Origin of the sequence: Bartonella sp. CR84HXZ, from assembly GCF_042194535.1 — a bacterium.
GTDB classification, from domain to species: domain Bacteria; phylum Pseudomonadota; class Alphaproteobacteria; order Rhizobiales; family Rhizobiaceae; genus Bartonella; species Bartonella grahamii.
Map to the genome: position 1 here is coordinate 1 of NZ_JBHIMY010000010.1, position 57,671 is coordinate 57,671.

The 57,671-nt window shown below is 37.5% G+C and carries 44 protein-coding genes and 1 pseudogene; 17 read left to right on the forward strand and 28 right to left on the reverse strand.

Going from position 1 to position 57,671, the window contains the following annotated elements:
• Window positions 1–505 precede the first annotated feature (505 nt).
• The 3 genes from pyrF (at window position 506) to ACFIKD_RS05760 (ending at window position 4,505) form a co-directional block, all read left to right on the forward strand.
• Window positions 506–1,351 (forward strand): orotidine-5'-phosphate decarboxylase, encoded by an 846-nt coding sequence (pyrF, locus tag ACFIKD_RS05750; RefSeq protein WP_375644922.1) that lies wholly within the window; start codon window positions 506–508, stop codon window positions 1,349–1,351.
• Window positions 1,352–1,882: 531 nt separating this feature from the next.
• Window positions 1,883–3,370 carry a histidine--tRNA ligase gene (hisS, locus tag ACFIKD_RS05755; RefSeq protein WP_375647460.1) on the forward strand — a complete coding sequence of 496 codons (1,488 nt, stop codon included), beginning with the start codon at window positions 1,883–1,885 and terminating at the stop codon, window positions 3,368–3,370.
• A gap of 589 nt (window positions 3,371–3,959) precedes the next feature.
• Window positions 3,960–4,505: a replication protein gene (locus ACFIKD_RS05760; RefSeq protein ID WP_375647462.1), complete on the forward strand. Its 546-nt coding sequence runs from the start codon at window positions 3,960–3,962 to the stop codon at window positions 4,503–4,505.
• A gap of 806 nt (window positions 4,506–5,311) precedes the next feature.
• On the opposite strand, the gene ACFIKD_RS05765 is transcribed toward ACFIKD_RS05760, so the two are convergent.
• Complete coding sequence (locus ACFIKD_RS05765) at window positions 5,312–5,833, reverse strand: peroxiredoxin (protein WP_375647463.1); 522 nt, start codon at window positions 5,831–5,833, stop codon at window positions 5,312–5,314.
• Window positions 5,834–6,049: 216 nt separating this feature from the next.
• On the opposite strand from ACFIKD_RS05765, the gene ACFIKD_RS05770 reads away from it, so the two are divergent.
• Together ACFIKD_RS05770 and ACFIKD_RS05775 are read left to right on the forward strand one after the other, a co-directional pair.
• The gene (locus tag ACFIKD_RS05770) at window positions 6,050–7,678 is read left to right on the forward strand and encodes an alpha-D-glucose phosphate-specific phosphoglucomutase (protein WP_375647464.1); all 1,629 of its coding nucleotides are present in this window, start codon (window positions 6,050–6,052) and stop codon (window positions 7,676–7,678) included.
• Between the two features lie 1,062 nt (window positions 7,679–8,740).
• Window positions 8,741–9,076, forward strand: a complete 336-nt coding sequence (locus tag ACFIKD_RS05775; RefSeq protein ID WP_015856728.1) for a zinc ribbon domain-containing protein YjdM — start codon at window positions 8,741–8,743, stop codon at window positions 9,074–9,076.
• Between the two features lie 1,130 nt (window positions 9,077–10,206).
• Here the strand turns inward: ACFIKD_RS05775 and ACFIKD_RS05780 are convergent.
• From ACFIKD_RS05780 to ACFIKD_RS05895, 24 genes are all read right to left on the reverse strand, one after another.
• The gene (locus ACFIKD_RS05780; protein ID WP_273723704.1) at window positions 10,207–10,785 is read right to left on the reverse strand and encodes a NifU family protein; all 579 of its coding nucleotides are present in this window, start codon (window positions 10,783–10,785) and stop codon (window positions 10,207–10,209) included.
• Between the two features lie 59 nt (window positions 10,786–10,844).
• Window positions 10,845–11,336 carry a universal stress protein gene (locus ACFIKD_RS05785; RefSeq protein ID WP_375647465.1) on the reverse strand — a complete coding sequence of 164 codons (492 nt, stop codon included), beginning with the start codon at window positions 11,334–11,336 and terminating at the stop codon, window positions 10,845–10,847.
• Window positions 11,337–11,398: 62 nt separating this feature from the next.
• Window positions 11,399–12,469, reverse strand: coding sequence for a tryptophan--tRNA ligase (trpS, locus tag ACFIKD_RS05790; RefSeq protein WP_375636354.1), 1,071 nt, complete (start codon window positions 12,467–12,469; stop codon window positions 11,399–11,401).
• A 60-nt stretch (window positions 12,470–12,529) separates the two neighbouring features.
• Window positions 12,530–14,101, reverse strand: coding sequence for a murein biosynthesis integral membrane protein MurJ (murJ, locus tag ACFIKD_RS05795; RefSeq protein ID WP_375636419.1), 1,572 nt, complete (start codon window positions 14,099–14,101; stop codon window positions 12,530–12,532).
• Between the two features lie 857 nt (window positions 14,102–14,958).
• On the reverse strand, window positions 14,959–18,189 hold the full coding sequence (locus ACFIKD_RS05800; protein WP_375647467.1) for a BID domain-containing T4SS effector: 3,231 nt from the start codon (window positions 18,187–18,189) through the stop codon (window positions 14,959–14,961).
• 317 nt (window positions 18,190–18,506) lie between these two features.
• Entirely contained in the window at window positions 18,507–20,303 is a 1,797-nt protein-coding gene (locus tag ACFIKD_RS05805; RefSeq protein ID WP_375647468.1) for a BID domain-containing T4SS effector, read from the reverse strand.
• A 202-nt stretch (window positions 20,304–20,505) separates the two neighbouring features.
• On the reverse strand, window positions 20,506–21,789 hold the full coding sequence (locus tag ACFIKD_RS05810) for a BID domain-containing T4SS effector (RefSeq protein WP_375647469.1): 1,284 nt from the start codon (window positions 21,787–21,789) through the stop codon (window positions 20,506–20,508).
• Between the two features lie 325 nt (window positions 21,790–22,114).
• A complete protein-coding gene (locus ACFIKD_RS05815) occupies window positions 22,115–23,062 on the reverse strand; it encodes a BID domain-containing T4SS effector (RefSeq protein WP_375647470.1) in 948 nt (315 codons plus the stop codon).
• Window positions 23,063–23,383: 321 nt separating this feature from the next.
• On the reverse strand, window positions 23,384–24,553 hold the full coding sequence (locus ACFIKD_RS05820) for a BID domain-containing T4SS effector (RefSeq protein WP_375647472.1): 1,170 nt from the start codon (window positions 24,551–24,553) through the stop codon (window positions 23,384–23,386).
• A gap of 313 nt (window positions 24,554–24,866) precedes the next feature.
• On the reverse strand, window positions 24,867–26,465 hold the full coding sequence (locus tag ACFIKD_RS05825) for a BID domain-containing T4SS effector (protein ID WP_375636363.1): 1,599 nt from the start codon (window positions 26,463–26,465) through the stop codon (window positions 24,867–24,869).
• Between the two features lie 10 nt (window positions 26,466–26,475).
• Window positions 26,476–26,679 carry a hypothetical protein gene (locus ACFIKD_RS05830; RefSeq protein WP_375636365.1) on the reverse strand — a complete coding sequence of 68 codons (204 nt, stop codon included), beginning with the start codon at window positions 26,677–26,679 and terminating at the stop codon, window positions 26,476–26,478.
• 1,024 nt (window positions 26,680–27,703) lie between these two features.
• Window positions 27,704–29,620, reverse strand: coding sequence for a Ti-type conjugative transfer system protein TraG (gene traG / locus ACFIKD_RS05835; protein WP_375636367.1), 1,917 nt, complete (start codon window positions 29,618–29,620; stop codon window positions 27,704–27,706).
• Window positions 29,621–29,774: 154 nt separating this feature from the next.
• Entirely contained in the window at window positions 29,775–31,409 is a 1,635-nt protein-coding gene (locus ACFIKD_RS05840) for a BID domain-containing T4SS effector (RefSeq protein WP_375636369.1), read from the reverse strand.
• Window positions 31,410–31,419: 10 nt separating this feature from the next.
• Window positions 31,420–31,635 carry an antitoxin VbhA family protein gene (locus tag ACFIKD_RS05845; protein WP_375620165.1) on the reverse strand — a complete coding sequence of 72 codons (216 nt, stop codon included), beginning with the start codon at window positions 31,633–31,635 and terminating at the stop codon, window positions 31,420–31,422.
• Between the two features lie 65 nt (window positions 31,636–31,700).
• Window positions 31,701–32,771: a P-type DNA transfer ATPase VirB11 gene (gene virB11, locus ACFIKD_RS05850; RefSeq protein WP_375647473.1), complete on the reverse strand. Its 1,071-nt coding sequence runs from the start codon at window positions 32,769–32,771 to the stop codon at window positions 31,701–31,703.
• Window positions 32,768–33,928 carry a type IV secretion system protein VirB10 gene (gene virB10 / locus ACFIKD_RS05855; RefSeq protein ID WP_375636372.1) on the reverse strand — a complete coding sequence of 387 codons (1,161 nt, stop codon included), beginning with the start codon at window positions 33,926–33,928 and terminating at the stop codon, window positions 32,768–32,770. Before virB10 ends, virB11 begins: the two co-directional genes overlap by 4 nt.
• A complete protein-coding gene (gene virB9, locus ACFIKD_RS05860; RefSeq protein WP_375636374.1) occupies window positions 33,921–34,787 on the reverse strand; it encodes a P-type conjugative transfer protein VirB9 in 867 nt (288 codons plus the stop codon). Before virB9 ends, virB10 begins: the two co-directional genes overlap by 8 nt.
• A complete protein-coding gene (locus ACFIKD_RS05865; protein WP_273788313.1) occupies window positions 34,784–35,488 on the reverse strand; it encodes a virB8 family protein in 705 nt (234 codons plus the stop codon). Before ACFIKD_RS05865 ends, virB9 begins: the two co-directional genes overlap by 4 nt.
• Window positions 35,442–35,744: a type IV secretion system protein VirB7 gene (locus ACFIKD_RS05870; protein WP_375647474.1), complete on the reverse strand. Its 303-nt coding sequence runs from the start codon at window positions 35,742–35,744 to the stop codon at window positions 35,442–35,444. Before ACFIKD_RS05870 ends, ACFIKD_RS05865 begins: the two co-directional genes overlap by 47 nt.
• A gap of 197 nt (window positions 35,745–35,941) precedes the next feature.
• Entirely contained in the window at window positions 35,942–36,928 is a 987-nt protein-coding gene (locus ACFIKD_RS05875; protein ID WP_375636376.1) for a type IV secretion system protein, read from the reverse strand.
• Window positions 36,915–37,436, reverse strand: coding sequence for a type IV secretion system protein VirB5 (locus ACFIKD_RS05880; protein WP_375636378.1), 522 nt, complete (start codon window positions 37,434–37,436; stop codon window positions 36,915–36,917). Before ACFIKD_RS05880 ends, ACFIKD_RS05875 begins: the two co-directional genes overlap by 14 nt.
• Complete coding sequence (locus ACFIKD_RS05885; RefSeq protein WP_375636421.1) at window positions 37,433–39,787, reverse strand: VirB4 family type IV secretion/conjugal transfer ATPase; 2,355 nt, start codon at window positions 39,785–39,787, stop codon at window positions 37,433–37,435. The genes ACFIKD_RS05880 and ACFIKD_RS05885 overlap by 4 nt, the downstream gene beginning before the upstream one ends.
• 22 nt (window positions 39,788–39,809) lie before the next feature.
• Window positions 39,810–40,118, reverse strand: a complete 309-nt coding sequence (locus ACFIKD_RS05890) for a type IV secretion system protein VirB3 (RefSeq protein ID WP_273788309.1) — start codon at window positions 40,116–40,118, stop codon at window positions 39,810–39,812.
• Complete coding sequence (locus tag ACFIKD_RS05895) at window positions 40,119–40,445, reverse strand: TrbC/VirB2 family protein (protein ID WP_375636380.1); 327 nt, start codon at window positions 40,443–40,445, stop codon at window positions 40,119–40,121.
• A gap of 396 nt (window positions 40,446–40,841) precedes the next feature.
• Here ACFIKD_RS05895 and ACFIKD_RS05900 point away from each other — a divergent pair, with 396 nt between their 5' ends.
• A complete protein-coding gene (locus ACFIKD_RS05900) occupies window positions 40,842–41,582 on the forward strand; it encodes a hypothetical protein (RefSeq protein ID WP_375647475.1) in 741 nt (246 codons plus the stop codon).
• A 1,063-nt stretch (window positions 41,583–42,645) separates the two neighbouring features.
• Window positions 42,646–42,882 carry an EexN family lipoprotein gene (locus ACFIKD_RS05905; protein WP_375647477.1) on the forward strand — a complete coding sequence of 79 codons (237 nt, stop codon included), beginning with the start codon at window positions 42,646–42,648 and terminating at the stop codon, window positions 42,880–42,882.
• 830 nt (window positions 42,883–43,712) lie between these two features.
• On the opposite strand, the gene ACFIKD_RS05910 is transcribed toward ACFIKD_RS05905, so the two are convergent.
• Window positions 43,713–44,072, reverse strand: a complete 360-nt coding sequence (locus ACFIKD_RS05910) for a helix-turn-helix domain-containing protein (RefSeq protein WP_375647478.1) — start codon at window positions 44,070–44,072, stop codon at window positions 43,713–43,715.
• Window positions 44,073–45,312: 1,240 nt separating this feature from the next.
• On the opposite strand from ACFIKD_RS05910, the gene ACFIKD_RS05915 reads away from it, so the two are divergent.
• The 3 genes from ACFIKD_RS05915 (at window position 45,313) to ACFIKD_RS05925 (ending at window position 48,530) form a co-directional block, all read left to right on the forward strand.
• The gene (locus ACFIKD_RS05915) at window positions 45,313–46,158 is read left to right on the forward strand and encodes a TIGR01459 family HAD-type hydrolase (RefSeq protein ID WP_375636389.1); all 846 of its coding nucleotides are present in this window, start codon (window positions 45,313–45,315) and stop codon (window positions 46,156–46,158) included.
• Window positions 46,158–47,159, forward strand: coding sequence for a bifunctional riboflavin kinase/FAD synthetase (locus ACFIKD_RS05920; RefSeq protein ID WP_375636391.1), 1,002 nt, complete (start codon window positions 46,158–46,160; stop codon window positions 47,157–47,159). The genes ACFIKD_RS05915 and ACFIKD_RS05920 overlap by 1 nt, the downstream gene beginning before the upstream one ends.
• Before the next feature lie 1,230 nt (window positions 47,160–48,389).
• Window positions 48,390–48,530, forward strand: a complete 141-nt coding sequence (locus tag ACFIKD_RS05925) for a hypothetical protein (protein ID WP_375636393.1) — start codon at window positions 48,390–48,392, stop codon at window positions 48,528–48,530.
• A 668-nt stretch (window positions 48,531–49,198) separates the two neighbouring features.
• Here ACFIKD_RS05925 and ACFIKD_RS05930 read toward each other — a convergent pair.
• On the reverse strand, window positions 49,199–49,528 hold the full coding sequence (locus ACFIKD_RS05930; RefSeq protein WP_375636395.1) for a TIGR01244 family sulfur transferase: 330 nt from the start codon (window positions 49,526–49,528) through the stop codon (window positions 49,199–49,201).
• A 1,003-nt stretch (window positions 49,529–50,531) separates the two neighbouring features.
• Here ACFIKD_RS05930 and parA point away from each other — a divergent pair.
• The 5 genes from parA (at window position 50,532) to ACFIKD_RS05955 (ending at window position 53,396) form a co-directional block, all read left to right on the forward strand.
• Window positions 50,532–51,161 (forward strand): ParA family partition ATPase, encoded by a 630-nt coding sequence (parA, locus tag ACFIKD_RS05935; RefSeq protein ID WP_375647479.1) that lies wholly within the window; start codon window positions 50,532–50,534, stop codon window positions 51,159–51,161.
• Window positions 51,158–51,388, forward strand: a complete 231-nt coding sequence (locus tag ACFIKD_RS05940; RefSeq protein ID WP_015856697.1) for a plasmid partition protein ParG — start codon at window positions 51,158–51,160, stop codon at window positions 51,386–51,388. The genes parA and ACFIKD_RS05940 overlap by 4 nt, the downstream gene beginning before the upstream one ends.
• A gap of 1,094 nt (window positions 51,389–52,482) precedes the next feature.
• Window positions 52,483–52,719 (forward strand): EexN family lipoprotein, encoded by a 237-nt coding sequence (locus tag ACFIKD_RS05945; RefSeq protein ID WP_375636398.1) that lies wholly within the window; start codon window positions 52,483–52,485, stop codon window positions 52,717–52,719.
• A 188-nt stretch (window positions 52,720–52,907) separates the two neighbouring features.
• A complete protein-coding gene (locus tag ACFIKD_RS05950) occupies window positions 52,908–53,174 on the forward strand; it encodes an EexN family lipoprotein (RefSeq protein ID WP_375644940.1) in 267 nt (88 codons plus the stop codon).
• Window positions 53,175–53,177: 3 nt separating this feature from the next.
• Window positions 53,178–53,396, forward strand: a complete 219-nt coding sequence (locus ACFIKD_RS05955; protein ID WP_375636402.1) for an EexN family lipoprotein — start codon at window positions 53,178–53,180, stop codon at window positions 53,394–53,396.
• 79 nt (window positions 53,397–53,475) lie between these two features.
• Here ACFIKD_RS05955 and ACFIKD_RS05960 read toward each other — a convergent pair.
• Window positions 53,476–53,834 (reverse strand): annotated as a pseudogene (locus tag ACFIKD_RS05960) (integrase); the annotation flags it as partial.
• A 428-nt stretch (window positions 53,835–54,262) separates the two neighbouring features.
• Between ACFIKD_RS05960 and ACFIKD_RS05965 the strand changes: the two are divergent.
• On the forward strand, window positions 54,263–54,493 hold the full coding sequence (locus tag ACFIKD_RS05965; RefSeq protein WP_143711778.1) for a hypothetical protein: 231 nt from the start codon (window positions 54,263–54,265) through the stop codon (window positions 54,491–54,493).
• Window positions 54,494–57,224: 2,731 nt separating this feature from the next.
• Window positions 57,225–57,629, forward strand: coding sequence for a flagellar protein FlgN (locus tag ACFIKD_RS05970; RefSeq protein ID WP_273788300.1), 405 nt, complete (start codon window positions 57,225–57,227; stop codon window positions 57,627–57,629).
• The last annotated feature ends 42 nt before the right edge of the window (window positions 57,630–57,671 follow it).

The following is a 57,671-nucleotide window of genomic DNA, read 5'->3' on the forward strand; positions in this document are numbered from 1 at the left end:
AGGAATGCGAGTTTCCATGTTTTATCTCCTTGAATATGCTGGAGATACAATGTCTTTTTGCCAATTATGTTCCAAAATGGATAAATAGCCGCTAAAAAGGGATAAGAAAGATCTAAAGTTAAGATCGAGATCATCATGGTGGGGCATTTTCTTTTGAAACTTTTGTTTAAAGCGTGTTCATAGAGAGTTTTTGTTGATCATAAAAAAGGGTGTGAAAACGAAAAGGCACGCCTATTGGGCTTTATGAGGTCATTGAACAAAATAATATGAATGCTTTTTTTGTTTATATTCTTTCATAAATTTGAATTTTTGTCTCATGACAACGTCTTGATCGATAAACATGTGATAAGCGTTACGAATGGGAATATATTTATGTTTCATAAATAAAAGCACACTTTGTATAGAGAGCTCTTTCTTTGTGTTTTCAGTATTGTATTCTTTTGACAAATGCTTTTCTTTTTGATTGTATCAAAAAGTTTAAAGACAGACCGTGTTAGGATATAAAATGTTTTGTTCAGCTTTTTTTAAAAATAGTGAAAAATATGGACCGCTTTGCGTTGGTTTTGATCCGAGTCATAAAGTTTTGCAATCATGGAATTTAAGCTGTGATTATAAAGGTCTAAAAGATTTTTGTGATATCCTCTTAACAGCGGTTGTGGATAAAGTGGGGATGATAAAGCCTCAAGCCGCATTTTTTGAGTTATATGGGGTGGAAGGGCTTCAAATTCTCAAAGAACTTATTGAAAATGCACACGAACAAGGTTTGTTGGTTCTCGTTGATACGAAAAGAGGGGATATTGGCTCTACTGCTGAGGCTTACGGTAAAGCTTGGCTTGGTTCAAGCAGTGCGTTTAAAGCAGATGCCATAACAGTCAATCCTTTTTTAGGATTTGATGCTCTCATTCCTTTAATAAAGATTGCAGAAGAAACAAAAACGGCTGTTTTTATGGTTGTTCAATCTTCGAATCCAGAGGGAAGGCACATTCGCAATGCGCGCATTGGTGATCAAACGGTTTCTGTTCATTTGGCGCAGCGTATTTTTGAATATAATAGCCAATCTTCAAGTCAATATCATCATGTTGGTCCTATTGGGGCAGTGATTGGAGCAACATTGGGCAATGAAGCAAAAGATACAATCGAACAGTTAGAAAATAACTTATTTCTCGTTCCTGGCATTGGGGCTCAAGGGGGAACAATAACACAATTAACTCAGCAGTTTCCTCAAAGGCTATGGCAGAATCTTATTCCTTCCATTTCAAGATCGATTACAGAGGTTGGTCGAAATAGTGTTGATTTAAAAAATGTTATTCATGATTTTGCCGAGCAATCTAAAAACACGCTTCTATCTTAAAGTTTTTTGCTAAGTTATCAAAGAAAAAAAGCTCTTATAAAAGAAGGTGGTTTATCAAATTTTAAGTCAGATACGAATTTCAAGAAGTGTTTTTCTTTATCTAAAGTTAAGAGTTGTTTTTGATCTTTTCAAAAAGTGTTCATATATTTCTTATTTTCTGTTGGGATTGGGAGGACCAAATACGGAAAGCAAAGGTTTGAAAAAAATGCAGAAATCTTGGGAATATATGAAAAATTGCTTCAAGAAAGACGAGATAAAGGAAAAAAATGAAAGAAATACCTGAACAGAGCTAAAGATGAGGCATAAGAGGGTTTGGAGAGTGTATTCGTTTTGGGGACGTTTTAGTTTAAGGGTGATGACTCATCTTACAGGATAAACTCTTTTAGAATATCGCTTTATAAGGATATTGCTTTTGTAAAATAAAGGACTCTAACATGTTATTAAAAGTTTTTAGATTGATAAAGTCATTGCAGCGTTGGTTTCTATGGGATAATGGTTATCCGTGAACACATATTGTTGCTAGAGAATAACATGTCATTGAAACAAGAAAAAACTAAAGCCCGTTTACCCCGTGGTTTTGTGGATCGTACAAGTGCACAGTTGTATGCAACTGAAACAATGATTGCGCAAATTCGTGAAGTTTATGAACTTTACGGTTTTGAAGCACTGGAAACACCAATTTTTGAATATACAGATGTGCTGGGTAAGTTTTTGCCTGATGAAGATCGTCCAAATGCGGGCGTTTTTTCGCTACAAGATGATGATGAGCAATGGATGTCTTTGCGCTATGATCTTACTGCGCCTCTTGCCCGTTATTTTGCAGAGAATTTTGAAGTTTTGCCAAAGCCTTATCGCAGTTATCGTCTTGGTTTTGTGTTTCGCAATGAAAAACCTGGACCAGGGCGCTTTCGGCAATTTATGCAGTTTGATGCGGATATTGTTGGAACACCAACGGTAGCAGCGGATGCCGAAATTTGTATGATGGCAGCAGACAGTTTGGAAAAGTTAGGGTTTCAGCAGCATGATTATGCCATTCGCTTGAATAACCGAAAAATTCTGGAAAGTGTTTTAGAATTGATTGGTTTAGGGGAAAGGGAGCAGATTGAAAGGCGCTTAACTGTGCTTCGAGCAATGGATAAACTGGATAAATTTGGTCCTGAAGGCGTGCGTTTTCTTCTAGGCAAGGGGCGTTTGGATGAAAGTGGTGATTTTACAAAAGGGGCTGAGCTTAAGGATAAAGAGATTGAGTGTATTCTTTCCTTACTGACTGTAAACGCAAAAACAGCAGAAGAAATCCTTGATGCTCTCAGACAAGTCGTTGGTCAGAGTGCTCAGGGGCTTGAAGGGGTTCGCGAGCTTGAGGAAATGCAAGCAATCTTTGTCGCTAATGGTTATCACAATCGCATTAAAATTGATCCTTCGGTGGTTCGTGGATTGGAATATTATACTGGACCTGTTTTTGAGGCGGCATTGCTTTTTGATGTTCTCAATGATGATGGGCAAAAAGTTGTTTTTGGCTCCGTTGGTGGTGGTGGGCGCTATGATGGATTGGTGGCACGCTTTCGTGGTGAAAATATTCCGGCAACAGGTTTTTCAATCGGTGTCTCACGCTTGATCGCTGCTTTGCAAAATCTTGGAAAGCTGCCTATGAAGGAGACAACAGGGCCGGTTGTGGTGTTGATGATGGATAAAGAACCAGAAGCTGTTACTGGTTATCAAAAAATGGTGATGCAGTTGCGTGGTGCGGGAATTCGTGCTGAGCTCTATTTGGGGGCATCGGGAATTAAAGCGCAGATGAAATATGCAGATCGACGTCAAGCGCCTTGTGTGGTGATCCAAGGGTCACAAGAACGTGAGAGCGGAAAAATACAGATTAAAGATTTGATTGAAGGGGCGCGTTTGTCCCACGAAATTAAGGACAATCAAACATGGCGTGAAAGCCGTCCTGCGCAAGTGATGATTGATGAAGAGCAATTGGTTCAAACAGTACAAGATATTTTGGCAGCCCAAAAACGGTAATGATAAAAGTTTTGTGAAAGCGATTGTTGGGAAAAGCTCGAACATTTCCTCTTCAATTTTCAGAATTTGTATTTTACTTGTTTAGATATTCTTAAAATCGCGTTATTTTTTAAAGTTCCTGCGGCATAAAAGCAATTTTTTAAAGATAAAAATGCTTTGTCTTCATTATGAAATGAATGCTTTTGAGCGCGCGAGGTAAGTACCTTGCGTGAAGCAAGATACTGGACACTGAAGCATTTGAGGTTCTTGACGCAATCCTGTTTAGAAAAATTAATGATCAATAACAGAAACCCAATAGTTTATAGAAACATTGATCATTCATATGGATTTAATTTTTGAATTCTCATTTGCTGATATCATATTTTCTACTGTTTTATTGTCGGCAGTCTACATTCTCACATCCATGAGAGGTGAAAGAGATCTCAAGAGTTTTATTTTAGAAGATTTTTTTAGTTTCAAAAACAACGAATAACTTAAATCAGACAATTTTTAAAGGGAAAATATAGGAGGCATTATAAGAGATTATAATGAAAACCATTTGAAATTATTCATTTATTATAACAAATTAATTTTTTACGGAGAAATGAAAATGGCTCAATATGATTTTACAGTATTATATGAAAGAAATCCCTTTATTTTGAAAAAACCTGAAGATATTGGAAAATCATTTAAACTTCCTCCTTCAAATTTCGGATTTGAAGATCTTCCACAAATTACGTTTTCAGGAGCGTCCGATAGTCGGCGTATGATTTTTGGGCTATCATTTAGTGGTATGAAAGCATTTTTTGTGATGTTGTGGCAAGTAGGGAAAATGTCAGATGAAGATGATGTGGATTTATGGTTTGATCAGGTAAGATTAGATGAGGATACTCTCAAGGAATTTTTGATTTGTGATCTTTCAATTCAAGAACCAGAATATCTTAATTTTGAAAGTTTTAAAGAAGGTATCAAAGAATTAGAAAAGAATAAAATTGTAGCGAAGGGGACAAAAAAATATTGTTATTTCATTAATCCAGATATTTTTGGGCTTCCTGAATGTGATGAAGATTTTGAGTTCGATGAAGAGGAAGAGATAGAAGAGGAAGAAATGAAAACACACTTTATGGTAGAATATCCAAATAAACGCCTTCTTTAACTGTTTCTCTCTTAGAGAAAAATAAAAGCTTAGAATAAATGGCTATGAGAACAGCAATGAGTCTGTTTATGGTATGTGAATTGGAATGTTTACGGGATCTGTTTTTATTTAATATTCTTCATGAACAGTTATTTATGCAGAGCCGTTTTTATGCAATATTTTCTTTCTTGATATTTTTATGAACCTTGCAGTAATGGTGTTCATAGCTCTTGTATTTTAGAGCGTTTATGAGACGTACTTTTACTCTTTTTAATCGTTTATTCATATGCCAATCTCACTTGCTAATGAGCAAGAAAATAGTTTTAAGGGATTCAATATAAGAAGGGATAAAATAAAACAATCTTATGATATTCAGTGCCTCTCATTCGACATGAAAAATTATAAATCAAATTATTGTTTGACACAAAGTTTTTCTCAATAGGAGAAATTTAGCATTGATCGTGCATATTTCATCGATACGTTAGTCCTTGATGTTTCTGAGAGAGTTTTGTATGAATTTGCGCATTTCGCAATTGCATCCCCATTTTTTGATAGCGTGCAACAGTTTTTAGCTTTTTATTCTTTGAGCACTATAATTGGTTTAGATTTTTTACTGGAAATTTTTCAAGTTTTTTCAAAGCAGTTAAAACGTGAAATACCTATTAAAAAATTATTGCTGGAATATTTTCTCACCAAAAACGCACAACCAACTTATAGTGTCTGCTTTGACAAATAGATGTTTCAAAAAATATAAACGACACAAATTTTCTTTATTAGGGAAATTTGTGTCGTTAAATTTTGTTTAAATAGACGATTTGGGGGCGGAATTAGCTTTTCAAAGCTTTTAAAACATTTTGTGGTGAAGAAACTTCATAAGGATCTGTTGCACAATTATCTGAAAAACCTGCTTCTTCAAACCATTCCTCAACCACACCATCATTAATAACGGCAGCATAGCGCCATGATCGCATGCCAAAACCAACATTGTCTTTTGCAACCAGCATACCCATTTTGCGTGTGAATTCACCAGAGCCATCAGGAATTAATTTCACGTTTTTGATATTTTGTGTTTTTCCCCAAGCATTCATGACAAAAGCATCATTGACGGAAAGACAATAAATTTCATCAATACCCGCTTGTTTAAATTCATCATAGAGTTTTTCAAAGTCAGGCAGCTGAAAAGTTGAGCAAGTAGGGGTAAAAGCTCCAGGAAGAGAAAAAAGAATAACACGCTTTCCTTTAAAGTAAGCATCGCTGTTAACTTCTTGCCACCGATAAGAATTATTTTCACCCACTTCATCTCGGACACGTGTATGGAATGTTACATTGGGAACAGTTTTTTTCATCATAAGGATGCTCCTATATTTTTTACAAAAATTTCGTTTTAAAACAGCTTTTGTCTTTAAAAGCATATCGGAAAGAACGGTTTAAATAAAAGGGATTCTTTAAGAATTCTTACTTCTAACGAGTGTGCAAATATTTCACACTTCCGTCAAGTAGAATTAATGGTCGACTTTGGATACTCTTCACCTTAAAATTAAAGGAAAGAATATGAAAGTATTTACATGACCATAAAGATAGTTTTAACCACGGCTTTTGAGGGGCAAAAACCGGGAACGTCTGGTTTGCGCAAAAAAGTGTCTGTTTTTCAACAACCTCATTATGTAGAAAACTTTATACAGTCTCTTTTTGATAACATTGGGCCTCTTGAAGGAAAAATGTTGATTCTTGGGGGCGATGGGCGCACTTTTAATCGTACTCTCCTTCAGATTGTGTTGAAGATGGCAGCGGCGCATGGTGTTTCTTGTGTTAAAATGGGAAGGGGCGGTATTCTTTCTACACCTGCTGTTTCGCATCTTATTCGTAAAACCCATGCTCATGGTGGACTTATTCTTTCTGCAAGCCATAATCCTGGTGGTCCAGAGGGAGATTGTGGTATCAAATACAATGTTTCTAATGGTGGACCCGCTCCTAATTCTTTATGTGATGCTATTTTTGCAACATCGCAACGTCTTTCCTTTTATAAAATTCTTGAAGCACCAGATATTGATTTAGATAGGCAAGGTACGATCTTTATGGGAGCCATGCGGATTGATATTATTGATCCTGTCGCTGATTATGTTGCTTTGATGCAGGAGCTTTTTGATTTTGACTGTATTGCCAAGGCCGTTGCTCGAGGTCTTACTTTACGGTTTGATGCTATGCATGCGGTAACAGGGCCTTATGCTCATGAAATTTTTGAAAAATGCTTAGGATTTTCTGAAGGAACGGTGGTTAATGGTATTCCTTTGCCAGATTTTGGAGGCGGTCATCCGGATCCCAATTTGGTTTATGCCAAGGCTCTTTATGATTTATTGATGTCAGAGCAAGGACCAGATCTTGGTGCAGCCTCTGATGGTGATGGAGATCGTAACCTCATTATTGGTCGTCAACAATTTGTCTCACCTTCAGATTCTTTGGCTATTATGGCTGAACATGCACACCTCATTAAAGGATATCGAAAAGGTGTTGTGGGGATAGCGCGTTCTATGCCGACGGGGCGTGCTGCTGATCTGGTTGCGGAAAAACACGGATTAAACTTTTTTGAAACGCCAACGGGATGGAAGTTTTTTGGAAACCTTTTGGATGCGGGGAAAGTAACCTTTTGTGGTGAAGAAAGCTTTGGAACTGGCTCTCATCACATCCGCGAAAAAGATGGTTTATGGGCTGTCTTATTTTGGTTAAATCTTTTAGCGATAACAGAAAAAACTGTCGCACAAATTGTTCAACAGCATTGGTACACCTATGGGCGTTTTTACACGTTACGGCATGATTATGAAGAAGTCGAAGCAGATAAAGCTTTGGAACTTATAGAACATTTGCGTACGCACTTACCACATGCAGGAACTGAAATTGCTGGATTTTTCGTCAAAAAAGCAGATGATTTTACATATCATGATCCTGTTGATCAGAGCGTTAGCACGCGGCAAGGTATACGTATTTTTTTCGAGAATGGAGCACGGTTGGTGGTCCGTTTGTCGGGAACAGGGACGCTAGGTGCTACTTTACGACTTTATTTTGAACAGTATGAAAGTGATCCGCGCAAACACAATTTTAATCCGCAAGAAGTTCTTCAACCTTTGCAACAGGTGGCGCTAAAACTGTTAAATATACAACAAGCATTGGGGCGAGATCGCCCTGATATTATCACCTAAGATCATTGGAATATTTTTTTGTAAAGGTATGATGATTGATCACATGAGGTATGATTTTAGGGCGTGATTTTATTTGCCATAAGGCAGATCCTCCATTTTCAAGCGCGCTTTGTTTTTTCCTCCTTTACATATCAATCGGATTCCTAAAACTGCGGGCTTCTTAAAACCGAATCCTGTAGGTAATTATAATCAGGCATAATCGGGGAGTTTATGTCCGATGGTTTCTAATGGTTTGATAGCACTGTTTATTTAATAGGGGAGATGTTCCTCATGCAAAACAAAATATTATCATTGTTGCACATTTCATATGTTTGTCTTAAAGAAGCGTCTCTCTCAAAACACTAAAAACGCATCTTATGCGTGTTGCTTTTGAAAGGGATGAGCGACCATCTATCGAGCAGCACAATTTTACGCTTATGAGAGAGTAAGACCGTACCATCATTCACTTTGCTCGCTTTCAATGTTGGTTCTTATATTTAAAAATGTTTAGTATTTTGAATAATCGTTTTACACGCCTCTTCCTACTTGTAGCATGCAAGCAAAAGGCTTTGGTTGATTCAATGTAAAAGGGGGTGAGAGAATCTCAGCTTATTTATCGGCTCTCATTCAATATACAAAACCATTAACTATGATTATAAATCAGTCTGTTCTCTAACATTGTGACTGTTATCTTTACTTAAATAAAAGGTCAAGTTGAGGGCATCATTTTCTTGTTTTTCAGTTTTTAGCTTTTTGAGAGCGTTTTATTTAGAGAGGTTCCTTTTCTAATTGTTTTTTATCCATTCGTTAATTGCATTGCTGATGTATAAGAAAATGATTTTGATTAATTTATTAGAGAGAATGAAGTGAGTAAATTTTATGATATGCGGGGGGCTCATTTAAGTTATATAATGATCAATCATTTTTATAAACTCATATGGTATGTGGCGATAGCATTCATGAACACAGTTGGCAGATGAGGGTTGAAACAAAGGAAAATGTTTTTCTAAAATAATGGACAATAAGCACTTCTTGCTTTATGACCAGTCGTAGTGAATGATTTTTCTTTTAAAAGGGGAATTTATGACCCAATATCCTAAATGTCCTCGTTGTGATTGTCTTTATACTTATGAAGATGGTGAAAATTTTGTGTGTCCTGAATGCGCACATGAATGGCCACAAAAAAACGATGATACTGTTCTTTCCGATACTGTTTATGATGCCAATGGTCAGATTTTAACAAACGGAGATACCGTTATGGTGATAAAAGATCTGAAAGTAAAAGGCGCTTCATCTGTTTTAAAAGGTGGTACTAAGGTAAAGAATATTCGCTTGGTGGATGGGGATCATAACATTGATTGCAAAATTCCAGGGATTGGTCAGATGAGTTTAAAGTCGGAGTTTGTGAAAAAAGTTTAGGCATTTATCCCTTGCAATTGTTTTTGCATTTCGTTGGTTTTTTATTTTTACATTCTTCTCGAATGGGATTCTTTTCTTGTTTCACAGATTACACCAATCAGATAGAGGCAATATATTTTCCTTTATTGCAAAGCCATGTATCGCAGAGGAATAGTGGCTCTGTCTTTTCTTTTAATATGCGGTTATGGATGAAGTTGGATGTTGACTTACATGCAACAGTAAAAGTATGTGCTTTATGAGAAGAACAACGTGGTAAAGAAGACAAACTTATTCCTGCTGAATTGAAGAAATATTCTCATTTTTTTATCAGATAATTTCTCAAACAACCATAATAGATCTAGCTTCAATGTATTTATTTTTACAGGTAGTTACACCGTTTGCGTCATATTTATGGAAATGAGATTGAAAATGATAGAGGGGGAATTCTTGATTTTAAGAATGGAAAAAGGATGGTATGATCTTGATAAGGTTGTATGGTCATGCATTTTCCAGCTCTTAGTGTTGCAACAGTCCCTTATAAAAAGTGTGCATAAGAGCTATTAAAAATAGTTTTTGTTATTATCCAGTTTGTGCTGTGTAAGCGGACGATTTTGATTGATGCAATAAAAACAGAATTGAAATAAGAAGAATGTCAGAATTCTCATTCAAGTTGCAAAATGTGATCTTTGTCGATTGGTTGCTACAAGAAGTATTTTGCGTGATTTTATTGTTGGGAGAACTGAGAAAGATGGAGCAAATGGGCACTCTATCTTACAATGTTTTCTTTTTTGGGTTTTCTTTTTTGTAACGGGTCGTGGTTTCTTGGTTAAAATTACATGACAAGATTATGAAACAAAATAAATTTAAAGTGCACATCCATGCATTGTACTTCTGTGTACGGATTGGTTTGTTGAAACAACCTATGCTTCTTAAAAGGGGCTTTGAAATCTTTTTAAGGCATATGTGGAGGTGAAATATGAGTGAAGGTATCATTATTAGACAGATTTTTTTAACAGTACTGTATTTTTATGGCTGCATAGCTTACTTTTAAAATTTCAGGAATAAAATGACGCAAGATTTTTGCACTCCATGTTTGAGCGCTGTTGAAGAGGGGCAATCGCTGTGGTTATTTTACCTATTGAGGCCAATATTTATTGTGGCATGGCTTCAACGCCTAAAACTTCAGGGATAAAATGGCGTAAAAGATTTTCAATACCATGTTTGAGGGTTGCCGTTGAAGAGGGACATCCAGCGCAGGAGCCCCGCATATTGAGATAAACAATACCATTTTCAAATCCGCGAAAAGTAATGTCTCCACCATCATTGGCAACTGCTGGGCGGATACGCGTTTCAAGCAGCTCTTTAATGGTTAAGACAATATCAGCATCTTTTTCGTCATAAAATTCTTCGTTAAGGGCATGGGTTTGTGCTTGTGTTGTAGCGTTGGTGGTGATCACTGGCTCATTGGATAGAAAATGTTCCATGATTGTGCCTAAAATGACGGGCTTGAGATGTTGCCATTCTCCTTCTTTTTTGCTTACGGTGATAAAATCATAGCCTAAAAAAACACCATTGATATTGGGAATATTAAACAGCTTAGCTGCCAAAGGTGAGTTTTTAGCTGCTTCTTCAGGGTCACGAAATTCTAATACGCCCTCAGAAAGAACCACGCGTCCTGGCAGGAATTTAAGCGTTGCAGGGTTTGGGGTGGTTTCAGTTTGAATAAACATAAACTCTCCTTTTATAATGAAGGATTGGGAAGATCTTACATTGTAGAATATTATATTTTTTAGGCAATAGATCTAATATCTTCATCGGCAAGATTGCTAGGAATAACAATGACAGGGATTGAAAAAGCTGTCCCTTTATTTCCGATTAATTGAACAAGGGGTCCTGGTCCTTCTGTATGTCCACTGGCTGCTAAAACAATTAGTGCAATCCTTTTATCTTCGTCGATCAGTTTGGAAATCTCATCAATTTTTTTTCCTTCACGCACCACTATTTCTGTTTCAAGCGCATGGGTGGTGCGGACTTCACTGGCAATGTCTCCTAATATTTTATGAGCACTTTGCGTTGATTCTGTGCGCATAACGTTGTTTACACCCAGAAAATGTTGAAATTCTGCACTATCAACGACACAAAGTAATACCAATGTTCTACTGGTATTTTGGGCATGCTGTGCAGCAAACGCAACGGCACGCCGACACTCTGGTGTTTCATCGATAATGACTAAGTTTTTTTTCTTGGGTTCTTTTTTCGGATTTTTGGGTTTGGAAATCATGCACTTTCTCTATTTTGTACAAACGATTTTTTTGCTCTCTACAGTTTTTAGTTTTATTATTTTTATGTATCGTGCAAAAATCCAATAATTTCACGAATTTTTTTCATATTTTCTTCTGCGAGCATACTAGCACGTTTAGCGCCATCATGCAAAACAGAGTCGATATAATCACTTTCTTGATGAAGTCGACGTAATTCTTCTGTTATAGGGGCAAGCTTATAGACAGCAAGGTCGGCTAGAGCGGTTTTAAAATGCGAAAATTGTTGACCAGAAAATTCTAAAAGAATCTTTTCTTTGCTAACTTTGGCAAAGGCGGCATAAATACCAAGCAGGTTATCCACTTCTGGTCGTTCTTTTAAAGCGGTAAGGGTATCGGGAAGAGGAGCCGAATCCGTTTTGGCTTTGCGTATTTTTTTTGCGATAAGATCAGCATCATCGGTCAAATTAATGCGTGAAAAATCTGAAGGATCTGATTTTGACATTTTTTTCGTCCCATCGCGCAAAGACATAACGCGTGTGGCTGTTGTTCCAATAAGCGCCTCTGGGAGGGGAAAGAAGCCTTGTTTTTTTTCTTCATCCGTTTGCATAGAGATACCAAAATTTAATTCGGCAATACGCTGTGCATAGTCGTTGTTAAACTTTTGTGCAATATCGCGTGTGAGTTCAACATGCTGTTTTTGATCTTCGCCTACTGGAACATGCGTTGCACGATAGACTAAAATATCAGCAGCCATCAAAGTGGGATAGGCAAAAAGCCCTAGAGATGCTTTTTCGCGATCTTTTCCTGCTTTATCTTTAAATTGTGTCATGCGTTGAAGCCAGCCGATACGGGCAACACAATTAAAAATCCAGGCAAGTTCAGCATGTTGAAAAACACGTGATTGGTTAAAAATAATGTGTTGTTGAGGATCAATACCGCAGGCTAAAAAGGCTGCTGTCACTGTTCTGGTGGATTCGCGTAAAGTAAGGGGATCTGGGTTGACTGTGAGCGCATGCATATCCACAACACAGTAGAGGCAGTGATGAGAGTTTTGCAATTCAACCCAACGCTGAATGGCTCCAAGATAATTGCCAAGATGTAAATGACCACTCGGTTGTACGCCGGAAAAGACAAGTGGTGTGAAGGTATCCATAGGAGTGCTCTTTCTTCAATTAAGGTTATTTGTTTTATTGTTTTTGACAAAGTATAGATATTATGAGCGTTTTTTCAAATTTTTAAGCATGTGAAAAAAGGAATGGGTGTTGAATAAAAAATAGGCACTAAAATAGATCAAGAATATGCCAAGCATGATCCCAGCTAAGGTGCTGGCGCGCAAGAAAAAGGATGCTTGTGAGGATAAAGGAAAAGACAAAAAACCAAACACATTCAATCCGTAATAGAGGGCTAGTGCACTCAAAAGGGTTGCTATCATGAGACATAATATTTGCTTTATCAGTTGGAAGTCGTATTTCCAATAACCGCGTTTGATAAGGACACCCCAAAGCAACAGGGCGTTGACCCATCCAGAGGTAATTTCAGCAATAACAATGCCTCGTGCAGATAGAATAGGAAATAATGTTAAGGCGAGACTGATATTGATGAAAACGCAAATACCTGTAAAAATCATCGGTGTTTTGGTATCTTCATGGGCAAAAAAATTAGGAATAAAGACCTTAATGAGAACAAAAGCTGGAAGTCCTAATCCATAAAGTTCCAGTAATTGTGCAACATGGTGTGTTGATTGACTGGTAAATTGTCCTCGCTCAAAGAGCAAACTGACAATGGGAGTGGAGAGCAGTAAAAAAGCGATGGATGCTGGAAGTGTTAACAATAGCGTTAATTCAATAGAGCGGTTTTGTAAATGGTGGGTTTCTTTGTGCTTTTTGCTTCGCAAAGCGCGTGTTAATTCTGGTAAAAGAACGGTTGCAACGGCAATGGCGATTACACCTAGAGGCAATTGGTAAAGACGATCAGCGTACATCAAAGAAGAGACAGCACCCGATTGACTAGAAGCAATGTTGGTATTAATGAGCAAATTGATTTGTGTGATGCCACCCGTGATGGCTGCTGGGAATGCTAAAGTTAATAGTTTGCGAACATTAGGACTTAAATGGGGTTGGCGGAAGGAAATTTTCATTCCACTTTGACGCAAAGCAAGGGCAATTAAGGTGAGTTGAAGAAGTCCTGCTGCCAATACACCCCAAGAGAGATTTAAGCCGATATGCCAAGCGTCAAGTTTATAGATCCAAGCATAGGCAAGCACACCAATCAGAATAATGTTTAAAAAGAGTGGGGCAATGGCGGCAATAAAATAGCGTCGCAGAGCATTAAGCATGCCCCCCATCATGGCAGCAAGCGACATGCAGGTTAAATAGGGAAACATGATCGCAGTAAAGTGAATTGTAGCGTTAAATTTTGTTGCATCTTCGGTAAAACCTGGGGCAATAATGGTTCGTACCAAAAAAGGCATACTCAGTTCCATCGCAATCGTTAACAGTAAGAGCATCGAAAAGAGAACGCCAAAGACTTCTTCTGCAAATTTGCATGCTGTTTCTTGACCATCTTCAGTAATTTTTTTTGCAAAAAGAGGAATGAAAGCAGCGTTAAAGGCACCTTCAGCAAAAAAACGACGAAATGTGTTGGGAAAACGAAAAGCAGCGTTAAAGGCATCAGAAACAGGACCAGTCCCTAGGGCTGCTGCCATAAGCATTTCGCGTACGAAGCCAAAAATACGGCTCATGAGGGTTCCGGAAGCAACTGTTGCAATTTTTTTAATCAATGTCATAAAGATATATCGGGTTCGTTGTAAAAGAGAAGCGATGATAGGAGAAATAAACCGTTTTAAATCGTAAAAATCTGATCTGTATCCCAATCAAGGATACTTTTTGTAAGCGTTTTACGACGGTGTTTATCTTTCTGTCAACAATGGTGCTTGAAGACTTTTTTATGCTCCTTGTTTACTGTTGCATTACAATTTTTATTGTTGCCATAAAATAATTAAAATTTCTTTTTCAAACTGAAATATGGGAGCGACATCATGACAGTTTGAAGGGACATATAGGGATATATAATGTTAATTTCTCTTTATGGTGTGATGTCGTGAATAGTGCACCCCAATACCGTTCTGTTTTTATGTAAGGGGCATGACCCTATTAAAGAACGCAAATAAAATAAAAGCGTGAAGCAATGTACAATCTCCATTATCTATCCATTATTTAAAAGACAGTGCTTTAGATGTTTTTAAAAGTTGTAAGGCTAAGCTAAAAGGTGATGGCAAAGCTCGTGATTGGTTTTTACCTTTACGGCTTTATATTCTCTCAAAATTAGGCTGCCTTCCCATTTTAGAGATTACATAAACAAAAGGATAGGAAGACGTGATCTTTCAACAGCATTTTGTCTGTTTTTAGCACTATAGGTAATGAAAGTGATTAATTATCATTTTCAAAAATGATTGATCCTTTCATTTTACTTGTTCAGGTTTCTTTTCATAGTTAATGAGGATAAAATCTGAGGAAATAAGATAAATTTGTTCTCTCATGGTTTCCATTCCCGTTGAGGTGCGATTGATTTGCCAATGAAAGCAGGCGGGTAAAGGCTATCATTTTTACCAGAGAGGGCAAAAAGTTAAAGTTTATGAATCCTTTAGATATTCATTGTCATGGCTTTTGCGTGCTCTGTTTTGTGAGGTTGAATATTTTCTTGTCTTTTAGAACTCTGATTGACGTTTTCTGTCATTTTTTGCACTTTAATTGCTTCTTTATCAAGAGTGTTGGAACATTTTTTTTCATTGTTTGTCTTTATAGATTGATGCTGGATAGATTGATACTGGTTTGGTGCTAAGCACTCATCGAATTTATGGTTATAAAAATACATGGGGTGTATATGCTGTTCTATCTCTTTTATCTGCTTGACTATTTCCATAATTTCTTTTGCTTTAACGGTTGATGTGCCAAGACACTTCGCAAGTTTTTCAGGATTATTTTCCTTTATAGCTTCATGCTCGCTTGAGGATAAGCGCTCATTGATTTTTTTGATATAAGTCCTTATCTCCCCCCTTAATTCAGGAGAGTTTGATAAAGTTTCTTGCTGTTGTGCTTTTGACAAGGAAAAGAGATTTTTCATCCAAGCCTCAGGAATTTTTACCGACTGTTCACACCGCCTTTGTTTTACATGATGGGTATGGAGAATGTCTCTTTCTGTTTGTTTAAAAATATTGATATAACGATCAATGGCTCTACAGAGGGGCAAAATATTTGCTTCAGCATGGGCGCGCGCGTTGTTTTTTATGCCAAATACATTGCTACCAGAAAGCTTAGAAATAGATTGGGGAGAGGTGGCAATTTGATAGGTGAGCTGTTCTCCTTCAGTATGATTTTCATGGATCATTTCTATTCTTTTCTGCAAAATATGACGATTGCCATAAATGATTTGGCACAAAGTTTCGATTTCTTTTCTTCTTACTTGAATGGATGCGTTGTTTTTTATCCTTGTGGCAATTTCATTGTTGGTAAGGGGAGCTATTGTTTCTGCGGGGATAAGCACTTCTTGCTGGTTTTGAACTTTTGGTGCTGTAAAGGAGAGGGCGTCACCGATTTTTAATGTCTGTATTTGCTCTGGGGTGAGATCTTTTTTATTTCCCAAGATGAAAATCCCGTTGGCATCAAGCATAAAGCCATTGGGTCCACTGCCTCTGTAGAAGCCTTTATAGGTATGACCTTCTTTCGCTGTTATAATAAGATGATGATGAATATTTTCAAATCCAATATGTTTCATATTGTCCATGAATTCTTTTAAAATAAGTATTTTTTCTGGATTTGAGATATCCTCAAGAAGATGTTTCATCTCTTCCTTATCGTTATGTTTTAGCGATGCAATGCTGGCAAGATTCATGCGTTTTTCTGTTACAAGAGAAAAGTCGAGTGTGTGGCCAGCAACTTGCCCAAGTTTTTCAAAAAACATTCGTTGTGTGCGTCCATTACCTTCTCTGAAGGGATGCGTATAGTTGAGCTGTATCAACATTTCAGTGACATATTCAATAAATGTTTCGCGGGTTAAGCCTTTTAAACTATTCGTTTCAGAAAGTATTTTATCTAAATTTTCTAGTCCCTCTTGTATCTGTTTTGCTGAGGCAAAAGAAATACCAGCTTTTTTCATCATTGGCATATAAGCAACGGTACCATCTTCAAATGTAAATGGTTTTTCGCGTGTTTGTCCGGCCCATTCAAAAGTATTTTTAAATAGGGTGTGATGAATATATTGGAGATATGTGGAAGTTAGTTTTTGCGGTGGCGCTTCTTGGCGTAGATGAATGATTGCTTTTGTTGTATCATGGGCACATTGCACTTTTAATTTTTTATAGTCTTTTATTCCATATTTATTTTTTAAGGTGATACTATTAGGGCAAAAGAAATTACGGTACATTGTCTTATTTTCTTCGGTTTCAGGCGATGAGGATAATTTCTCCTGTAAGGTGAGAGGGACGCTGTCCGTCTTTTTTGTACCAGTGTCCCAGTATGCCATTGCTTTTTTTGGGGGTTGTTTTGTTCTTTCTTGATGATCAGAGCGTTTTTCCTTTGTCATTTGGACAGATATTGGATCATTTGTCGCTGTATTGCTGGTCTGTAAAATGTTTTTTTGGAAATCTTTTTGTGTTTTCCTCATGGAGGAAGCAGATTGCGCAATTGGTTTGGCCATTTGTTCTTGTTCTTGCAAACTTTGAGGCATAACTTCAATGCTGTCATGTAAAGCATGAGGGGTAATCCATGGTGAAAAAAGGGCGTTTTCTTTTTTCTTTGTTTGAATGGATGCGTTATCTTTGCTCTTTTCAGTTATTTCATCGCTTGTGAGAACGGCTCTTTTTTTTTCTGGAAGCAATGTTTTTCGCTGAGTTTTTTCTGGGTTTTGAGTTTTGGGCGCTGTAAAGGAGAGGGCGTCACCGATTTTTAATGTCTGTATTTGCTCTGGGGTGAGATCTTTTTTATTTCCCAAGATGAAAATCCCGTTGGCATCAAGCATGAAGCCATTGGGTCCACTGCCTCTGTAGGTACCATGATAGGTTTCTCCTTCTTTTGCGACGACAGCGAGATAATAATTTTTTTCATCCAATCCAAGCTCTCTCATAGAGTTGGTAAATTCTTGTAAAATGAGCAATTTTTCTGGATTTGAGATATCCTCAAGCAGATGCTTCATAGGTTCTGGATCGCTATGTTCCATGGCAGCGGCGCGGACAAAGTCTTTACGTTTTTTGCTCACAAGAGAAAAGTCTAACTTATGTCCTGCTGCTTGAGCGAGTTTTTCAACAAACAGTCTCTTTGTGCGCCTATTGCCCTCTCTGAAAGGATGCATGTGGTGCAAATCTATCATTATTCCAGCTGCTTGTTCAACGAATTCTTCGCGAGTTAAGCCTTGTAAATTATTCTTTTCAGCAAGTGTTTTATCTAACTTTTCTAGTCCCTCCTGTATTTTTCTGCCAATCGCAAAAGGTTTTGTAAATTCTTTTCTTTTCAAAATGGGCATAGAAGCAACACTACCATCTTCAAATGTAAAAGGTTCTTCGCGTGTTTGTCCGGCCCATTCAAATGCACGGGAAAAGAGGTGTTGATGAAGATATTTTAGATAGGAGGAATTAAGCTGCTCAGGTAGAGGTTCTTGACGCAGTTTTATCATTTCTTTTTTTACATCATCACAACATTGTTCCTTTAATATTTCTTGCTCTTTGATGCGGTATTTATTTTTAAGCACTTTGCTATTGGGATAAAAGAAATTTTGCGATGCTTTATTGATTTGCTTAGAAATGGCTGCACTAATTGCAGGGTGTTGTTCTTGCAATTCTTCTTGTGTGGAAGAGGCATAATGTTTAGTGTTTTCTTTCATGTATATTTCCTTTCAAATGTTAACATTATTTTTTGAAAGCTTTTTTTACATTTTTTGCCTTTAATTATTTTCATTGCGTTTTCTTCAAAGAAGAATGCCCATTTGAATGCTTGAAAAAATTGACCTTATTCGCATGGAACAAAGTTAAAGTTTGTAATTTTTATGAAGTATTATCGTGAAATTTTATCAATGAATTCTGTAAAATAATGGGGTGTCTTATTCAAAGTTTTCTGTATTTTATACACCATCTTTGATGCAATCTTGGCAAGGTAATTGCACCAAAGTTTTGTATGAAAAGCCAACAATTAGGAGATTTATCACGACAAAGCTATTGCTTTTGATGTTTCGGCTCTGCGCGGTCGAACATGCGGCTGGTCTTCTTGTCTAGAAGTTTCTGCAACCTCTTGATGCTGCTTTGCAGTTGAGCGTTCAGGTAACTTCGGGGACCGCGATAAGTTTTGCTGCTTTTGCAATTTTTTATCGGGATCGTTAAGCGGTTGATGACGTTTTTGTTGTTCTGCCTGATGGTTTTGCACAATGGTTTCTCTTAACTGTTTTACAGTTTCAGCATAATCCTTAATGGCGGTACACAGGGTAGGAAGATTTTCTTCAGCAGCTTTGCGTGCTCCATTTTTTATGCCAAGGACTTGCCTACCAGCAAGCGGAGCAAAAGATCTAGAAGGGTTTTCAATTTGAAATACAAGCTCTTCTCCTATCTCTGGAATTTTTTGCATATCTTCTATTCTATATTGCAAAATAAATGGATCATTATAAACAATTTCGCACCAATATTCGATCTCTCTTTGACCATATCGAACCGATGGATCTTGTTGAACTCTGCGGGCAATTTCCTGATTTGAGAGAGGCTTTATTTTCTTTTCTGAATTGAGCGGATTTTGTAAATGTTGATTTATTGGCTCTTTCTCTTGTGCTTGTCGCTGGTGTTGTTGTTCCGTGTGAGAACCTCGTGAAATCTTTTCACTTTTTGTATATTTTAAAGTATACACATAATCGTTAATGGCAGTACGTAGGGTAGGAAGATTTTCTTCAGCTTTTCTGCGCGCATGATTTTTTATGCCCAGAACTTTTTTACCAGCAAGCTTAGAAATAGACTTAGGCTGTTCTGTAACATCCCATAAGAGCTTTTCTCCCATATCGGGGTTTTCTTTGATTGCTTCTATTCTTTCTTCTAAAATAAGCTTGTTGCCATAAACCTTTTCGCACAAAAATCGTATTTCTTCTTGATATGCTACGAGTAATAGCTCTCGTTCCATTGTATTAATAGATTTTTTTTGTCCGTGAGACGGTTTTGGCTGTTCAATTGCTGTGTGTGGAGAGGCAGGTTTTGGGATGGCAGCATCGCTTTGTTTTCTGTTTTCCATATGGTGCGGTTTTCGTGAAGGAGGTACTGCATATGTTCCACTATCTTGTGATGATGAACTACTTTGTTGCCTGACTTTCATATGTGATGGTGTTTTGAGTCTAACACTTGGGTAGTGTGCTTCAGGATTCTGAATTTTTGCACCGTTTTGCACTCTGTCTCTCATGCGTGGGGGCGTCTGATGAGAAGGCGTTGCATAGCGACTTTCTTCTTCTTGAACTGTTGGTTTGTTTTGTTGCCTATCTTTTTCGCGTGGAGGTCTTTGTGGCGCTGCTTTTGTGTGCGGAGAGGAGTTTTCTTGGATTTTTGAGCTGGGGATTTTTGAACTGGGGATTGTTGTGCCGGTTTGTGTTTTTTCTCTCATGCGCGGAGGAGGGGGCGGAGCCACTTTTGTCTGTAGGGAGGGGAACTCTTGAGCTGTTGGTTTATGTTGTTGTCTCTCTTTTGCACGCGGAGGTTTTGGCGGAGCCACTTTTTTTTGTGGGGGAGGCGTCTCTTGGTTTTTGGTGCTAGGAGGTATTGTGCTGGTTTGCACTGGGTTTTTCATGCGTGGGGGGGGCGGTGGAGCAATCTTTGGGTGGTGTGATAAATTTTCTGGGCGTTTTTGTACAGTTGGTTTTGGCAAACTTTGAGAAACTTGGGGAGGGGGGGTTCTGGTGGGGGATTGTTCAGTCTGTTGTTGAAATTTTTCCATCATTTCGGTGATAAAAGGGGAAGGATTTCTTTTTTTCATACATGTTCCTTTCAAACTCTTCCAATATTGTTTTTAAATACTATTTAAAAATGTACGTTGGTTTTTATTCTGTTGTATGCTTTTTCACTTGCTTTTATGAGAGAGGATATGAAACTGAATTGTTCACAAGATTTGGCTCTCTTGGCGCAAATGACCTTTGCCATGTGTTGCGCCAAGACGTTAGATTCAATGTGAAAACTTATTAGCTCGCAAAAGCCATCGCTTTTGGTATCGCAGTTTTGCGAGGACTAAAATCTGTTTCTCTTTGTTGAGTAGAGGTTGTTGCTTCTTCATGAGTTACTGTTGAATGCTCAGTGCGTTCAACAGATTGTGATAAGCGTTGTTGTTGATGCAAATCTTGCGTCCGTTTAGAAGATGGTTCATGGCGTTTTTGTTTTGCCTGCTCGGTTTGCAAAATGCTCTCTCTTACTTGTTCTACAGCCGTTGCATAATTGTCAGCGGCGTCAATTAAGTGAGAAAGACCAGCTTCAGCGTGTCTGCGTGCTTGATTTTTAAAGCCACAAAGACTGATACCAGCGTACTTGTGAAAAGATTGAGGATTTCCGACAAGTTGCTGTGCGAGCGCTTCTATTGTTTCAGGGTTTTGGAAAAGTTTTTCCACTTGTGATTGCAAAATGTTTGCGTTACCAAAAACAACTTCGCACCAATATTTGATCTGGGCATGGTGCCTTTTGACTTTTGAATGTTGTTGAATTTTGGTAGAAATTTCTGCCTCTGAAAGAGTTTCTTTTTCACGTTGATCTGGTTTTTGCAGAAGTTCAGTGACTGCTGCCTTTCCCATTAAACGTTCATAGTTTTTGAGTTCTTGCTCTGGAGATTGCGATAGACTCTCTCTTGCCTGTTTTACAGCTTTTGTATAACAATCAACGGTGACGCAAAGGGCGGAAAAATCTTCTTCCGCTTGTTTGCGCGTTCGATTTTTGAAGCCCAACGTACTGGTGCCTGAAAGTTTAGCGATACTTTCAGGATGGGCTGCCATGCGCCATGAGAGCTCCTTTCCTGCAGCGGGATTTTCTTGAATTTCCTCCATTTTTTCTTGCAAAATATTTGAATCTCCATATGCACTTGCGGATAAACGTTGGATTTCCTCTCGATATGTTTGAACCAATGAATGGTGTGGAAGCAATTGAATGATTTCTTCCTCTGAGAGAATTCTTGTTGCCCTTTTTAGAGAAACTTGTGAAGTAACTGTTGAATGTGTCGTTTCAGGTTTTTGCTGCCTTTTGGTAGAGCTACCTCTTGTTAGAAGCGTTGTTGGATTTGTTGATTCATGTACAGTTTCTTCTTTTAAAAGAGATTGTCTTTCCTCATCTTTTTCCGGTATGGATGACAGTCTTTTGCTTTGGGAAGGAGCTTCTTTATAGAGGCTTTCTGGGCTTGTAACCTCTGCCGCCGCTTTTTCATAGAGCGCTATAAGTTCTTGTATTGAAGGGGATGAAAAAGGGTGAGGGTGATCTTTTTTCATGCATGTTTCCTTTCAAGAATTGTTTTAGAAAACCTCTTTGGTGTACACTCTCGCCCTTTATATTTTTATGGTTTTTATAAGAAGATATCAAAATTGAGTGGTCTCCAAAGATCGGCGCTATTTGTCACCATCGTAATGGGACTTTGTGTCTTTTATACAGTTTTTTTGTGAAATTTTATCAATAAGTTATAGTCAATTACTGAATCCATTTTTAGGACTATTTTCTGTCACAAGATAAAACAATTCTTGGCGCAACCGCAATAAAACGATTTACGCCAAGAGATTACATGAAAAACAAAACTATCGTCTTTATGCTTATAACCCCTTACATGGCATAAGCCATACCGTGTCTTTGTCGTTGAGGACTGTGCTCTGGACTCTCCTGGTTTTGTCCTCTTGTGTGATGATGACGATGATGAGCTCTTTCAGCTTGCTGAGAATTTTCTTGATGGCATCTTTGCTCCGCTTGAGGGGTTTGCAAAAGCCTCTCCTTTGCTTCTTTTACAGCCTTTGTATAACCATCAATAGCATCAACGAGTGGTTTAAAACCGTCTTCAGCTGCTTTGCGTGTTTGACTTTTTAAGCCAAGTGCGGAGCGGCCAGCAAGTTTATGTATAGATTCAGGATTTTCAGCAAGTTGATTTGAAAGGTCTTTTCCTTTACTGGGATCTGTAAGTATTCCTTGCAAGTGTTGTTGGAAAAGCGTGTCATTGCCATAAACGACCTTCCCCCAGTGCATAACCTCTTCTCCATAAGCTTGGACATGTGGGTTTTTTAAAAGTATGACAGTTATTTGCTCAGCTGTGAGGGAAGATGAAGGTCTTCCTCTTTGTTGCGGAGCAACCTTTGTATAGTCTGTTTCAGGATCTTCTCTTCTTTGATGATGGTGTCTACCTTTTGAAGGAGAAATACTGCTAACTGATGCGTATGTAACTTCAGCTTCGTGTTTTGGGGAAGCAACCTCTGTATAGTCTGTTTCAGGATCTTCTCTTCTTTGATGATGGTGTCTACCCCTTGAAGGAGAAATACTGCTAACTGACGCGTATGTAACTTCAGCTTCGTGTTTTGGGGGAGCAACCTCTGTATAGTCTGTTTCAGGATCTTCTCTTCTTTGATGATGGTGTCTACCCCTTGAAGGAGCAATACTGCTAACTGACGCGTACAGAACTTCCTCTTCTGGGGTTGGTGTGTGCTGGTTTCCTCTGTTTGGTTTATTAACTGTTGCATAGAGGGCTTCTGGATTTGCAGAAGGGTGTGGATGATGTTTTTTCATGCATGTTTCCTTTCAATATTTTTAGAAAACCTCTTTGGTGCATTCCCCACTTTTAGTTTTGATAACTTTTGTACAAAGGAAGATATCCAACTGAATGACCACCAAAGATTTCGCGCTATTCAGGATCAGTGTGACGGACCTTTGTGTCTTTTATACAGTTTTTTTATGAAATTTTATCAATAAATTATGATAAATTACGGATCCACTTTTAGAACTATTTTTATAATATTTTAAAACAACTCTTGGCGCAATCGTAATGAAACGATTTGCGCCAAGAAATTCAATGAAAAATAAAAATTTATGTACTTTACGGGGGCTCACTTACATGGCAAAAGCCATTCCTTTTTCGCCATGTCTTTGCCGTTGTGGGCTGTGCTCTGGACTATTTTGTTCTTGTCCTCTTGTGTGATGACGACGATGATGGTGGTGATGCCTGTGTTCTGGGTCTCTTTCTGGACTTTCTTGTTTTTGACCTCTTTCATGTTCATGTGTAAATTGTTTATGGAGCTTTTGTGTGTTATGCATATGTCTCTCAAGAGCTGAGCAAAGGTGAGTAAACTCCTCTTCAGCTTCTCTGCGGCTTGGAGATTTTACACCAAGTATTTTGTGACCTGCAAGCTTACCAGCGCTTTGAGGATTTTCTGCAAGATCCCATAAGATTTGTTCTGCATTTTGAGGATCATCAAGGATCTTCGCAAGTGGTCCATTCAAAGCATGCTCGTTACCATAAACAACTCTGCATCGCTCTTGGATTTCTCTTACACCATATTGAAAGCTTGTATTTTGTAAAAGCTTTGTTGTAACAACATCTTTTGGGGTTCTGGGAGGGGAGATCTTGCCTGAGCCAACGCCTTGATATATGGGATTTTCTCGTTGTTCAGATTCTTGCCTGCCTTCAGCCCCCATGCCAACCGTTGCATAGACAGATTCGAGTGATTTTTGGGGAGAGAGACCACCACGTTCACCAAATTCAAGCTCTGCATAGAGATGTTCTGGTTCATGGGAAGAATGCCTACCCTGTGCATCTCCACCAACTGTGTCGTAGGGGGACGTTTGCCAACCTTTTGCCTCCAGATCGGTTACTGCATAGGGATCTACGAGTCTGTCGGCGCGTCGCCCATCACTTGGTTCTCCACCAAGTCTGTCATAGGGATTTCCTAGTGGCTTTTGGGGAGCATAGATCGTTGTTGGTGGTTGTTGAAGTGTATATTGTTGTGGGTTGCGCTGTTCTTTGGGTGGTTTGTTAACCTTTGCGTAGAGGTCTTCTACCTTAGAAGCTCCTAGGTTTTGTTGTTCTAGTGGCTTTTGGGGAGCATAGATCGTTTTTGGTGGTTGTTGAAGTGTATATTGTTGTGAGTTGCGCTGTTCTTTGGGTGGTTTATTAACCTTTGCGTAGAGGTCTTCTACATTAGAAGCTCCTAGATTTTGTTGTTCAAATTGTTGTCTTAGTTCATCTATATTGGTAGAAGCGGTTGGGTGACTTTTTTTCATGGCTGTTTCCTTTCAATATTTTTAGAAAACCTCTTTGGCTTTGGCGCATTCCCCACTTTTTGATAACTGTAAGACACAAGGCAGATATCGAATTGAATGACCTCCAAAGATTTTGCGCTATTCATATTTGTATATAGTGGATATTTATGTCTTTTATACAGCTTTTTTATGAAATTTTATCAATAAGTTATAGTAAATTACAGGATTCATTTTTAGGACTGTTTTTTGTAACATTCTAAAACAACTGGTGGGCGCAATGGAGATAAAATGATTTGCGCCAAGAGTTAGTTGGAAGGCAAAAGTTCACGCGTTTCTAGCCGGTAAGAGCAAGTGATGAAGAGCGATTAACTTTTAAGGTGTGAGCTTGACATTGTGCTTCTTTGGTGTTCCTTACAGTATTCGCAATTTCTTTTGCTCTGCTTTCCGATGTCCCAAGTAGGCAAGCTAGTCTGGTATAATCTTTTTCTTGTATGGCTTTACGATCTTCTGAAGATAGACGATTGTGTAGTTGGCGCGAAAAGTGATGGAGTTCTTGTCGCAGTGAACGAGAATGCAATAAAGCTTCTCTTTGTTGTTCTCCTGGTAAGGCAAACAGGTTTTGTAAATTTTTTCCAGGTGTTTCGACAGTGTGGCTCAGGCGTTTTTGTTCTCTTTGATGTTGCTCTAAAATTTCTTCTTTTGTTTGTTCTGTTATTGTGGCATAATTTTTAAGGGCTTGGCTGAGTTGTGGAGCAGTTTGTTCCGCCTGTCTGCGATTTGGACTTTTCATGTCAAGTATTTTTCTTCCTGCAAGTTTAGAAATTGATTGAGGGTTTTGTAAAATTTCATTGGCAAACTGATTTCCGAAGTTTGGATCTGCCGTTAAGATATCCGTTTTTGTCTTTAATGCGTGGGCTTTACCATAAACAGTCTTTGATAAATTTTCGATTTCTTTTCGGCATGCTTCAACATAAGGGTCATGTGAAATCCTTGTGAATAACTCTTCATGTGTGAGAGGTGCTAATGTCTCTTTTGGGATCAGTGTTTCTTGTAAGCTTTGAACGTTGTTTTTTTGAAAGCAGAGGCGGGCACCGTTGAGTAATGTTTTGACGAGTTCTGGGGGGAGATCATCTTTGTGGCCGACGACGAAAGCACCGTCTACTTCCATGACAAAACCTTCTGCTGAAAAACCTCTAAAGATGCCTTCATAGGGGATCCCTTCTTTTGCGGCAACAACAATACGATTGTTAATTTCATCCAGTCCAGCATTTCTCATTTGGGAGATGAATTCTTTTAAAACAAGGGATTTTTGCGGATGCGTGATATCTTCAAAAAGATCTTTCATCGGTTGGGGATTGCCATATTGCATGGCTTCAATACAAGCTGCTGTCATGCGTCTTTTTGTGATGAAAGAAAAGTCAATGGTATGTCCTGCTGCTTGTCCAAGTTTTTCCATAAACATTCGATTTACGCGCCCATTCCCTTTTCGGAAAGGATGTGCGTGCTCGAGCACCATAAAAACTTCAGCGGCATTTTCAGCAAATTCTTGGCGCGATAAACCTTTTAAATTGTTCTTCTCATTCAGTGTTTTTTCGAGTTGTTTTAACTCTTTTTTTATCTGTGGACCAATAGCAAAAGGAACTTCATAACCTTTGGGACGCATCGCCGGCATATGGGCAGAGGTTCCGTCTTCAAATGTAAAGGATATATCGCGGGTTTTTCCAGCCCATTCAAAAGTTTTGTGAAAGAGGCTCCAGTGGATTAATTTTAAATAAGTGGAATCAAATTTTTGTGGAAGTGGTTCATGGCGAAAATTGATGGCTTCTCTGGCGGTATCATGGGCACAGCGTTCATACAGTTTTTTGGGGTCTTTTATGCCATATTTATTTTTGAGTGTTAGGGTACCTTTATATAAATAATTTTGCTCTAACATATAATCTCTCCTAGGTAGGTGGGGTGGTGGTTGATAAGCGTCTTAAACGCTGCATGTGAAAAATTCCCCTTCGCGTATTCTTTTGAGATTTTGGTGTTATGAGAGGGAGCGCTTTTCCCTCAAGTGTATGGATGGTTGTATCGATCGTTTTGTGATACTTTTGAAAGGTTTTTGGTGTGAGAAATGCCAAATGTTCTGTTGTGATTGTTTTCATGTATATTTTCTTTTTTCATTTATTTTTGGAAAGCTTTTCTGATGTTTCCTTTGTTTATTATCTTGTGCTGTAAAATACTGCTATTGAGGGCGCTGATATGAATCCCATGAGTGGTCAGAAAATGGATTATCTACAAATTGACTCTGGATAAAACCTTCATTCTTTGAGGTGTAAGGAAGAGGTCAAAAAGAAAAATGTTGTTTAAAATTGTTGGTTTTTTACTTTTAACAAAGTTATTTGCAAGAGCGCTTTGATGAAGATCGTGGATATGGCGGGTGCAATCGCTCTTGGTTTGCGGATGGAGTTGGTACTTTTCATACACAGTACTCAGATTAGTGAATCTATGGGCAAAAGCAGTCATCAAAAATTTTTCTCCATTATGTTTTTCTTATTGCTCCATATGAACATCTTGCCATATGAACATCTTGTTTGTGTATTTTTGAAACAAATTGTTTTTTATTTTGTATTGTTACTCTTATCGTATTGCGCTGCTTTAAGATCCATAAGAGAGGAAACCCTTTCTTTAGTTGGGGAGAAAAGCCTTTTTTCAGCGCTTTATCTTTAAAATAGAACACTTTATGATATCGTAAAGGGGTAAAAGTTTGTATAAGAACGATTTATTCATTTTGATGCATATCTAAAATATTTTTTTGGAAAAAATCGATGTTCTTGAGTGTAGGTGTCTTGAGAGTTCTTATCTCAAAGATTAAATTTTGGGTTTTTTGTAGGGGATAAATTATACACAAAAAGCTTTGTAGGAATGTATTTACAGACTTTCCTCAGTGGAGATGTTGGTTTAGTTATAGGTGATTTGAGGGGATTGGTGTTTTTTATAAAGACGATGGGCGCTGGTAAAACAATACACAAAATACAAAAAGGAAAAAACACGGTTTTTTTTTATCATGTTTTCCCTATGTGTGTGAGGAAGTGGGCAAAAACTTTTTGTTAACGGGCTTTTAAAAAACAGAAATGTATATTGTTTTTGTTGTTGTTCTTTTCATAGTCAAGATCTCATAATAGGAGGCTAGTTTTTCTTTTGTGGGGCAAAGCGGTTTTTGGCAGCTGCGGCTAACATTTCTTTTCTTCTGAAATAGATGGCGCGACCACATCGCAAAGGAGGTTGTCCTTGCATAAGAATAATTTGTTCATCTTGACGCATTTCTTGAATAACCTCATGGGGTAAAATCAGAGCTCTTTGTTGGTAATTGACGTTGTATGAACTCTTTCCTAAAGATAAGCCTCTTGATTTGCTTGTTCCGGTTACTTCAACAGTCATTTGGCCACAGCGTTCTGAAATGTCTTTGGCAGTTTGGAGGTCTTTAATGGCAGCATAGCTGACAAAGGAGCAGCTTTCAAACCATGAACGTGCTCCAGCTTCTCCAAAGTGATTGACCAACTGACCAGAGGATTGATAAAAAAGCATTAAAGATGTACCGTATTTACGTCCACGATCGCGCGCTTCTTCTAAAATATTCATATAGCCTAGAAGATCAACTTCATCTAAGACAAATAAAACACGCTTTTTATAGTTACCGTCTGCTGTAACCATGGCATTGAGAAAAGCGCCAATAATCACGCGTCCAATAGCTGGATAACTGTTTAAAATGCTTGCGGGGAGATTGAGAAAAACATCTGTATTGCCATTTGTAATATCTGAGGAAAAAAAATCATCTCCGCAGACAAGATCTGCGTAATTGGACAAAGAAAGCCATTGAGTGTCTTTTGATGCGGTTGTATAGACTCCTGAAAAGGTTTGCTCTGCCATTTCTGTAAAAATACCAACCATTTCGCGAATAAAAGGAGAAGGTGTTGTTTCTTGAATCATACGTAGTTGATTGACAACAGCTGTTTCTGATTGAGAGAGAATTCCACGCAATGTTTTTAAATTGCGCTCGTTGTCTTTATATTCATCAGAAAATATAACATGAGCAAGAAGGGCTGTTAAAAGGTTATGAGCTTGTGTCGAGAAATATTCCGCTGAAGAATTGTCTGATTTTTTATCTGTAAGAAGCAATTTAGAAAAGCTTACAATATTTGCTTCGCGTTGTGTGCGTGGTACGCTGTCGTCTAAAAGCCAATCAATGACATTAAAATTTTTTGTTAAAAATGAATTGGGATCGAGAACAATGACATTTCTATTCCCCATCTTTTGACGCGCAAATTTGACCATTGGGGCAACTTCTGTTGAAGGATCAAGACAAATAATAGACCCTGGATAGGTTAGACACGTGGGAACTACTGTACTTGTGGTTTTATAGCCACCAGAACCAGCAAAAAAGATCATATGAGTTGAACCAAAATCAAGATTAAAGGTTAGCAAAGGGGCTGTTCCCCCCTTTCCCCATGTTGTTTTATTGCCAGGTGAAAAGGGAATTTTGCACACATTATCTTGATCAACACGGTATCTTTCCCCCACAACAATTTGCCCATTGGCAGGAAAAATTTTCGCTGCCTCTCTTAAATTCATCCATGCGGATTCACCAAACACACCTTTTTTTGCACGCTTGACCTTATTTTTAGGTGGAGAGGTTGTTATGAATTGAATAATGGAAAAAAAACCACCAATGATGATGCCAAAGACAACCATGGGGTCCATGAATTGAAGCGCATAATTCCACGTTATTCCTTGTTGTCCAACATAGGGACCTAAACGTTTTATTTCTCCACCAATATAGTAAAGAGCTGTGGTTCCAAAAAAGATAAGGGAAACGAAAGTAATTCCTTTACGTAAGTGCAGCTTTTGCGAGAGACTATAAAACAATGACACAGCAGCTGTTAGTGCTAGGACTAGTAAAGGTTCTGAACGAAGAGTCCAATAAATTTGATTGCTCTTTAGTCCATTTGTTATAAACAACAAAAAATGAGGAACAAGGAATATCGTTAAAGCACCTAAAGCGATTGGTGTTAAAATGAGCACCATTTGTGTCTTGGTATATTTCATTGTATTTACTTTCAATTCTATCAGACTATGCTGCTAAAAGCTCTTTTTTCAGGTGTGTGATATTAAACTCTCTCTTTTTTGAAAAAGCGCAGATGACGCCAAACAGTTCTCGTTTATGAGCCCTTCTTATAAAGTAGGAAGCTTTTATCCATTCTTAGCAAGCCATAGAAAATGCTTTGGAACGATGCATTGTGCATACTTGTGTTTGCTGATGTAGTTCTTTGGCTTGCTTAACGGTTTGTGTAATTTGTTTGGCTTTATTTTCTGATACACCAATGCTTTGAGCCAGTGTTTCATACTCATTATTTTTGACAGCTTTATGTTCAGTTAGTGAGAGACGGCTATTGATGTTTTTTACAAAGTCGGTAAGCTCTTTTTGAAGTAAAGGATTTTTTGCTAAAGCTTCTTGCTGTAATTCTTTTGGCAAGGTGAAGAGCTCTTGTAAGCTTTTGCTTGGCATTTTTACTATTTTTGCACGACGACTTTGTTCTGTTGCATGTTCTTGAGTAATTTCCTTCTCCGCATGTTTTACAGCATGGGCGAAATTTGCAACGGTAGTACAGAGCATCTCAAGATGATTTTTAGCGTTTGCACGTGCTTGATTTTGTAGTCCGCATAAACTGAAACCTGCAAGATGAGAAACAGAGTGCGGTGCTCTTTCAATCTGGTTGGCGAGCTGTTGGCCTAAGCTTGGATTTTTGATGATCTCTAGCATCTGTTTATCTAATGTTTTTTCTTTACCATAAACAATTTTTGCCAATTTCTGGACCTGTTTTAAGCTTGCGTGGACGCAAGAATCTTCTGCAACCATTTCGGCTTTTTTATTTTCTGTCAAAGGAGCTAATCTTTCTTCTGGAATGAGAATGCTTTCAAGCTCTTTTGTTTTTGGAACTGTAAAGGTAAATTTGTCACCGGGTTTTAATGTTTTGAGTTGTTCTGGTGTGAGATGCTCTTTATTGCCGATGATATAAGCCCCTTTCACATTGAATGCAAAGCTATCATAACCAGCACCTCTATACATCCCTGTGTAGGTTTCACCTTCTTTTGCAACCATAACGGGACGATCATTAACATTGCGCCCAAGTTCTTTCATGTTGTTCATGAATTCCTTTAAAAGAAGTATTTTATTGGGATTAGAGATATCCTCAAATAGATGTTGCATTGGTTCTAGATCACCATTTTCTGCTACAGCAACACTGGCGAGCATCATGCGTTCTTTTGTAACAAGTGAAAAATCAAGCTGATGGCCTGCTGCTTGAGCGAGCTTTTCAAAAAAGACCCGTTGTGTACGTCCGTTGCCTTCTCTAAAAGGATGGAGTTGGTTAAGGAAGTTAAATAAACTTATTGCTTCAGAGTTAAATTTCTCACGCGTTAAGCCTTGCAAATTATCTTTTTCGGCAAGTGTTTGATCTAATTTTTGTAAACCTTCAGGGATTTCATCACCGAGTGCAAAAGGATTTTCCCATCCTGTTCTTTTCATTTCGGGCATAGCGGCTGTGGTACCATCTTCAAATGTAAAGGGAAGATGGCGAAGATGACCAGCCCATTCAAAGGTATTTTTAAATAACTGATAATGAATAGAGCATAGATAGGAGGTATCAAATTTTTCTGGTAGGGGGGCTTCACGCAGATTAACCATCGCTTTTGCTGTATCATGCGAGCATTTCTCCAGAAAGGATTTCAAGTTTTTTATTCCATATTTATTTTTGAGTGTTGTGGTGTTCGGGTAGACATAATGATGGGGAGAAACTGTCTGTATATTTTTTGTTTTTTCTTTTGCTTTTGGCATCGTAGCTTCCTTATAATGTTACGTTGTCCATGAGAGTATTAAATTCCTCGAGTGAAATATTCCCCCTTGCATATTCTTCTAAAATTTTTAGCGTTTTGGAATGTAGCGCTATTCCCTCTATTGCATGAGTGCTGATGGCTGCTTCAACCGCTTCACGGCGTTGTTTTAATTCTTCCACTGTCATCGATAAAAGATTTTCGCTGTTTTCTGTTGCTTTGGTTTTCATGTATTTTTCCTTTTATGTGCAATCGTTGCTTTAAAAGAGCCTTTAGCAGCCGATGTGATCTTCTTTTAGTCTCCTCCAAAGATATTTCGTTGTTTGAAGGGATCGTAATAAATTTCTGTGACCTTAAATTTTCCTTCAACCCGTTTGCATTGGATGATGATATCAATCATTGAAATCAACAGTCCTCGAATATCATCACGCTCTAAATCACCTCCTCCGTCACTTTCTTTGACCAAAAGGGTCATTTGCTCAAAGGCAGCAAGGGCTGTTGAGGCATGAACAGTTGTAATGGAACCTGGATGACCTGAATTGACATTGCGGATATAATAAAAGGCTGTACCATCTCTAAGTTCTTGCAAAAGAATACGATCAGGACGCATCCGTAAAGATGATTCAAGCAATTCTTTGGGTCCAACAGAGGCTAAGCCTTGTCCATCTTTTGAATAGAACATCGAGACATGATTAGGGTGCGGTATCACCAATTCTTGTGTATCTTCAATGGTGATAATACGCTCTTCTTGAGGAATTTTGGCGATTAATGCTTTTGATAATGTTGTTTTACCCGAACCAGTTTTTCCTGCAATTAAAATATTTTTCTGGCATTTTACAGCTTGATTTAAAAAGGAGACAAAGTCTTTATTGCAGTAGGCATGAGCTAAGTTATGCTCGATGATTTTGAGTTCGTTAAAACGAGAAAGATAATCATTCAATGGCGTGAAAGATATCTGTTCACAGAGCGAAAACAGACCGTTATTCGCGAGCTCTTCGAGAGAAAAACTTTGCGATGATGGTTTGCGAATTGTCATACTAATCGTGTTTTTTTCGACAGCCGGCGGAATAACAACTTGAATGCGCTCATTACCTGGCAGAGTAGCCGATAATATTGGATTCTTGTCTGATATGTTTTGCTTGGAATAGGACGCGACAACTTTTGCAATCCCCATAAGCTCATTAAAAGAGAGAGCCGGTGCTTCTATAGTTTTCCATCCATCAATACCTTCCGTCATTACTTGGTAGGGACGATTGATAACAATTTCAAAAAGGCTTTCATCTTTCAAAAAAGCACGGATGGGTTCAAGTTTTGTGAGAACAATCGCGATGGTTTCATCGCTCATGGTATGTAAGTTTGAGTTCATTTTAAAGGTATCACAGAATTTTTGTAAAAGTTTCTTGAAACAGCTCGATTGGTAATCTGTTTTTTATTTTCGATGACTTTCAATTTATAGACGCTGGAAAAATCCAAATCGCGGGCAACAAAGATATTCACCATTTCTCCTTGGTTTTTGGATAATGTTGGAGGAATATTGGCATAATTTTCGACGACAATATTTGCAATATTTTGTCCTGAAGAGATTGTTTCAGTTTCTTCTTTTTCTTGTTTTTTTGCTAAACGTTTATTGGCATAGTTTGTCACATCTTTTATCAGGGAAACAAGAAGCGCAGATCCAATCCTCTCTAACCAATGGTTATCAATATCTCCATCTATACCAGAACGCCCTAAACTGTCTGTTGCAGGTGAAGCTAAGGATATAATGATACCATTAGGGGTTTTTGCTCTATTCCATAGCACAAAGAGACGTGTTTGGCCTTTTTTCAATCCGGCGCGATATTCACCAACAATTTGGGTACCTTTATCGAGAAGGACAACACGACCATTGTCTGATAAGATATCTCTGGAAACGATACAGCTGGCAAAACCTTGTTGATCACTGTTGATGGCTGTTTCTAAAATACAAGGGATAGAAGTTCCCATCGCGATGATGTAGTTTCGATTGCCAAGGGTTGAAGCACGAATACCTTCAAGCACTGTGGGTTTGAGAAGATGATTAAAACGTTGTGTCGTTTCATCAGGTTTACTTTCAAGTTGGTGAGGCAAAACACCATTATTTGTTTGTGAATCTATTTTGCCTTGTTGTGTATTTGCATAAGCTAATACAGGAGCACGTTGTGCTGCTTCCAACAGTGAGTCATCAGAATTTAATTGATTGATGTTTGGTGTTGGTAGCTCGACTTTTGGCAATAGAGCGTTATTTCGTTGAGGCTGTTCAAGGGGGGAAGGGGTAGGCTTTGCAGGGCGAAAAAGCTCTGTTTGTTTTATAACTTTTCCTTCTTTTGAAGATTCAATTGGTTGTTTTTTTTCTGTAACAAGTGTTGAATAGGCTAAATAAAGACAGACACTGAAAAGAATAATAAGAGCAATAGCTTTTCCTGCATTGTTCTGTTGACTTTTTCCTTGAGCATTTTTTATTGTATCGCGATCATTAATGCTTTTTTCATCCACGGTGTTATTCATGGCTGCTTCCTAGGTTCACTTTACGTTGTACAGATGGTGATGTCGTACCTGTTTCAGGGTTAATTCCTTCTGGTACGAACCTTTTATTAAAGATGCACAATACTTCATTCCCACGCCGTAGCGTGAATTGTGCAGCTGTTGCATGAACAATAACCTTGTTGCCTTTAATTGATTTGGGAATAAGCGCTTCTTGCCCATCAGGCGATACAATGTAAATGGCAGGGATTTCAATGTTGCCTAAAAAGGTAAAGGTTGTTGTTTTTCCATTATCATAGACAGAAGCAGGTTCAATGAGGGATGAACCTTGGGCTTCATAAGCCCAATTGCGTGGTCCAAAATCTTCATGGATATTTAAAACATCATTGACAAAGTTTTCTTCACGTTGTTTTGCTTTTTCTGCTTCGGCTAATTTCTTACGCAAGGCTTCATCTTCTGGATAACGAAACTTTACCAAGAAATATGTCTCATTGCCAGCTGAAACATCGCCTTCACGGATTTGCAGCTCGAATTGATAAGATCGTTGTGTTCCATCTTGACGGCTTGTGACAATTTGTAAATTGGTCACAGGTTGGATTTCACGTGGTTTGAGAAAAACAAAGTGACCAGCCGGTGCAACTTGCCAAGCAACGGAATTTCCAATTCCTACATAGGTTACTTCTTCATCATCGGCAAATTCCAGCTGAACTGAAGAGCGAATGGAGCCAATGATTTGTACGACGTTGTAGGGGTCATAATTGACAAATCTGATGCGGTTATCTTTACGTGCACTGACAGGCGCTGTTTCTGCAAGTGAGAGGACAGTGTGAAAGTTGAGAGTGATCGTAAAAATTAAAAAGGTTGTTTGTAAAAGTCTGATCATTTTATCACCTCTGGATCAGATCTATATTCCGATACTTGAAAACCAAGAGGGTTGATGAGACGATCAGACGTTGAAATGTGTGCGTTCACGTAGGAAAAATTTAATATTGAAATCCAATGGGAAATATTTTCTTTTTCATTAAAGTCTCTGACCGTTTTATAGTAACGAACTTGGATAAGATCTTTGCTTATAAAAGAGATTGATTTGATTGTGACGGTAGCAATCATGTTATGATAAATATTTTGCGGACTTTCTGGATTATTGCCCGCGTACCATTTTGCAAAACGGTTTTGTTCTTTTGGAGAAGATAAAAGAGAAACTAAGCGAAAATTGTTTTCTGCTTCTGATGCTTGAAAACCTTCACGGGCACGAACATATTGGCTGGCAAAATAACGCGTTATCGCTTCATCATAGTCGTTAGGGGATTCTTTGAGGGCGCTTACAGTATCAATAATGCCTGTTGAGTTATCGACGCGGATAACAAAAGGCTCTACCGTTTTTAAAGGCGTCAAAGCTGCGACAGCTAAAGCCAGCGCAATCGTCATCAATCCAAAAAGCACTGTTAAAGCCATGGAAATTTTCATTCGCACGCGCATGCTATGCATGCGATCAATGTCAAATGAGCGCGCTTCTTTTATATATTCTTCAAGGGCATCACTTTTCACGCGTAACCTCCACAGTTTTATCAGATCGTGCTTCATGAATAACCGGCTTTAATAAAGCTGAATTGGTTGTTGCTTTTTCACTTTCTAAAGTATTGAGAATGATGGGAGTGGTAACAGTCCTTACGCTCTTTTCTGGGTGGACAACGTTTTGATTGTCCCAATTCCACTTATCTTTATTTAAAGCACGGGTATGTTTGCCATTACAGCGTGGTGGTTTTTTGGGGCCACTCAAAGAGGCACAACCAGTAAGAGCGATTGTTAGGACCATAACAAAAGTTATTTTTCGTTTCATTTTTTGAACTCACAAATATCTTGGAATACAATGCATGAGAGCCTTTATTCTGGACACTTTTAAAAGTCTATGTGATTGGTTTTGTTGTAAGATCTAAGATGTTAGATCTTACCTGAAACAGGATCATGGCGCGTGCGCCAAAGGGCGCACGCAAGGCAAAAACAAAAATGCTTATTCTTTTAAAGAGGTGCTTTATCTTAAAACCGACCACGACCACCTCCAGATCTTCCTGCTTTTGCTGCCGCGCTTGCCACACCTTTAGTAGCGTTACCGGCAGCACCTGAGATTTGTAAAGCAGCATTTTTTACTGTATTAGCACTCGTTCTTGCACCATTGGCAAGCATTGTGAAAACCTGTCCCCCTGAAGAGACACCAGTGTTAAAGTATGGTCCACCAGAGGCCAGCGCTGTTGCAATACCGGGAAGCGCACGGAAGATAATAACCCCTATGATCGAAATGACGAGGACAGGGGGGAAAAGAACATAGATTGATTCATATGAAACTTTGAGAACCTGTAGAATAACTTGACATATAATTGTTCCAAGCATGATCACGAGAACCTGTAAAATGGTAAAATTGATCAAAGTTGTAATCCATGCATCGGTGTATTTTCGCGTTGCGTTGAACAAATACAAACTAATGAATAGAGGCCCAAGACCTATAATCATTACGAGAGCAACTTGTGCAAACATTTGCACAATAAAACCACCTATACAAAAAAGAATAACGGCTAAAAGCATGATAGAACCAAGAAGCCCCACAATGATCTTTTCAAAAAACCAAGCATTGTATAAAACTTCTTGATAGCGAGCATTTGCCTTTAACAAAATATAATCAAAAACATTGGAGCTTGCAGGATTGCTGTTAAGTGCATTCCCAATAGCGTTGGATAAATCATTGAAGAAAATATCCTTGACATAAGTATTAAATGTATCCGCATTCGTTGCCATTGTTGTCACAACAACGATTTTAACAACATTATTGAGAAGACTATGCATGGAAAGCGCAACGCGACCTGTCATAACATTATAGCCATAAAGAAAGATAAAAATGATTGCGGCGAGATTTAAGGGTGCTGAAATAGCAGAAGATAACCCTCTCACCGTTGTGTCCATCACATTATCGAGAGGGGTTAAAATATACCCAGAAACGCTTTCAAATGGAGAAAAACTAAAGTCTGACATTTGTATTCGTACTTCCAAGTTTTTCTTTTAATTGTTTTTCTTTTTCTTTTAATTGTGCCTCAAGGTATTTATGCTTTTGTTGTTCCATTTCTTCACGCATTTCGTCTTTTGTTTTCGTATCTCTTGCTTGAATCATATCAAGAGACTGAAGTTTTAAAGAAGCCACTTGAAGATCGGCTTGAAGAAGAGAAAGTTTTACTTGAAGCTCTTGTTGAAGAGCTTGAAGCTTCTGCAACTCTTCAAGGCTAGGTTTTTTTACAGCTTCTGTTGCTGTTGTATCTGTTTGTGACTTAAGTTGTTCAAGTTGATGACTTATTGCTTTAATTTTTTTTGCAGTTTCAGTTGCAGTTTTATATATGCTTTCAGCTGTTTCTGATTTTGCAGCATCTAATTTTTGTGTATTCTCGAGTGCTTGTTTATAATATTCATCCGCATCGGGTGTCGTTTGTGATATTGCATGAGAAATAAAAGAAAAAGATAACAGTGTAACTAAGCCATATTTTTTCATTGATTTTTTCTCCTTTGATAAAATATGGGCAGCCATTTGTCAGGGTCTGCTCCATATTCGTTGATAATTTCATTCATGAGTTCAATGTTTTTTGTTGTGCCGCTTAAAACGGCGATCTCATCATTCATTCCACGTAAGTTAAGTTCTGCAACGACGGAACTTTGTCCTTGTTTGACGAGAAAACGGCGGGATTCTCTGCTTAATTCTGACTGTATCAGTTCAAATTCACGCTCAGTAAGTTTGAAAGCTTCGACATAATCATTGTAATTTGCTTTTTGATTTGGAAAAAATATTTGGGTGGGGCACTGCTCAATAATTGTGTGCGCGATTGTTGAGTTCAAAGCATCTTTAGGGCTTTGTGTTGCAAAGAGCATCATGCCATTTTGTTTACGGATTGTTTTTAGCCGATCTTGCGCAAAAGCTTTGAATGAATCATCTTCCAAAGCTTTCCAGAATTCATCAACGACAATAATGATGCGCCGCCCATCAATCAAATCAAGAATGCGGTGAAAGAGATACATCATTAAGGGGCGCCGAATTTCTTCATTGTCTAAGAAATCGGTCATGTCATATCCAATGAACTGTGCATTTAAATTGAGATCATCTTGATCATTATCAAAAACCCACCCTAAATCATTGCCTCTAATCCAGCGTTGTAGTCGTATGGCGATACCTTCTTTTGATGTGTTGTCAAAAAACAGTTGAAGTGCACCAAGAGAGCGTTGTGTTGGGGGTAAGTTTTCTAAAGAATCGATGGCTTTGGCGATATCTTGTCGCTCTTCTTCTGTTACGATTTGCCCTTCAGCGCTTACCAGCTTTAAGATCCAATTACGAAGAAAGATTTTATTTTTTTCAGTGTATTCCATGCCCTTTAAGGGAGAAATCCCTGTGGGCTGCCCATTTTTTAGAGGTTTATATTTTCCTCCTCCAGCTCGTACAAAAATCTCTGCTCCTTGATCTTTGTCAAAAAAAACCATTGTTGGATTGTGTTTTTGTAATTGTGCAAGAAGAAAATTAACAATCACTGTTTTACCAGATCCCGATGGACCACAAACAAACGTATTTCCAAGATCGCCATAATGAAAATTAAAATAGTAAGGTGAACCTGCCTGTGTTTTTAGCAATGCGACAGCAGCTCCCCAAACATTATCGTTTAGTTTGCCAACAGGGAAAGAATGGAAGGGCGATAAAGCGGCAAAATTTCTGCTGGTAATAGCGCCTGAACGCGCACGATAGCTAAAGTTTCCAGGAAGCTGTGCCCACCATGCTGCTTCCAATCCTAAATCTTCTCTGGCAATTACGGCTCCCCCATTGGTTAAATGGGCTCGTGCTTTTGATAAGTTTTCAGTCAATATTTTGGGATGATCAGCAAAAACAGCTAAAGAAATGTGATGCTCGCCCAAAACAAAACGGTTTGATTCTAAATCATCTAGCGCTTCATCGAGTGCATCAATTTGTGAACTAGCACGGTCAGCTGCATTGATCATTTGATTTTGCTTGCGGCTCATAATCGCACTGGCGGCCGCCTTACTTTTAAAGACAAAGGATTGTGTTAAAATGAATTCAAATGGTACCGTAAGCAAACCATCAGTCATACCAGGGCGTGTTTTAGAAGGGTATTCTTTCCATCCAAACATGCCAGCAAAGCGTTCATTACTTTCATGGCGAATTTCGATAATTTCTTTCCCAAAAATAACACGATCCGAGTAAATCGTTGAAGCAATAGTTCCAAATGTGAGAGGAATACGCTCACGTCTTCCCCCCACCAGCTGGTGGAGAAATTCACTTTGTTCAGAAAATAAAATACCTTCATGTTCATAGATTGATAGCAGACGGACTTCATACTCTTCTAAACCTTGCATAAGGTCTTGACTTAACTCTTCGAGTTTACGAACAGCTTCCTCATCGGGTTCAGATTGTGTTTTCTTCGCTTTACTTAAGCGCTGAAAAAATGAAACCAGTTGTTCTGTTTTATCTACTGCGGGATTCCAAAGCAGTGAAATAAACAGATCATTTCTATATAGTTCTTGCGAAACCATTTTCTTTTTATATTTTTCATCTAATGTTGTTGCAAAAGATGAAAGAAAATGACCTTCTGGGTAGATCGTTTCACGGCGGCGGATGATGTGAGAATATAAAGCAACCCGTTCATCTGCAATATTTTTTAAAAGGGTGTTTAATTGGTTGTGTAAAGAATTTAATTGATCAATATCCGCAGTGTCAAAATTTACGCCCTCAACAGCCATCACAACCATTAAACAGCGCGAATTTAAAGCAACGACATGTTGGTTGATATAGCGTATATAGGGAATATATTCTTCAGGCAAAGTTTCCCGTTTCATTATTGACATCTGTTTCACCGGTTTGGCTCCTTCAGCTTAGTTCCTTATAAGTGCGGATAAGGCGTAAGGGGGAGGTAGAACCTCCTCCCCATCGGTTGAGGTTTTTTTGTTTTCCTCGGGTATTGAGCCAAGCAAATAATACGCGAAATTGGTTGTGATCATGTTTTGTCACTTCACGCAAAATAAAGTGCATCCCAATACCAAAACCAATCACGGTAAAACCACTCGTTAAAATAAAAAGAACGGACGTCGCCATGACATTGAGCGCCATCGCTTCCATTGTGACACCGGCAAACATGGACGGTCGTGTACAGGCAAGGAAAAGAGTGTCTTCGTTCATTTATGCCGTGCTCGCTAATTTACCGACAAGAGTAGGGGCACCAAAAACAATAGCAATACCAAGAACACAGTAAGCTGCTTTGCGTAAATCAATAAAGCCGTACATCCAGCCAATACCCACAGCAGCAACACATATAATTGCAATAAGCTTTGCCGTTGGACCCGTCATCATTGTGACAATGCTGCCTAAAACACCTTCAAGTTTTGCGAAACCACTCCCATCAGCAGCAGGAGCAGCATAAGAAGGATCTGATACAAGCAATGCTGTAAAAAGCAGCATGGTCATGATAACGATAAAAATGATGTTCTGGGATCTATTATCTGTCATTTTACCTCTCTTTAACAAATAATATTTGTTCATATGTCGACATTCTATTGCCTCTAAAAACTGAAAAATGCTGTTATTTGATGACAGTTAATTCTTCTCGTTTGTTTGTTTTAAAAGCCTTGATAGTGGATCTGTTCACTCTCAAACTCTTTTTCTTAAAGAGACAGAAGTCTTTTCAAATTGAGATTGTGTTACATAAAAATGGCAATTTTAAGTTGTATGCATTGGTAAAGACAATAATATTAAAACAATGCAAGAAGGAATATTATTCTTTACAAAATGTAGTTAATATGCAACAAAAATATCTGGATTTTTTCTTTAAAAACAAGGGCATTGGTGATATATAATATGAAAGGATAGAAAAACAATGAATTTTTTGAGTGAGCGTGTTAAGAAATGCTATTTAAATTGATTGTTATTATTTACATTATGGGTTCCATAGTGTGGGGATTAAGCCAATATAAAGATAAAATAGATTTCAGCATTCTTAAAACATTTGGGATGCAAGATATACAAGATATTCTCAATCTTTATCGAGAAGAAGAAAACCGAGAAGAAGAAAATTTGGTTAAATCTATCACCAAACAGCAATTAGAAAAAAATGAACCAACTCTCGATTTGCAGAAGAGTGTTTCATCAAACGATGTTGCAAATAATACTGTTGTTTTTCATGGTAAGGCCTCTGTTACAAGTGGGGTTACATTTAAATTGCTGACGCCTGCTGCACAATCTTGGCGCTCATATATCACCCGTGATATTCATCTTTATGGTGTAGACACATGTGCACCACGCCAAAAAGCACGATTAAATGATCAAGAATGGCCCTGTGGTGCGGTTACAACGGCTTGGCTTGTCACCAAAACACTTGGGCAGGATTTATCCTGTAAACAGGCTTTGATGCACAATGGTGTTTATTATGCGCAATGTTTTGTTCAAGGGGTTGATTTAGCTGAGGCAGGTCTTACAGAAGGTATGTTGGTACTCTCAAAAGAGGGGAAAGATCCTATTCCAACCCAGTACCATCATGCGGAAGAAAAAGCACGCAACAACAAGATTGGTCTTTGGTCAAGTGATTTCACTGAACCTTTAAAATGGCGGCGAGATAATGGATCTTACAATCCCTTTGAAAATCCGTGATTGGCTTTAACGAACATATTTATTTAAATTTGTATAAAGGAAACTTTATCAATAAAATTGCACCAGACCATAGGGCAAAAGACCATAGGGCAAATTTGAATAAACCGTGAGATTATTTCCGTTTGTGAAGTATTTGTGAAGTAAATGAATAATACTTCCCTTTTCAAGGGAGGTTTGCTCTCAAAATCCCTCCTCTATTTTTACTTATGTGTTTTATAAAAGCAGGAAAATGTCATTGTTAGTGGCAAAGCATTTTTGAGTATTTTTGTTTGAAGGAGAAAATGAGACGATAAAAAACGCTCAAGAAATGGATTTCTAGAGCAGAGTTGATAAAAGTGAAAAATGAATAGATCCCAAAATGGCGTAACATTTGATATAACGGATAGAATATTTTACAGTGCCTTAAAAGAATTCATAGCAAAAGTTTTTTTCATTAGAATTTTGTCTTCAAGATTGGATCACGTTTTTTTACTTCTTTAAAAGTGATCAATCTGTTTAATTCCTTGAAAAGCTTTCATAATTATCTGCTTCTAAACTCAGACTTCGAAAAGATGGATTTCAAACAGACGCTACACGAAGAAATCTTCGTAAAAATGATTTGCATTGTTGATTGTTTCTATATATCACAAGACGTTTTTATTTAAGCATTTGATGGGGGAAACAATAATCAACATACAAATAGGTAAAAAGAGCTCATACTTTTTTGTAAAGGCTTTGTAGTCTATTGATCGTGATACTTAAGTATTATAATGCTCATAGGCTTTCTATAGGGCGCGGGGCGCGGTTCCTATCGCAATGTCACTATTTGAAATCAGTTGGAAAAAAACATTAGTGCGCCTTCTGATTTCGTCATTTTTACTCAGTTTGGGCTTTTTCTTTCTCATTGTGCTTTAATGACAAACTCATACGATGGCTGTTGTGAGCTCTTCTTGCGTTATTTTACCCAGAGTGTTCACTTTGAAAGCAAGCAAGTGATAGTAAGGCTGTATTCTCGTACAGTATGAAAATTTAGAACTCATTTGGGGGATGATGTTAACAGATAAGGTATTTAAAGAGGGGTAAAATGAAAAAAAATATTTTATTATGCATGGCTCTATTATTCGCTGTGGGGTGTGAAAAAAACTATAGCGTAGAAGATTTTGAGAAAGATGCAAAATTAAGGGAAGAATGGGGAAAGAAGTGTTTTCTTTCAGGACAAGCTGTTAAGGAATCTAAAAATTGTCAAAATGTTTTACAAGCAGATACTGAAATGTTTTTCTCGCCAAAGCTTAATTCTATAGATCGTGGTCATGCGTTTTAACGGTTATGCATACTCAACAGTAAAGTGTTATATAAAAATTCTAAAATAAAGAAGTTACGGTTCAACGAATAGTTTCTTCTTTAAATTTTATAGCGGAGATTTTTTATCATTTTTCATCTTTCAGATGAGCTTCCAAAATCATATTTGCAATCCTATTGTTTGTTTCATCTTTGTTAGATTGAGGATTATGATCATGAGAAAATTGGATAGCATTGTCTTATAGAAACATCTCTTAAGGCAGCCAATCCCATTTCACGGTGGTGTCCGTGAATGGTATAATGGTAGATCCATTGAGCACCACGATCTTTACGCTTCATAAAGGAGTAAGCCGGCGCATATTTGCCAGCTCGTGGGTGTTGCTACAGCCCTTGGCACTTGAGACGGTTCATTAGGGGCATTTTTAATCCTTTCTTAATAGTTTTTTATCCACAAGGGCTCTTTCCGCTTGTAACTTGCAAGAGACATGATTTTGGTTGATTCAACATGGAGCGGGTCTGAAATGAAAGGATCTTACGCTATTCTGGATTCTCATTTAACATGCAAAACAATGAATACTCTTTATAAATCAATATCGCTTGAGGTGTGGTGTAAGGCATAAAAACTTTATGCATGGGGTGTTTTGATAAGAGAGTGTAGTGAATATTCAAGAGAGGGCTTTCTTGTATAATTTTGTGAAAGGAACCATATGAAATGTGAAGCCGAGAGGGAGCTGTTTTTGAGAAGTTGGATTGGGTATCAACCAGTTTGAGGAGGGATTTGCATCCTTTGATGTGTGGGAAGGAAGCCAAGAACAGAGCGTGTAGCACCCTATACTTATGTTTTTAAAGGTTTTAATTTTGATCATAAATTAATTTTAAAATTGCTTTTTGTTTGACAGATGTAAGAATTCTAAAACTTTTTAAAAGCAAATATTCCTCTTTGCTCGAGGCGATTTCATCATAATGGTACGGGGTATGTTCTTTTTTGATGATATCAGCGTAAAAAAAGGCAATAGGGACATCCAATATATCGGGGATTTCCTTTAAACGTCCTGCGCTCACGCGATTTAAGCCTTTTTCATACTTTTGGATTTGTTGGAAAGTGACACCTAAATGATGCCCTAATGTTTTTTGAGACATTTTGAGCATTTTTCGCCTAAAGCGAATTTTTTTGCCTACAAAAAGATCAACATTAAGATTTTGAGTTTGCATTTGCCCCCTCCGGTTGCGAGCGCCCTCGCATTGGTATTCCGGGAGCTTGAAAACACTGAACCCTAGTCAGCATTTTGCTTTTAGTGCTTGGAGCACCTGGACATAGCAAAATCTCCCGGAATTCCGGGATACCCACACACTGGGTTTATTTTTACGCTAGGGTTTCGGGTTTTCAAGGCCCTATTGGTCGTTGCGTATACGACCAATACATTTTCTAATTAGTAAAGTAATTTTAGGAGATTGGCAATAAAAATAGTTTTTCTTAAGACGGATAGATTTTTTTAAATGAGAGGTTATTTGCCTTTCAACTTTTTAAAACCCGCTTACTAAACTCATGTTTTAAGATTCGCTTTTTACAAAGGTAAACCTTGGTTTTTAAGCTCAAGGCACTGCCTATGGTGCTGTGCTTAACCAATAACCAAAATGGCTTGTTTTGATGCGTCTGAGATATCATGATGATAGGGGAAACCTTTTATGAGTAAAGAGCCCTCATGCAAAATAAAATCAAAACAGAATAGATTTGGTTGTTGTATATTCACATGTTTGTTTTGAGAAGATATTTCTCAATGTTAGCGCCCATTTCACAAATGGCGTTTCGTAAAGTGTATAACGTAAAAGCTTCGATGAATGGGATAAAAGCTATATTTCTATCTTTACTGAAAAAAAGATGCTTGGAGGGCACATACTCTTTGTCAGTCTAAAATATTACGACAGTTTTTACCTTTGAAAGGGAGCATAAGAGCTATTTTTCTCTCTTCACGTGTTTTTATTTATACGCTCATCCTGCTTATAATGTGCAAGCGAAAAGTTTTGATTGATTCAATATCAACAGATTTGAAATGAGAAAAGATATTTTGGTTTCTCATTATGTATGAATAATAAATTATTATTATAAATTAATAATTCTATACTTAGGGAAGCGTTTTTTTAAGGAGTTTTTTTGTTCGTTTTTAAGAATGTGCGTGTTTTAGATAAAAAACTGTATCAACGCAGTTATTGTTAGAATTAAAGTTTTTATGAGAAAAATGAGCATTGTGGAATGATAAGCTTTTGATATAAAGCGTTTTAGAATTTTGCACAACTTAACGATAACTTATTTATTTTGTCATTTCTTATGATTGCTATAAGCGATGCAAAGTTGGAATATGGTTTGAGAAAGCAGATGACACAAGTATTATCTTTCGGTAAGTAGTTTTGAAATAAAAGACAGCTTTAAATGATAAATAAAGATAGGTGCACCATGAATGAACTTACCCATATTGAGACTATTATAACGCATTATGATGCTGTTTTTTGTGATGTGTGGGGTGTTGTGCATAACGGTGTACATGCATTTGAACCAGCGTTGAAAGCATTGTATAAAATTCGACAAATGGGAAAAAATGTTATTTTATTGACCAATTCTCCTCGGCTACGGGAAGATGTTGCTGCTCAATTACAAAGCATGAATGTTCATCGTGACTATTATGATGCCATTATCACTTCAGGGGATGTAACGCGCGATCTCATTCGGACAGCTCCGCGTAAAGTTTTTTTTATTGGTTCACAACGTGATTTGGTGCTGTTTGAAGGGTTAGAGTGTGAATTTGTTGAAGAATGGGAGGCTTCTGTTGTCGTCTGCAGCGGTTTTCTTGAAGATTTTGACGAAGAGCCCTCTGCTTATGAGGAGATGTTTCTTCGCATGCGGGCGCGGAATTTACCTTTTATTTGTGCTAATCCTGATGTGATTGTCCATTATGGAAATAAAGAATTTTGGTGCGCTGGTGCATTGGCGCGTCTTTATCAACAATTAGGGGGGGAAGTACGCATTGCTGGAAAACCTCACGCGCCTATTTATGAGTGTGCCTTTGAAAAACTTCAAAACATTCGTGGAATTGTGGAAAAAAGTCAAGTTTTAGCTATTGGTGATGGTCTTTTGACGGATATTAAGGGGGCGGCTCATTTTGGTCTTGATGCCCTTTATATTATGGGGGGGATTCATCATTATGATTATGCGCAAAATGGTGTGGTGGATAAGCAAGCTTTGCATTCTTTTCTTGAACGTCATGGTTATAAACCACAAGCAATCATGTGGGCACTTCAGTAATGGCTAATTTTTTGCGTCTTCAGGGGACTCACATGTTTCCCTCGGCTTGGCGGGGAGCCGTGTTGGCACTTGGAAATTTTGATGGTGTTCATTGCGGACATCAGATGGTGTTGCAAAAAGCGCTTGATTTCGCGCAGATAAAAAAGAAACCAGCAGTTGTTTTAACCTTTGAACCACATCCAAGAAGTTTTTTTCAACGTTCAGCTCCTGTCTATCGTTTGACAGAGGCAGCTGAAAAAGCTGAAATTTTTAAAGTCCTTGGCTTTAATGGTGTGATTGAACAGCCCTTTGATGCGCACTTTGCCACGCTTTCAGCGGATGAATTTATCAAATCGATTTTAAAACAGGCTTTTGATGTTTCAGTTGTGGTGACAGGGGAAAATTTTCAATTTGGTCATCAGAAAAGTGGAAATGTGCAGCTTCTTTGCCAAAGGGGAGAGAAATATGGATTTGAGGTTGTGCAAGTTCCTTGCGTTTCGCGTCTTCAAGATTCACAACAGTTGATTATTTCCTCTAGTTTTATTCGGCAGCTTCTCTCACAAGGAAAAGTGGACAAAGCAGCTCATTTGTTAGGGTATCACTATCGGGTATGCTCCAATATTATTCAAGGCGATAAACTTGGACGTCTTTTGGGATTTCCTACCGCCAATCAAATGTTGCCTTCCCAAGTTCGTTTGGCTCATGGTGTTTATGCGGTGCGTTTACGTCGTGCGAACGGTGTTTTGTATGATGGTGTTGCAAGCTTTGGTTGTCGTCCAACGGTTGTTAAAGATGGTGCGCCACTTTTGGAAACCTATTTGTTTGACTTTAACGACGACCTTTATGGGGAAAGCTGTACCGTTTCTTTTTTCCAGTTTTTGCGAGGACAAGAAAAATTTGATGGGCTTGAACCTTTGATTGCGCAAATGCACCGTGATGAAAAAAAAGCAAAAGAAATTTTAAAGATAGCACAACCATTATCAAAGTTGGATAGGCTGCTTACTTTTAAAAATATGCCCTAAACTTATCTGCAAAAGATAAAAGAGCTGTAAAAATAGCACTTAAAGTGATTATAATCACAAAGATATATTCCAAAACATCGTGGAATATATGTTGTTTCCGTTGTTGAGAGGGAGAATCGAATATCTGAATATCTGATTTTGGCATTATCTTTTTCAAAGTTCATTTTATGGCTTTTGTTGTCATTCAAAAGTTTACTGCTTGTTTCTTTCTGATCCGTTAAAACCCATCATAAAAGATGCAGTAAAGAATAAGCCTCAGCCTATTTGGCAATAATAGACGTGAAGAGAGAGAAAGGCTGTTTTTAAAATTTTTTGCGATTTTAAGCTTATAGTTTGATAAAATTTAATCGATAACTCTTTTATTTCAAAAGTTTATGGTCTCTTTTTTCTAATTTGTTTTATTATGACATATCGTCTTTTATGATGGGATTGGGTTTATGTAAAATCTTACGCATGTGATATTTAGTATCATATGATGAATATTAAAAAAAAGGTTCGTTTGTTGAGCCTCGTGAAGTAGAGCGGTGGTCAGCAGCGGCTTTGTGCTAACCAATCACGTAAACGAGAATGAAGCTGATGGAAAATGCTTTAAGTCTCGTTTCTCTCGTATATTGTGATAGGAAATCTACATTAAGGAGACTGCGATTGATTGCAGATAAAAAGAAATCATTGCGAGAAAGCAGGTGTACTTGTTTCAAAAATTTTTAATGCTTTTGATTGATAAAGGCACAATTTGGTTGTCGTAATACGTAAATCTTTCAGATTCTCAAACAAAGAACTGTCCATATATCTTCTTTGTCCTTCACAAATATAACGCCTATAATGTAACGGGAAGGCTGTCTTGTAAGGATATGAAAATGCAAAGCCAATTATGTCTTGTTGCTTTTCTCATAAAACTTTTGCTTTAGCAATCCTCAACGCGAGCAGTATGTTTGAGACAAAGATTAAGGCGCTTTAGTGCTCTCTCTGCTGTTACAGCTTTTGTATACCAGATGGGGACAGCCCTATTGCCTATATTCATTTGGATAATCTCTGAAATCAATCTACAGCCTTATTGGGGAAAAATATGAAGTTATAAAGGGGGAAATCAGTCCAGATGACTGTCTTTTTTAAATTCGGCTTTGCCACTTTCAAAAGTGTCTAGAGCAATATCTCTTAAATCATGAAAATAACAGTTTCAGGCTTTGTTGTTTTTTGAATAGGATAATCACGTTCTACAGGTAAAATAAAATGCTGGAATATACTTGTGTTGCTAATTTACGCGCCTGTTTTAAAGAAATATCTCTCAACGCTTCCTATATCCATTTTCATGATGGCACTCATGAATGGTATCTTGCAAGCTCCGTTGAGCGCTATCATCTTTATGTCTAATAAAAGAGCAATCCGGTATCATCAGTTATATTGACAAGCCTTCAGTGTTGTACAGCCTTGGCTATTTGAGAGCGTTTATGTTTATGAGAGGGATTTTTCTTAACTCGTTTTATTTCATACGAACTCTTCCTGCTTGTGACATACAAGAAACACGCTTTTGATTGATTCACTATAAATAGACTTAAAATGAGATAATTTTACGGTATTAGGGTTTCTCACTCAACGTGCAAAATAATTAATTGTTATAAATCAATATTTTGCAATTAACCATAGATTATGGCTTACGGATTTTTTATAAAATATTCTGCATGCCTTTTATACGGAATATGGGGTTTTCTTAGTGGCTTTACTGTTGTTTTAGGTGTCTATGGTGTACGAATGAGCTCGTACTGGTAAAGGGAAAGACAAAGAAGGTGAAGCAGTGATAAAAGGTGAGGTGAAAATAGATTTCCTTGATCATCATATGAATTTTCATGCATTTTTATGGCTTCAGGTGTGCATGTTTGTTGTATATTTAACAGCAAAGTTTGCGTGTAGAGTCTTATGAAGTGGGAAGCCTGAGTGGAAAGCGCAAGACAAAGATTATTGACAGATTATTTTTTACAGATCGATGTGTATTTAAGAGTCTTTATCTTTTAAGGCGAGGAGGAAGCGTATGAAATCTGTGTTTAAAGACGCGCTAAACGATAAAGATGCAGCGAGCGTGCTCCGTGATGGCAATAAGCGAGAAGAGGCAGAGAGGCGGTTTTTAAAATTGTTTGCATAGCTTCAACAGCTGACTGTTCTATAGTTGGAGGAGAAATGGGAATGTGATAGGCTTTTATGCCATATTCATTTGCGACCGTTTTAATGCTAGAAAAGTCAGGTTGATGAAGCTCCTCGTGATCGGGGCGGTTGCAGATAATTGTTTTAAAACCAGCTTGTGCCAATGTTTTGATATTTTCTATGCTAATTTGGGCGCTGATAAAAATATCAGGTTCAATTTGTTGTAAATTCATTTTTATTTATTCTCAATTGCACGATTTTCACGATCCCCCCCCTAGTCTGGTATATAAAAGAACATAATGAAGATAAGTTTTTCAATGGCATCTTAACAAAAATATTCTTTTTGTCGAGAAGATCTATTTTGGGAAAATGAGCTGTAAGATGCAAAATATCTCACTCCGCAATATGTTCGTTATTCGACCTTATGCAAGACGGCTGTTTGGTCTTTATGCATAATCTATTATGTTTACCAAGCATAGACATTCCATTGTGTTGCTTGTTCACACGTTTGGTAGAGGTATTCTTATTTCTCTTAAGCCTATTTTACCCTGTCGAGCGTATAAGAGTATAAAATTCATTGATCACTACCCTCTTTACGCTTATGAAGAAGTAGGCTGGTACCATTGTTATATTTTTCAGTCCCCAATGTTACTACAGTCCTTGGCTCTTGAGACAGTTCATAAGAAGTATTTTAATCCTTTCTTGTACAGTTTTTACCCACACGCTAGCCCCGCTTGTAACGTACAAGAGACATGATTTTGATTGATTTAATATCAGAGGGCATGAAATGAGAGAATCTTCCTGATTTCGGCTCTCTCATTCAACGTGCAAAACAATGAATGCTTCTTATAGTTTGTTGTATATTCAGAGTGGAGTTTATTTGTAGAGTTGCATTAAGTGGACTGCATGAAGGGAGAAGCCCAAATGGCAGGCGCGAGATAAGAAGCTGGATCATTTACAGAGCATTGTTCACAGATCGACATGGATGTAAGAATCTTCGTTTTAGGGTGGGGGAAGAAGATCGTGTCTCTTGTTTAAATTTATTTTTGTTATTCTCAAAAACATCATCTTCATAATGTTTTTTCTTATGCTAAAAGAATATTATAAAGACAAAATTGCGGGCTGTCGTTTTATCCTAAAAATAGGAGAAATGGTTATTTTGCACGTATTGGATGCTTGCTTCTTTTATTACTTTCTGTATAATCGTAAAAACGATAATGCTGAAAGGCGTAATAAATGATCATTGGACTTTTGAATCAAAAGGGAGGCGTAGGAAAAACTACGTTGAGTGTTAATCTTGCGGCCAGTTTTGCGCGTACCGGTGCACGGGTATTGCTTATTGATGTTGATCCACAGGGGAGCGCATTGGATTGGGCTGCTGCGCGTGAAGATGCACCTTTGTTTTCGGTTATTGGTTTACCACGTGCAACGGTTCACAAAGAGATTACACAGATTGGTCATGGTTATGATCATATTATTATCGATGGTCCTCCGCGTGTGACTGATCTTGCTCGTAGTGCTCTTATGGCTTCGGATTTGGTGCTTATACCTGTTTTGCCTAGTCCCTATGATATTTGGGCAGCCGATGGAATTGTAAAGCTGATTGACGAAGCACGTGTTTATAAAGAAAATCTTGAATCTGCTTTTGTTATTAATCGTAAAATAGTCAATACAGCGATAGGGCGTGATGTGAACGAAGCTCTTGGCATATACCCCGTGCATGTTCTTTCTTCTAGCGTTGCGCAGCGCGTGATTTTTGCAGAAGCAGCAGCACAGGGGAAGGCGGTTTATGAAGTTGATAAGCAAGGACCAGCAACAGCAGAGATTGAAGCTGTTGCAGCGGAAATCAAGGAGTTAGCGCGATGAATAAAAAAATTAAAATCGGCACGAAACCAACGAATAAATCAATTCCTTTAACAGCAGATGCATGGGTAGGAAGCCCCAAAGGGAGCATGAGTGGAGGTATGAAGCGCCTCACGATTGATATACCAGAAAGTTTGCATCGATTGATTAAGGTAAGTTGTGCAAGTCGTGGAACTAAAATAGCCGATGAGGTGCGCGAATTGCTTTCACAAAAATACGGAAAAGTGTAAAAAGTGATATATGATAATAAGTTTTCGTTGGTTTGAATACTTTTTCTAGAGATGATATCATTTGTTTTTATACGAAGTTAATAATGATAAAATCTCCCTTCTTTTTTCACGAGGGCTGCTTCATTTAAGTTGTTTTTCATAAGGTTCTGTATCATTTCATGAAAGAGCTATGAGTTTGCGAAAAATTCTCCGTTTCAAACTTTTCCCTATACAAACTTTTCCCTATAAGTATGATAATCATCATACTACTTGTGATCTTATATCGCTATCTTATCCGCTAGATGAATAGATAAGTTTATTCTTCCATAAAAATTTTCTTGATAATGATTTTAAACGTCAGGTTATTTCTTTGTTTATTTCACTTAATACATGCGTAAATAATGTAATTAAGAGTAGCGTTGATTATTTTTTTCTGTTATGCAGCGATTTATTTTATTAAATTATATTCATGTTTATAAAGGGGGGATATAAATAAGTAAAATTTACTGATATTGGCGCGCTATAAGTTTTCCTAATAAACAAAAGAAGTCATTGAGCATATTATAGACAGTATTTCTTACATTTATATGATTTTATAGTCTTAAATAGTTAATGCCAGTCGTAATGGTACGCAAGGAAATAGGCTTTTTTGCTTCAATTGATAATGTATAAGATCGCTTTTTTAGCATTTCTATTGGCATTTAAAAAGTGCAGGGGGACTTAAAGTTTTCTTTCTTTTCCGGTGGTTTAAGAAATGATAAGTAGGCATTACGAATTTTTGATAAGATTTTGTGCGACTTCTCATGATGAAGTGGTTTTTGAAAAATGCCAAGATATCAAAATTACTGCTGAAGTTTAAATACTTCAAATACAAAGAGCAGCCGTGCAGATAATGCTACAAATGCAAGTCTGATAAATAAAAGCAGTTTTCATGATTTAACATGTTTGCGTTGCAAGTTTGCGTATTTGCAAAGGAAAGTTAGACGCAAGGTCACAATATAGGAGGGGATGTGAATCCAAAGATATTGTTAATAAAATATAAAACAAAGAGAGGGGTTAAATCATGAACAAGATCATTATAACAGCGCTGTTGCTTTGCACGGGGCTTGTTACTGTTGGTTCACGAAAAAAACTACAGTGTTGAGGAATTTAAGAAAGATAAAAAATTGATGCAAGAATGGGGAAAGAAATGCGATAAAATCGGGACCTCTGCTTTTGCAACCAAGAATTGTCAAAATGTCATACAAGCCGATATGGAGCTTTTTCAAGAGCATTATAGAAATCTTGCAAAGGAACTTCGTGAAAGTGGCAAAAAAGGGAATGAAACTGAAAAAAAGCAGGACAACAATTAAATCATAAAAATATATTGATAGCGGTGTTTTTCTTTGTACGCGATTTATCATCATAGGTTGGAAAAAATTGCGTACAGAAGTCGATTTTAAAATTTTTGAAAATGCACCAATGAACCGAATGTACAAATTTAATGGAACCCTAAATTGTGTCCTAAACTTTGTAAATTTGAAAAAAGGGGAATTTATTTATGAATAAAGCCATTATTACAACAGTGCTGCTTTGTGCTGGACTTGCTGTTGCTGGATGCGAGAAAAACTATAGCGTAGCAGATTTTAAGAAAGATCCTAAATTACTCAATCAGTGGTTAGAGAAATGTTTTATTGCAGGGAGTTTTGATTCTCAAAATTGTAAAAACGCAGAAAAAGCTGAATTAGAAACTCGTAAAAAATGGGGAGTTTTCGGTTCTGGAAAGGATGACCAAGAAAAAACTGAAGATAAAAAGGAAGGGAATTAAATCATGAATAAAGTCATTATTACAGCAGTGCTGCTTTGTACTGGACTTGTCCTTGCTGCTTGCGAAAAAAATCACAGCGTGGCGGAATTCAAGAAAGATAAAACATTACTCGAAGAGTGGGTAAAAAAGTGTGAAAAGATGGATCCATCGTCTATAAAGAAATCTAAAAATTGTCAACATGCCAGACAAGCGTATATGGAACTTATGTTTGGCATTAATTAAAAACATAAAATTCAATAAATTGATTCTATCAATAAGGAATTGGTTAATTGTTGATTCTATTACGTTTTTTAGGCTCTCTCTAACTTTTAGAGAGCCTTTTGATGGCTTCAAGAATTAGCCGTTTACGATCTGTACTCTTTGTGTAAACGGATGCTATACTGTCTATTTGTCCAGCCAAAAAGTGCTTTCAATTGTGATAGTATTGCATCCGAATGAGTTGCTACGTGTCATTGCTAATTTTTCAAACTATGTGCTGATTGTTTAATGTTTTGGTCGCATGTATTTAAAACATGAGATTGAATCTACCTTTGGGGTGTTTTTCTGCGTTCATCACAAATAAATGTTTCATCACACTAAGACCGGCTTTAAGTGTTGCGGCTAATTTCGGAAAAATTGGGAGGAAACATTTGTTTGGAATTTACTTTTCTCTGTCTTAATAAAGAGAAAAATATTCTGAATGGAATTATTATCGTTTTATACTTAAATGTTTTTCTCAAAATATTTTTAAAAAATTGCTTTTGATTTGAGAATATTATAACATTAGTTAAGACGTGAGGCAGTTTTGCTAGGACGGTTTTGCTGGATGTGTGAGGAATTGAGTGCTCTCCATATCTTTTCATTTTCCCCCTCTCTTTTCTGAGTTTGTAAGGTTTTTCCTTGTTATTTTTTATTTTAATTGTGTTGTAATATTATTATGTTGAGTGGTGGAGCTCATGCAAAACTTTATGTATGAGTTGTTTTTTGAATAATACTTTGATTTATAAAAATAATTTAATTATTTTATGTTGAATAAGGATCTCGTCAAAATCTGTTCTAGGTTGAATCAATTAAAACCATCTACTTGCACGTTACAAGCATGGAGAGCCGTGTGGATAAAAACTGTTGAAGAAAGAAGTAAAAATGTCTTTTATGAACTATCTCAAGGATTAAAGGTTGTTGCAACATTTGGTGCTGGAAAAGTATGTGATGGTGCTGGTTTATTCCCTCGCAAGTGTATGATGATGGTGTTCAATGGATTTATCATAAGCTTCTTGAAATATTCCTTTAGAATTGTGATATGCCCTGAAGGGGAGAAGCAAGAGGAACTTACTCAATAAGGAGACAAATTATTTACAGATCGGATCTGGTAGAAAATTTAGTTCTTTAAGGCGGGAATGAAGTTGAGATTCAAGTAGCGTGAAAAGATGGAAACTGATGGTTAAAAATGCATACAAAAAGCAGAGTTAACACTTAAATAGTTGCAAGCGATGTTTGAAATTAGGTGTGTAATTTATCTGTAGAGTTAAAATTTCGCTTTGATCTTATGTAAAATTAAAATGATCGTTTGCGCAAATTACAAAAAGCCAAGAGAGTATGTTTAGTATATTTCTATTACGAGAACTAAAATAACAACAAAAGCATTCATGGTGATAATCAAGGTTGAATAAAGCACTGCGGCTTTTACGAGATCAGCCATAAAAACCTCTTTCTGTTCTTTTTGAGGTGATTTTATGAATAACAATATGTTACAAACCGTAGTATATGTTGATACAATATATTAGGCAAGCTTAAAATCGTTCCTTTTTTGTAAAGGCTTGAGGGATTAGAGCACTGTAAATCTTAAAAAAGAAAGTTTTAAAGAGAATATTAATTGATTTTGTAGGTTTTGTGTTGCAGAAAACTTTTTTATCCTGTTATGCTATGAAACACTATCATTTATAGCGGTAATATAAGGCATATAAGTTTTCTTGTAACGTTTAAGTATTTTTTAGTGTGCGATGAATATTCGTAGGTTGATTTATTGAGCCTTTCGTTTAAGTGACTCACATGAGTAGGAAGTCAAGAGAAGATTGCTTGACAAAAATTCGGACTGCGTACAGAGCAGATTGAGTTAAGATCTTTGTCCTTTAAGGTGCACAGAAGAAGACAAAAATGTTTTCTGATCGTTTATCTCATAGTAAGATTGGTTAATGCTGTTCTAATGGGCATGTTTTGCACAAAAGAACAGAACGTTCCAAACGAAATATACTTATGTTGTATATTAATATATTTGTATTGCATATTTATGTACTTGTAAGAAAACATCTCTCAATGCACACGACAAACATTTTACGATGACACTCGTAAATGGTATAACAGTAAAGCTCTCGTGAAATAATATAAAATTTGAATAATATAAAAATCTATAGAATGCTACCATCTTTACACTTATGAAATAGCAAGTCACTGTCATCGTACGCTTGCTTCCAATGTTTACTATGGCCCTTGGCATTTGAGACGGTTCATAAGAGGCATTTTTCTTTCAGTGTATTTTATCAACACATCAGGGCGTTGTTTGTGATGTGCAAACAAGTAAATTTAATTTATTCAACATGGGATAGATTTGAAATGTGATGAGTATGAAAGAGAAGAGCTGCATTTAGAAGATTGAAAATGAGAGAAAGTTCGTAACAAAAATTGTACCTTTATTATAAAATGATTGTTTCTATGTTTTTATACCAGTAGCACATGTAAAGCCGCGATATTAAGAGCAAACTGTGTTATGGAGTGAAATAACCTATAGGAAGATGCTGTGGAAATTCTGAAAATATCAATGTGGGGAGCGTTAAGCATTATGCATTGGATAATATTTTGATTTATAATGATAATCTATCGTTATTCAACTTGAATTAGAGTCCTGAATACCGTAAAATTTTTTCATTCCAATTCTGCTCTAGGTTTAATCAACCAAAACCATGTCTTTTGCAGTTACAAGTGGGGAGGGTCCATGCGGAGCGAAACTGTACAAGAAAGGCATGCTTTTTGAACCGCACTTAAATGTCAAGGATATCGCAACATGAGGGGCTAGCAAAATATGTGATGGTGTGCTGGCTTGCTTCTTTTATTAAGCGTAAAGATGGACAGTGCTCAATGGATTTTATACATGTCATGGGGGATTTATCATTATATTATTCATGGGTTATGGCGCGAAATAGGCTTGGGTACACTTAAGAGATGTTTCTTTAAAACAAGCGCGTGAATATGCAATTGAAGACGTATCGAATTGATTGGCTAAGAAACTCTTGAAAAGGTTCAAAAAATCTTATATAGTCGTTCATTGCAAAGAAAAGCGAATGATAATTAAAAAAAGGGAGATTGATGGCTGTTTAGCTATTTTAAGATGTCTTTTTTAATATTGCTGTATGGCTAATCTGTTCAAAAGAGCATTCTTTTTGTTTTTTATGCGAAGTGCTGCATATGTGCAGAAGGAGCATGGGGGAGGGTGTGTCTTTTTGAATGGGTGCAACTAATTTTGTAGGGTGCCATCTTATGGGGTGCCGGAAGGTATGCAAGTTTAGGTGCAAAAAAAGCCATAAGGTTATGGAGGGTAAGATGCTGCTATCGTTAAAATGCTGAAATTTTTAATGAGCTTAAGTCTTTGATATGCTGCGAGATATGCTGTGGGTTTTTGTCGGGAGGTGGTCTTTTTGTGGACAAAGTTCTCGTGAGAGCGTTGTTGTTTTCTGTTGAAGGCGTGCTGGTGACGAAATAGGCAAAATAAAATCGGCAAGGCGAAATAGACCAAAATAGATAGAGCAAATGTAGAATTTTCGATATTGCTGCGTAAGGTTTAAGTTTATAGCGTTTTGGTGAATTAGTATAGCCGCAATGTGGTTTTGGAGCAAAGCAAGAAAAATACTTGAGAGAATGCGTTGAAAGTTGAAGTGGTATACGCTTTGAAGGATTGTCGTGCTGTTGTTTGAGCGATGTTCGCACCACGAGCTTTATTGAGTGTATCAGCATTGAAGAGAACCTGTTTAATCTCCCTCATTTGAAAGATTGAACAAGAGTGTTGAAGGGGAAGTAAAAATGTCTGTAGTGCAATATGGTGATGATAGTTTTGCATCAAAAGCAAAAGTTCTTGATAATAATCTTATTGATCGTGATTGGGCGATGACAAAATTTGTTGCTGCTGTTAAAGGATTAGCTCAAGTTGTTGATTATGAAAGCAATATGCTAGAGAGCAGTGGTGTTCCAGATTACGAAGAAATAAATTTATGTAAAATACGTGGTTTGCGTGATCTTAATAAATCCATGAGCGATGTGAAGCGCTACATGAATCAAGATATTGAGCATGAAGTTGAAAGTTTGTTGTCTGATTTACAAGAAAAATTACAGCGTAATAGTGAATTGCTTCAGACGCATTTAAATGCAGTTAATGATCTTTCTAGAGCTATGCAACTATCTGGACGCGTAAAAGAAACAGAGGAATGATTCAAATCTGGTGAATATTGGCTGTTCTAAGTTATGACAATG

Bases quoted from the DNA above. Each gene is read 5' to 3' on its own strand.
- virB10 (WP_375636372.1), bottom strand. From the start codon at position 33,928: ATGAATAACACCGTGGATGAAAAAAGCATTAATGATCGCGATACAATA.
- ACFIKD_RS05870 (WP_375647474.1), bottom strand. From the start codon at position 35,744: ATGAAACGAAAAATAACTTTTGTTATGGTCCTAACAATCGCTCTTACT.
- ACFIKD_RS05970 (WP_273788300.1), top strand. From the start codon at position 57,225: ATGTCTGTAGTGCAATATGGTGATGATAGTTTTGCATCAAAAGCAAAA.
- ACFIKD_RS05865 (WP_273788313.1), bottom strand. From the start codon at position 35,488: ATGAAGCACGATCTGATAAAACTGTGGAGGTTACGCGTGAAAAGTGAT.
- pyrF (WP_375644922.1), top strand. From the start codon at position 506: ATGTTTTGTTCAGCTTTTTTTAAAAATAGTGAAAAATATGGACCGCTT.
- ACFIKD_RS05845 (WP_375620165.1), bottom strand. From the start codon at position 31,635: ATGAAAACCAAAGCAACAGAAAACAGCGAAAATCTTTTATCGATGACA.
- ACFIKD_RS05925 (WP_375636393.1), top strand. From the start codon at position 48,390: ATGCTGGAATATACTTGTGTTGCTAATTTACGCGCCTGTTTTAAAGAA.
- virB9 (WP_375636374.1), bottom strand. From the start codon at position 34,787: ATGATCAGACTTTTACAAACAACCTTTTTAATTTTTACGATCACTCTC.
- parA (WP_375647479.1), top strand. From the start codon at position 50,532: ATGATCATTGGACTTTTGAATCAAAAGGGAGGCGTAGGAAAAACTACG.
- hisS (WP_375647460.1), top strand. From the start codon at position 1,883: ATGTCATTGAAACAAGAAAAAACTAAAGCCCGTTTACCCCGTGGTTTT.
- ACFIKD_RS05765 (WP_375647463.1), bottom strand. From the start codon at position 5,833: ATGATGAAAAAAACTGTTCCCAATGTAACATTCCATACACGTGTCCGA.
- ACFIKD_RS05905 (WP_375647477.1), top strand. From the start codon at position 42,646: ATGAAAAAAAATATTTTATTATGCATGGCTCTATTATTCGCTGTGGGG.
- ACFIKD_RS05910 (WP_375647478.1), bottom strand. From the start codon at position 44,072: ATGCAAACTCAAAATCTTAATGTTGATCTTTTTGTAGGCAAAAAAATT.
- ACFIKD_RS05830 (WP_375636365.1), bottom strand. From the start codon at position 26,679: ATGAAAACAATCACAACAGAACATTTGGCATTTCTCACACCAAAAACC.
- ACFIKD_RS05825 (WP_375636363.1), bottom strand. From the start codon at position 26,465: ATGTTAGAGCAAAATTATTTATATAAAGGTACCCTAACACTCAAAAAT.
- ACFIKD_RS05915 (WP_375636389.1), top strand. From the start codon at position 45,313: ATGAATGAACTTACCCATATTGAGACTATTATAACGCATTATGATGCT.
- ACFIKD_RS05955 (WP_375636402.1), top strand. From the start codon at position 53,178: ATGAATAAAGTCATTATTACAGCAGTGCTGCTTTGTACTGGACTTGTC.
- ACFIKD_RS05890 (WP_273788309.1), bottom strand. From the start codon at position 40,118: ATGAACGAAGACACTCTTTTCCTTGCCTGTACACGACCGTCCATGTTT.
- ACFIKD_RS05805 (WP_375647468.1), bottom strand. From the start codon at position 20,303: ATGAAAAAAAGAAATCCTTCCCCTTTTATCACCGAAATGATGGAAAAA.
- ACFIKD_RS05930 (WP_375636395.1), bottom strand. From the start codon at position 49,528: ATGAATTTACAACAAATTGAACCTGATATTTTTATCAGCGCCCAAATT.
- ACFIKD_RS05840 (WP_375636369.1), bottom strand. From the start codon at position 31,409: ATGCCAAAAGCAAAAGAAAAAACAAAAAATATACAGACAGTTTCTCCC.
- ACFIKD_RS05885 (WP_375636421.1), bottom strand. From the start codon at position 39,787: ATGTCAATAATGAAACGGGAAACTTTGCCTGAAGAATATATTCCCTAT.
- ACFIKD_RS05950 (WP_375644940.1), top strand. From the start codon at position 52,908: ATGAATAAAGCCATTATTACAACAGTGCTGCTTTGTGCTGGACTTGCT.
- murJ (WP_375636419.1), bottom strand. From the start codon at position 14,101: ATGACATTGATTAAAAAAATTGCAACAGTTGCTTCCGGAACCCTCATG.
- ACFIKD_RS05920 (WP_375636391.1), top strand. From the start codon at position 46,158: ATGGCTAATTTTTTGCGTCTTCAGGGGACTCACATGTTTCCCTCGGCT.
- trpS (WP_375636354.1), bottom strand. From the start codon at position 12,469: ATGGATACCTTCACACCACTTGTCTTTTCCGGCGTACAACCGAGTGGT.
- ACFIKD_RS05875 (WP_375636376.1), bottom strand. From the start codon at position 36,928: ATGTCAGACTTTAGTTTTTCTCCATTTGAAAGCGTTTCTGGGTATATT.
- ACFIKD_RS05770 (WP_375647464.1), top strand. From the start codon at position 6,050: ATGACCATAAAGATAGTTTTAACCACGGCTTTTGAGGGGCAAAAACCG.
- ACFIKD_RS05775 (WP_015856728.1), top strand. From the start codon at position 8,741: ATGACCCAATATCCTAAATGTCCTCGTTGTGATTGTCTTTATACTTAT.
- ACFIKD_RS05940 (WP_015856697.1), top strand. From the start codon at position 51,158: ATGAATAAAAAAATTAAAATCGGCACGAAACCAACGAATAAATCAATT.
- ACFIKD_RS05895 (WP_375636380.1), bottom strand. From the start codon at position 40,445: ATGACAGATAATAGATCCCAGAACATCATTTTTATCGTTATCATGACC.
- virB11 (WP_375647473.1), bottom strand. From the start codon at position 32,771: ATGAACTCAAACTTACATACCATGAGCGATGAAACCATCGCGATTGTT.
- ACFIKD_RS05810 (WP_375647469.1), bottom strand. From the start codon at position 21,789: ATGAAAAAAGATCACCCTCACCCTTTTTCATCCCCTTCAATACAAGAA.
- ACFIKD_RS05820 (WP_375647472.1), bottom strand. From the start codon at position 24,553: ATGAAAAAAAGTCACCCAACCGCTTCTACCAATATAGATGAACTAAGA.
- ACFIKD_RS05880 (WP_375636378.1), bottom strand. From the start codon at position 37,436: ATGAAAAAATATGGCTTAGTTACACTGTTATCTTTTTCTTTTATTTCT.
- traG (WP_375636367.1), bottom strand. From the start codon at position 29,620: ATGAAATATACCAAGACACAAATGGTGCTCATTTTAACACCAATCGCT.
- ACFIKD_RS05800 (WP_375647467.1), bottom strand. From the start codon at position 18,189: ATGAAAGAAAACACTAAACATTATGCCTCTTCCACACAAGAAGAATTG.
- ACFIKD_RS05785 (WP_375647465.1), bottom strand. From the start codon at position 11,336: ATGATTTCCAAACCCAAAAATCCGAAAAAAGAACCCAAGAAAAAAAAC.
- ACFIKD_RS05780 (WP_273723704.1), bottom strand. From the start codon at position 10,785: ATGTTTATTCAAACTGAAACCACCCCAAACCCTGCAACGCTTAAATTC.
- ACFIKD_RS05815 (WP_375647470.1), bottom strand. From the start codon at position 23,062: ATGAAAAAACATCATCCACACCCTTCTGCAAATCCAGAAGCCCTCTAT.
- ACFIKD_RS05900 (WP_375647475.1), top strand. From the start codon at position 40,842: ATGCTATTTAAATTGATTGTTATTATTTACATTATGGGTTCCATAGTG.
- ACFIKD_RS05760 (WP_375647462.1), top strand. From the start codon at position 3,960: ATGGCTCAATATGATTTTACAGTATTATATGAAAGAAATCCCTTTATT.